The following is a 55,608-nucleotide window of genomic DNA, read 5'->3' as shown; positions in this document are numbered from 1 at the left end:
CGTTCAACGTGACCGAATGCGAGCACGGCGACTGGACCGTGCTGCGGGTGTCCGGAGAACTGGACCTGGTGACCTCGCCGGTGCTGCGTCAGCGGGTGCACGACGTGGTGGCCGACGGGCGCCACGGCCTCGTCCTGGACCTGTCCGAGGTCTTCTTCTGCGACTCCAGCGGGGTCGGCGTCCTGATAGCCGTCCGCCGTCTCATCCGCTCCTGCCAGGGCCGGCTGCGCCTGATCCTCCCGGCCGAGGGCGCGGTGGAGGGCTCCCACGTCAACCGGGTGCTGGGCGCGCTGGGCGTACGACGGCTGTTCGACGTCCACGCGGACGTGGACGCGGCGGTCTCGGAGGACGCGGACCCGCTGCCGGCGTGAGGGGCTGTGGACCACATCACCGCTCTGCCACACCGTTGTCCCGAAATTCCCCCGGTCCCGGCACAACCGTCGCTTTCCCGCTCCCCGCCCGGGCCCGGCGTCGTACGCTCCGATCCAGATGCACCCCACGTGATGTAAGGCGGCCCGAGAAGACATGGTCAGCAGCGAGTACGAGCGCAGGATCGCCGGCCGGTTCGCCACCTTCGACCAGGACGGCAACGGCTATATCGACCGGGAGGACTTCAACGTGGCGGCCAAGGCGCTGCTCGCGGAGTTCGGTACGGCGGCGCGGTCCGACAAGGGGCAGGCCCTGTACATCGGCGCGGAGGCGTTCTGGCAGGGCATGGCGGGGATGGCGGACCGGGACGGGGACCAGCGGATCACCCGGGGCGAGTTCGTCGACGGCGCCCTGAAGCGGCTGCGTGACAACCCCGAGCGGTTCGCCGAGATCGCCCGGCCCTTCCTGCACGCGGCCCTCGCCGTCGCCGACCCGGACGGGGACGGGACGGCCACCGTCGAGGACACCGCGCGCGTGCTGAGGATCCTCGGCGTGGCACCGGACGTCGCCGGCTCCGCCGCCGGCGCGCTCGACGCCGACGGGGACGGCCGGATCGGCGAGGAGGAGGTCGTCGCCGCCTTCGCCCGCTACTTCACCGTCCCCGAGTAGCGCTCGCGCAGCTTGTACTTGAGCACCTTCCGGAGGGTCTCGTTGCGCGGAAGGGCGTCCACGACCTCCAGCTGCTCGGGCAGTTTGTGCACGGACAGTCCTTCCGCGCGCAGGTACGCCACCAGCGCCTCCAGGGTCAGCTCCGGGGCGCCGCGCGGCTGTTCCACCACCGCGCACACCCGCTCGCCGCGTTCCGCGTCCGGCAGGCCTATCACCGCCACGTCCCCGATCGCCGGGTGCGCGGCCAGCAGGTCCTCGATCTCCTTCGCCGAGATGTTCTCGCCCTTGCGGATGATCACGTCCTTGCGGCGGCCGGTGAGGACGAGGTGCCCGGAGTCCGTCAGGTGTCCGAGGTCCCCCGTGCGCAGGAACCCCTGCTCGTCGAAGGCCTCCGCGGTCTGTCCCGCGTCCAGGTACCCCTGGCACACGGCCTCCCCGCGCAGCCGCACCTCCCCGTCCACGATCCGTATCTCCATCCCCTGCGGCGGCCGTCCCTCGGTCGTCGCGAGGTTCTCCACGGTGTCGTCCGGCGAGCCCATGGTGATCATCGGCACCTCGGTCATGCCGTAGCCGTGGGTGAGCTGCACCCCCATCTCCCGTACGACGGCGTGGTACACCTCCGGCGGCTTGGGCGCGCCGCCGCCGGCCAGCAGGCGCAGGGTGGGTATCACCTTCTCCCGCGGCCGCTTGCGCTGCTCCGCCAGGAACATCGAGTAGAACGCCGTGGACCCGCCCGCCACCGTCACCCCGTGCCCGCGGTACCCCTCCAGCGCGTCCGGCAGCGCGAAGTGCTCGAACATCACCGCCGGGAAGCCGTAGAGCAGCAGCATGACCGTGTAGTCGGGGCCGGCGATGTGCGCGTAGGGGAAGGCCATCGAGCCCACGTCGTCCGGCGACAGGCGCAGGGCGTGGGCGAGGCAGGCGCCGCCCGCGATGAGGGAGCGGTCCGTGTGCAGGACGCCCTTGGGGTCCGAGGTGGTGCCCGAGGTCCAGTAGATCCAGCGGACCGAGGTGCCGGAGCCGGGTGGGGCGGGGAGCGCGGACGGATCGCCGTCGGGCAGGCGGTCGTACGCCTCGAAGACGCCCTTGGCGCCCAGTCGCCGTGCCATCGCCGTGTGGTCGAAACCCCGCCAGCGGCCGGGTACGGCGAAAAACTCGGCTTTCGACTCCCGTAGCGCGAAGCCGACTTCGCGGTCCCGGTAGAAGGGGATGACCGGCGACTGCACGGCGCCCAGGCGGGCCAGCGCGAACGTCAGCACCGCGGTCTCGATGCGCGTCGGCAGCTGCCAGGCGACGACCGTGCCGGGGCGTACGCCCATGTCGTACAGGCCCGCCGCCACCCGCTCGGCGCGGGCGCGCAGTTCACCGAAGCTCAGGCGGCGGTCGTCCTGGAGGAGGACCGGTCGGTCGGGGGTGAGGTCGGCGCGGCGGGCGAGCAGGTCCCACAGGGTGCGGGCGGAACTCAGGGAGTGCGGGGTCTCGTTCACGGGTGGCCCCCTGCTTGGCTGACGACTCGTCAGGTGACATGCTATCTGACGATCCATCAGATAGTGCCTGTCAGGTGAACACCGTCCGGCGGAGGGGATCATGCCGACCGAACTGCCCCGCATCATCAGCGTCGACGACCATGTGATCGAGCCCGCGCACCTGTTCAAGAGATGGCTGCCCGCCAGGTACCGGGACCGCGGACCGCGGCCGCTCACCGCCGGGATCGGTGAACTGGCCTACGTCGGCGGCAAGTACCAGATCACGATGGACCCCGACGGCCCACCCACCGACTGGTGGATCTACGAGGACCTGAAGTTCCCGTACAAGCGCAACATCGCCGCCGTCGGCTTCGACCGCGACGAGATGACCCTGGAGGGCATCACCCGCGAGGAGATGCGGCGAGGGTGCTGGGATCCCGCCGAGCGCCTGAAGGACATGGACCTCAACCATGTCGAGGGATCACTGTGCTTCCCGACCTTCCCGCGCTTCTGCGGCCAGACCTTCGCCGAGGCGCAGGACAAGGAGGTCGCGCTCGCCTGTGTGCGCGCCTACAACGACTGGATGGTCGAGGAGTGGTGCGGGGACAGCGGCGGGCGGCTCATCCCACTGTGCCTGATCCCCTTGTGGGACGTCGGGCTGGCCGTCGCCGAGATCCGGCGCAACGCCGCGCGGGGCGTGCGGGCGGTGACTTTCTCCGAGATCCCCACCCATCTCGGGCTGCCCTCCATCCACTCCGGCTACTGGGACCCGTTCTTCGCGGTCTGCCAGGAGACGGGGACGGTCGTCAACATGCACATCGGCAGCAGCTCCCAGATGCCGGCCGCCTCCCCCGACGCCCCGCCCGCCGTGCAGGCCGCGCTCAGCTTCAACAACGCCATGGCCTCGATGATGGACTTCCTGTTCAGCGGCGTGCTGGTGAAGTTCCCGCGGCTCAAACTCGCCTACAGCGAGGGCCAGATGGGCTGGATCCCGTACGCCCTGGAACGCGCCGACGACGTGTGGGAGGAGCACCGCGCCTGGGGCGGGGTGCGCGACCTCGTCCCCGAGCCGCCGTCGACGTACTACTACCGGCAGATCTTCTGCTGCTTCTTCCGCGACAAGCACGGGGTGGCCTCCCTGGACGTGGTCGGCCGGGACAACGCCACCTTCGAGACCGACTACCCGCACGTCGACTCGACCTTCCCGCACACCAAGGAGGTCGCCCTCGACCATGTGAAGGGCCTCGACGAGGAGACCGTCTACAAGCTGATGCGGGGCAACGCCATCCGCATGCTCGACCTGGACCTCGACCGCTGATGGACCTGTCGTGCACGCCCGAGGAGGAGGAGTTCCGGGCGGGGTTGAGGCAGTGGCTGGCGGCCGTGCTGCCCACGCTGCCTCCCCGGCCGTCCCCCGACGACTGGCCCGCGCGGCGCGCCCACGACCTCGGCTGGCAGCGGATGCTGTACGACGCCGGGTACGGGCACGTGCACTGGGACGCCTCGCCCACCCTGCGGCTGATCTTCCTGGAGGAGACCGAGAAGGCCGGCGCGCCCTATGTGGGCGCCGGGTTCGTGGGCCTGCTGCACGCCGGGCCCACCATCGCCGCCGAGGGCACCGAGGAGCAGCGGGCCCGCTGGCTGCCGCCGATCCTGCGCGGCGAGGAGGTCTGGTGCCAGGGGTTCAGCGAACCGGACGCCGGGTCCGACCTCGCGGCCTTGCGGACCCGCGCGCGCAGGGACGGCGACGCGTACGTGGTGACCGGGTCCAAGATCTGGACCTCGCACGCCGAGGTCGCCGACTGGTGCGAGCTGCTGGTGCGGACCGACCCGGACGCCCCGAAGCACCGCGGCATCACCTGGCTGGCCATGCCGATGGACGCGCCGGGGATCACCGTACGGCCGCTGCGGACCCTCGCCGGGTCCGCCGAGTTCGCCGAGGTGTTCCTCGACGAGGTGCGGGTGCCGGTCGGCAACCGGGTCGGGGCGGAGAACGACGGCTGGCGGGTGACCATGGTGACGCTGTCCTTCGAGCGCGGCACCGCCTTCGTCGGTGAAGTCGTCGCGTGCCGAAGGGTGTTGCGCGAGATCGCCGCCGAGGCCCGCGAGAACGGGCGGTGGGACGAGCCGGAGGTCAGACGGCGGCTCGGGCGGCTCAACGCCGAGTTCCGGGCGCTGTGGCGGCTCACGCAGTGGAACGTGAGCGAGGCGCAGACGTCCGGCGGCGTGCCCGGGGTCGGGGGCTCCGTCTTCAAACTGGGCTACTCGCACGCCCGGCAGGAGCTGTACGACACCGCGGCCGACGTCCTCGGCCCGGACGCCCTGGACCTCGACCGGCCGTGGGTCCTGGACCGGCTGTCCTCGCTGTCGTACACCATCGCCGCCGGGACCTCCGAGATCCAGCGGAACATCGTGGCCGAGCGGGTTCTGGGGCTGCCGAAAGGGTCCTGACGTGCGTTTTCAACTCACCGAAGAGCAGAAGGCGTTGCGCGGGGGAGTGCGGGAGATGCTGGCCCGGCGCTTCGACGCGCAGGCGCTGCGGACGGCCGTGGCGGCACCCGGCCGGCTGGATCGGGCGCTGTGGCGGGAGCTGGGCGAGGCCGGGTTCTTCGCGCTGCGGCTGCCGGAGGCGCGGGGCGGGGTCGGACTGGGGCTGTGCGAGGCGGTGTTGGCCTTCGAGGAGGCCGGACGGGCGCTGCTGCCGGGCCCGCTGGTGGCCACCCACCTCGCCGCGGGCACGGTACCCGGGGCGGCCGACGGCTCGGTCGTCGTGGCGGCCGTCGACGCCCGTCTCGTGGAGTGGCTGGACGCCGCCGACGTGGTCCGCGGGGACGCCGACGGTGCCGTACCCCTCCGCTCGGTCGACCCGCTGACGCCGCTGCACCGGGCACCCGGGGCCGCGGCGACCGACCCCGTCGCCGTGCTCCTGACCGCCGCCGAGCAGCTCGGTACGGCCACCCGGGTGTGTGAACTGGCGGTGCAACACGCCCGGACACGCGAGCAGTTCGGCAGGCCGATCGGGGCCTTCCAGGCCGTCAAGCACCGCTGCGCACAGCTGCTGGTGCGGGCCGAGGTGGCCCGTGCGGCCGTCTACGCCGCCGCCGTCACCGCGGACCCGGCCGACATCGCCGCGGCCCGGCTGCTCGCCGACGAGGCCGCGGCGCAGGGCGCCCGGGACTGCCTCCAGATCCACGGCGGCATGGGCTTCACCTGGGAGTCCGAGGTGCATCTGCATCTGAAGCGGGCGTGGGTGCGGGCGCGGCGGGGCGGTGGCCGCACGGAGAGTGAGGAGCTGCTCGCGGCCGAGCTGACGGCCTGACAGGCGCCGTACCGGGCCGCCCTCCGAGATCCGTCCCGTGAATGTCGCGGATCGTGGCACGCCGGGATCACGGAGCGTTGATATCGGGTTGTGTCCTATGCGTGACCCGTCACGGCCTGGAGTCGGCGCGCCGCTCCGGTACCTTCTGTGGGATGCGAGTGGTTCCGAGCACGAGCCATGCCGGTGTTGCCTCTGGGGCGGCTCCGGATGCGGCGGTGCGCGTCGCTTCTCGCAGGGTCGGTGGGCCGTCGGCCGCCACCTGTTCGACTTCCCGCAGCGAGCGTCGCACAGTATGCCACCGGGGTACTCCTTCGCGCTGGAATATGCCCGAAGCGCTTGTTGGGGTGACTGTACGTCAACCATGCTGTCTCGTAAGGGACTCACGTTCTGTGACCCCGGCGTTGGCCGTTGTTCTGGCCATGCAAAAAATGGCTACGATCGTGGCCCTCGTGAGGCGCGAGGCTATGTGTCTGCCGGTTCGGATGGTGTGAGCGGTGCAGGTGCTTCAAGTGCAGCTGGAGATCCGGCCCGACCCCGCAGAGGTGGGGCGAGCCCGCAGGTGGGCCCGCTCGCGGCTCGCCGGGTCCGGTGTGGGGGCCGACGAGCCGCTCACCGAGACCGTGGTCCTGCTCGTGTCCGAACTGGTCACCAACGCCGTGGTGCACACCGGCCGGCCGGCCGTGCTGCTGCTGTCGCTGCCCGGTACGGCGACCGAACAGGCCACCGTCCGCCTGGAGGTGGCCGACGCCAGCGGCCGCGCCCCCGTGCCGCGCTGCGTCGACGGTGACGCCACGGGCGGGCGCGGGCTCGCCCTGATCGACGGCCTCGCCGACCGGTGGGGCTGGACCCTCGAAGGGGCCGGCAAGCGCATCTGGTGCGAACTCGACCGCTGCGCGGCCCGCGGACGCGAGGTCCCGGCGACCTTCGGGGGCGGCGCCCCGGCGTTCGAGGGGTACGAAGGCCTGGCGTACGAGGCCGTCTGAGCCGCCGCGCCACGGCGTGCGGTGCCGCAGACCGCCGTCGTCCGTGGGCCGCGCGGCCGGTGCACGGTCGCACGGCGCACCGGCCGATTCGGGCCGACCCAGGGACGGTGCGCCGGGACGTGCTTCCGTGCGCGCCCGTGACAAATGGTGTGTAAGCGATAAATCCCAGAACGGGTGTTGACGCCACGTGTCCGTTTACTCACGCTTGTGGGCAGCGATTCGCCGCGAGGGGACGACGAGGGCTTCGGTGACGGAAGCCCTCGGCGAGTGTGGGTCGTGATTCGGCGTCGGCTCCCATCGGGGCCAGGAGGAGTCGGGGCGGGTACGCCGGAGCCGGACGGCGGCACGCGGCGCCCTGCTCGGGGCGGGTGCCCGGGTGCCGCCGTCCGTCCTTGTCCGCGCCCGCCGGGTCACAGGACGGCGACCGGCGCCACCGGCGTCCCCGTCCCGCCGACGAACGGCTCGGGCATGGCCGACAGCAGGAACGTGTAGCGACCTTCTTCTCCACAGGCTGTGGACAACTCTTCGAGATTCCAGTTCTGACCCTGGAGCATCCCCATCTCCACGAGGTCCAGCGCGTGCACCGCCAGCCACAGGTCCTCGATCTCGGGCGGGAAGATCTCGAAGGTCAGCGTGTCGTTCGCGACCGCCGCGACATCGCGGGCGTGGAACCACTCCGGCGTACGGACCGACAGCCCCGGAGACGGATGGCCGTAGGCGTGCTTGTCGCCCGCCAGGTACACCTGCACCTGCCCGGTCCGTACGAGCACGATGTCGCCCGCGCGCACGCGGGTGCCCGCGAGTTCCTCGGCCGCCTCCAGGTCCTCCGGGGTGACGGCGTGCGCGCCGCCCAGCCGAGCGGTGCCGTGCGCGCGGGCGACATCCAGCAGGACCCCGCGCGAGACGATGTGCCGCGCCTTGTCGATCCCGCCGAACTCGGCGCCGCCGTGCGCGGTGATGGTGCCGGCCGGGCGGCCGTTGTAGAGCCTGCCCGAGTGCGAGACATGGGTGAGCGCGTCCCAGTGGGTGGCCGCCTGGAGCCCCATGGTCACGGCGTCGTCGCTGCACGCGACCGTGCCGGGGCCGAAGATCTCCTGGTTGATCTGCGTCATGGCGTGCAGCGGGTTGATCCGCCCCGGGATCATTCCGCTCTGCACGCCGTCCTCCTTCAGCGGCAGGGCGAGCGGGACGCGACGGCCCGTCCTGACCTCCGCCGCGGCCTGCCGCACCACTTCGTCGGTGATCAGGTTGAGGGTGCCGATCTCGTCATCGGCGCCCCAACGGCCCCAGTTGTTCACGCGCTTGGCGATGTCGTGAAACGCCGGATGCATCGCGGGCAGTGGCATCGGTGCTCCCCCGGGGCTTGTCTACGGGTATCTGACGGGTCATAAAATCTAACGGTCCGTCAGAAACCGCGGGAAGGGGCCGGGCGTGGGGAACTTCTTGGCAGGCAAGGTGATCGCCGTGACCGGGGCCGGGCGCGGGATCGGACGGGCGGTGGCGCTCTCGGCGGCGGCCGAGGGGGCGTTGGTCGTCGTCAACGACTACGGGGTGTCCGTGGACGGCGGATCGCCGACCAGCGAGGTCGCCGCCGAGGTCGTCAAGGAGATCGAGGCGGCCGGCGGCGAGGCCGTCGCGGTGGCCGACGACGTCTCGACCATGGCGGGCGGCCAACGGATCGTCGACACGGCGCTGTCGTCCTACGGGCGCCTCGACGGGGCCGTCTGCGTCGCCGGGATCCTGCGCGAGCGGATGCTGTTCAACATGACCGAGGAGGAGTGGGACCCGGTGGTCGCCACCCATCTGAAGGGCACGTTCACCGTGTTCCGGGCGGCCTCCGCGGTGATGCGGCGGCAGCGCGGCGGGACCCTGATCGGGTTCACCAGCGGAAACCACCAGGGGTCCGTCTCGCAGGCCAACTACAGCGCGGCCAAGGGCGGGATCATCTCGCTGGTGCGCAGCGCGGCGCTGGGCCTCAGCAAGTACGGGGTCACCGCGAACGCCGTCGCGCCGGTGGCCCGTACCCGGATGTCCGCCGGGGTCCCCATGGAGCTGGCGGAGATCGGGGAGCCGGAGGACGTGGCCGCGCTCGTCGTGTACCTGCTCTCGGAACGGGCCCGGGAGATCACCGGGCAGGTGTACACGGTCGCCGGGCCGAAGATCGCGGTGTGGGCCCAGCCGCGGGAGCTGCGCGCGGCGTACGCCTCCGGCGGGTGGACGCCGGAGACGATCGCGGAGTTCCTGCCGGGGACGGTGGGGGTGGATCCGATGCCGATGCTGTCGCGGGTGGCGGGGATGGAAAGGGCGGCGCGGGAAGGGGAGCGGCCCAACGCCTGAGAGCTCGGGTCCTGGTGTCCGCTCGCGGGTGCGAGTCGTCGGTGGCCGGTCCCGCCCACGCGGCGGTAGCCGCATGTCGATACAGCCCCGCGCCCCTTGGGTGCGTCACCTGTCCGGTGTTGAGAGGAGCCCTCTGTGGACTTCGGGTTTACCGCTGAGGACGAGGCCTTCCGTGCGGAGGCTCGGGCGTGGCTCGGCGCACATGCCTCGGCCGGGCTGGACCGTCGCGGTTGGGAGCGTGCCCTTGGGAAAGCCGGGTGGATCGGGCTGGGATGGTCCGAGGGCGGGTACGGGAACCGGACCGCCACGCTCACCCAACAGGTCGTCTGGGCCGAGGAGTACGCGCGGTCCGAGGCGCCGCCGCGGTCCGGGCACATCGGGGAGAACCTGCTGGCGCCCACGCTGCTCGCGCACGGCTCGGCCGAACAGAAGGCCCGGTTCCTGCCGGCCATTGCCGCCGGGGACGAGCTCTGGTGTCAGGGGTACAGCGAACCCGGTGCCGGGTCCGACCTGGCCGGGGTGCGCACGCGGGCCGAGCGGGACGCGGACGGGGCGTACCGGATCACCGGGCAGAAGATCTGGACCTCGCTCGCGCGCGAGGCCGGCTGGTGTTTCGTGCTGGCGCGCAGCGAGCCGGGTTCCGTCCGCCACCACGGCCTGACCTTCCTGCTGGTGCCCATGGACCAGCCGGGGCGGATCGAGGTGCGGCCGATCCGGCAGATGACCGGGACCAGCGAGTTCAACGAGGTGTTCTTCGACGGGGCCCACGCGCGCGCCGAGCATGTCGTCGGGGGCGTGGGCAACGGCTGGCGGGTCGCGATGAGCCTGCTCGGGTTCGAGCGGGGGGTGTCCACGCTCGCCCAGCAGATCGGGTTCGCCGAGGAGTTGGGGCGCGTCGTGGCGGCGGCCGTGGCGAGTGGGGCGGTCACGGATCCCGTCGTACGGGACCGGCTGGTCCGGCAGTGGGCCGAACTGCGGGTGATGCGATGGAACGCCCTGCGGACGCTCGGGGGTTCGGGCGACGCCGGCGCCTCCAGCGTCGCCAAACTCCTGTGGGGCGGGTGGCACCAGCGGCTCGGGGAGCTGGCGATGCAGGTGCGGGGCGTGCGGGCCGGCGCGGGCCCCGCCGACTGGTCGGCCGCCGCGCCCTACGAACTCGACGCGTTTCAGCACCTGTTCCTCTTCTCCCGGGCCGACACGATCTACGGCGGCTCGGACCAGGTCCAGCGCACGATCATCGCCGAGCGGGTGCTCGGGCTGCCGAAGGAACCCAAGGGGGTTGTGTGATGCGCGGCGTGGTGTTCGACGGGAAGCGGGTCGAGGTCGTCGACGACCTGGAGGTACGGGGACCGGGGCCGGGGGAGGTGCTGGTCGCCGTCGCGGCGGCGGGGCTGTGTCACAGCGATCTGTCGGTCGTCGACGGGACCATTCCCTTCCCCGTGCCGGTGGTGCTGGGGCACGAGGGGGCGGGGATCGTCGAGGCCGTGGGGGCGGGGGTCTCGCATGTCGCGGCGGGCGACCATGTGTCGCTGTCCACGCTGGCCAACTGCGGGACCTGCGCGGACTGCGACCGTGGGCGGCCCACCATGTGCCGCAAGGCCATCGGGCGGCCCGGACAACCGTTCTCGCTGGGTGGGCGGCCGGTGTTCCAGTTCGCCTCCAACTCCGCCTTCGCCGAACGGACCGTGGTCAAGGCCGTGCAGGTGGTGCGCATCCCCAAGGACATCCCGCTGCCGTCCGCCGCGCTCATCGGGTGCGGGGTGCTGACCGGGGTCGGGGCCGTGCTGAACCGGGCGAGGGTGGACCGCGGGGACAGTGTCGTCGTCATCGGGACCGGGGGGATCGGGCTCAACGTCCTCCAGGGGGCGCGGATCGCGGGGGCGTCGCGGATCGTCGCCGTCGACGCCAATCCGGCGAAGGAGGCGGTGGCGCGGCGGTTCGGGGCGACCGACTTCCTGACCTCCGCCGAGGGGGTGCGGGACCTGCTGCCCACGGGGGCGGACCACGTCTTCGAGTGCGTGGGGCGGGTCGAGCTCGTACGGCAGGCCGTCGACCTGCTGGACCGGCACGGGCAGGCGGTCCTGCTCGGGATGCCCGCGGCCGGGGCGGAGGCGTCCTTCGTGGTGGCGTCCCTGTTCTTGGACAAGTCGATCCTGGGCTGCCGCTACGGCTCCTCGCGGCCCCAGCGGGACATCGCGCTCTACGCCGAGCTGTACCGGGAAGGGCGGCTGCTGCTCGACGAGTTGGTCACGCAGACCTATCCGGTGGAGGAGTTCGAGCGGGCGGCGGCGGACGCGGAGGCGGGGAAGGTGGCCAGAGGCGTGCTGACCTTCTGAACGGAGGGCTCCCTGTCCGTGGTCACGGTGCGAGGGGCGGTTCCTCGTCCGGGTACGGATAGGTGTCGTGCTCGGCGTAGTGGATGACTGCCTCGCACGCCTCTTGAGGGGAGGGCGCGGCGCCGCCGCGGTGCGCCCGCCAGGTCTCCAGGACGTCGCGGATCAGGACGACTTCCAGGAGGTAGGTGCGGCCCTCCGCGTCGGGCCGGCTCGAACCGTCCAGGTTGGGGACCGCCGTCGCGTCGCTCCGCGCTGTCCAGGGCTCGGCGGCGAAGACGGTCAGGCCGTCGTCCGTCTCGGCCAGCTGGTTGATCAGTTCCTCCAGTGTCACGGGTGCTCCCGCCGGGCTCGTCTGCGGGCGCAGTGTCCCATGTGCCCTGCGCGCTGGGCGCGTTGCCCCCGGCGTTATGGACATGCCAGGGGTTTTCCACAGGCGTCGGGAAATTCCTGGGGTGCTGTCGGTGCCGCGTCGTAGTTTCGACTCATGACCTACCGAGACGTTGCTACCAAACCGGTGCTCATCTGGTCCTGCACCGCCGTCGCCGCCCGTATGCCGGTCGCCATGGCCCCGTTGGCGCTGGTCTTCCTGGTGCGTGAGCGCCCCGGCGGCTACACGCTGGGGGCGGCGCTCGCGACGGCGTATGTGATCGGCGAGATCATCGGGGCGCCGGTGCTCGGGATGCGGATGGACCCGGCGCGGGGCCGTCGGCATCTGGTGCTCGGGCTCGCGGGCGGGGCGGCCGGGTTCGCGGGGCTCGGGATGCTGGCCGGGGCGCATCCCGTGGTCCTGGGGGTCTTCGCGTTCCTGGCCGGGGCGGCTCCGGCCGCGGTCGCCGGAGGGCAGCGGGCGCTGCTGACCTCGCTGGTCCCGGAGCGGTCCGTGGCACAGGCGCTGTCCGCCGAGTCGATGCTGATGTCCGGGGTGTGGGCCGTCTCCCCGGTCGCGGTCGCCGGGCTCGCCCTCGGGGTCGCGCCGAGACTCCCGCTGCTGCTCGGGGCCGCGCTGATGGCGCTGTCGATCACGGGGCACTGGTGGCTGCCGGCCCGTTGGGACACGGGCGAGCGGGACGGGGAGTCCGGCCGCATCGGAGTGCTGCTGCGCGCCTGGCCGGTGTACGTCACGGGCGCGGCGAGCCTCACCCTGCTCGGCCTGGCGGAACTGACGTTGCCCGCCTTGCTGGAACAGCGCGGCATCGGCGTCGGCTGGTCCGGGCCCATGCTGGCGGGGCTGGCCGTCGGGGCGGGGCTCGGGGCGTTCGTGTACGGGCTGCGGTCGTGGCCGGGGCGGCTCCGGGGGCGCAGTGTGGTGCTGATGTGCGGGATGTCGGTCTTCGTGAGCCTCGCCGCGCTGATACCGGGGGCGGCCGGGATCGCCGTCGCCCTCGTCCTGGCGGGCATGCTCCAGTCGGGTGCGCTGATCACCCGCAACCTGTCCCTGCGGGAGGCGGTGCCGCCGAGCGCGCTGGCCGCGGGGTACTCCGTGATGTACGCGGCCGCGGGTGCGGGGTACGCGGCCACCGGGTCCCTCGTCGGCGGGCTGCTCCAGGTGGTGACCCCGTCCACGGCGATCCTGGCGGGCGTGGCCCTGACTCTGCTGCTGACGGCGCTCGGGTGGTGGGGAGAGGCACGACGGGAGGACGCGGGGCCGACCGCCGATACGGTGAACTCGGGGGCTGTGGGGGACCGGGCGGGCCGCTCTTGACGTTGCCGTGGGTTCGGGGGGCGTGGGGCCGGGGTGGCCGTTTCTGACGGTGCCGTGGGCTCGGGTGCCGTCCGGGGCTAGCCGTTGACCCCGCTCCCCGTGCGGAACGTGCGCCGGTAGCTGGTCGGGGTGACGCCGAGCGCTGCCTGGAGGTGCTGGCGCATCGACTGGGCCGTGCCGAAACCGGCGTCCCGGGCGACCTGGTCGACGGAGAGGGCGGTGGTCTCCAGCAGGTGGCGGGCGTGCTCCACACGCTGCTGGGTCAGCCACTGGCCGGGGCTGATGCCGACCTCCTCGCGGAAGCGGCGGGTGAAGGTCCGCACCGACATCGACTCCTGCTCGGCCATGTCCCGCAGCTGGATCGGCTCGTGCAGCCGGCCCAGCGCCCACGCGCGGGCCGTGGTGGTGCCGGACACCTGGGGCTCGGGCAGCGGGCGCCGGATGTACTGGGCCTGGCCGCCCTCGCGGTGCGGCGGTACGACCGTGCGCCGGGCCACCGCGTTGGCGACGGCGGTGCCGTGGTCGCGGCGCACCATGTGCAGGCACAGGTCGATGCCGGCGGCGACGCCCGCGGAGGTGAGGACGTCACCGTCGTCCACGTACAGGACGTTCGGGTCGACCCTGATCCGCGGGAAGAGCCGCTGGAGGCGCTCGGCGTCCGCCCAGTGCGTGGTGGCGGGGCGGCCGTCGAGGTAGCCCGCGGCGGCGAGGACGTAGACGCCGGTGCAGATGGAGGCGAGCCGGGTGCCGGGGCGGATGTGGGCGAGCGCGGCGGCCAGCTCGGGGGTGAGGACGCCCTCCTCGTAGACCGGGCCGAACTCGTAGGACGCCGGGACGATCACGGTGTCGGCGGTGGCCAGGGCCTCCGGGCCGTTGGCGACCATGATGTCGAAGTCGGAGTCCGTGCGGACCGGGCCCGGCGGCCGGATCGAGCAGGTCACGACCTCGTAGAGGCCCCGGTGCGCGGCGTCCTTGGGGCGGTCGAAGATCCGGTGCGGGATGCCCAGCTCGAAGGGGAGCAGGCCGTCCATGGCGAGGACGACCACGCGGTGCGGGCGGAACTCCGGCTCACGGCTCATGGCCCGATCCTAACGAATGCTGTCCTTCGGGCCACTCGATCGGGACAGCGGCGGATCGGAAGCTCTATGGCGTGACCCAGACAACCGAACCCGTCGCCGTCCAGGCGCCCCGCACGGGAAAGAAGCCGAGCCGCATCCACCGCGCCTGGTTCGTGGCCGCCGTCGCCTTCGTGACGATCATCGGGGCGGCCGCCTTCCGCTCCCTGCCCGGCCTGCTCTTCGACCCGCTGCACCAGGAGTACGGCTGGTCGCGCGGCACGATCGGCGCGGCCGTCTCGATCAACCTCGCGCTGTACGGGCTCACCGCCCCCTTCGCGGCCGCGCTGATGGACCGCTACGGCATCCGCCGGGTCGTCGCCGTGGCGCTCACCGTGATCGCGGCCGGCTCGGGGCTGACGGTGTGGATGACGGCGGCCTGGCAGCTGCTGCTGTGCTGGGGGCTGCTGGTGGGCCTGGGCTCCGGGTCGATGGCGCTGGCGTTCGCGGCGACGGTCACCAACCGCTGGTTCAGCACGCGGCGCGGCCTGGTCACCGGCATCCTGACCGCCGCCTCCGCCTCCGGCCAGCTGATCTTCCTGCCGGTGCTGTCCTGGATGGTGGAGCGGCACGACTGGCGCCCGGCGGCCGTCACAGTGTCCCTCGCCGCCCTGGCGGTCGTCCCCTTCGTCTGGCTGCTGCTGCGCGACCACCCCGCCGACGTCGGCCTGAAACCGTACGGCGCGACGGAGTTCGTGCCCAAGCCGGAGCCCGTGCCGGGCGCCGCCCGCCGCGCGGTCACCGTGCTCTTCAAGGCCGCCCGCACCGGCCCGTTCTGGCTGCTCGCCGGCACCTTCGCGATCTGCGGCGCCTCCACCAACGGCCTGATCCAGACCCACTTCGTGCCCGCCGCCCACGACCACGGCATGCCCATCACCGCGGCCGCCTCCCTGCTCGCGGTCATCGGGGTGTTCGACGTGGTCGGCACGATCGCCTCGGGCTGGTTCACCGACCGCTTCGACGCGCGCCGACTGCTCGCGGTCTACTACGCCCTGCGCGGGATCTCGCTGCTGTTCCTGCCCATGCTGCTCGGGCCGAGCGTCCACCCGCCGATGATCTTCTTCATCGTCTTCTACGGCCTGGACTGGGTCGCCACCGTCCCGCCCACCGTCGCGCTCTGCCGCGAGCAGTACGGCGACGACAGCGCGATCGTCTTCGGCTGGGTCCTCGCCTCGCACCAGGTCGGGGCGGCGCTCGTGGCCTTCCTCGGCGGCGTGGCACGGGACGCCTTCGGCGCGTACGACATGGTCTGGTACACCTCCGGGGCGCTGTGCGCGGCGGCGGCGCTGATGGCGCTGGTGATCCGGCGGCGGCCGGTCACGGAGATCCCGGCCCTGGTTTAGGCCCTGTCAGTGCCGCGGCACTAGGCGAACCGGCCCCTGTGGAACAGCAGCGGCGCCCGCTCCTCCTCGCTCGCTCCCAGGGCCGCCACCCGCCCCACCACGATCAGGTGGTCGCCGCCGGTGTGCACCGCGTGGATCGCGCAGTCGATCCACGCGAGCGTGTCCGCGAGGCGCGGTGCCCCCGAGAAGGGTGCCGCGTCATAGGGCACGCCCGCGAACTTGTCCGCCCCGCTCACCGCGAAGCCACGGCACAGCTCGCCCTGGTGGGCGGCGAGGACGTTGACGCAGAAGACCCCGGCGCGCGCGATACGGGGCCAGGTCGTCGACGTGCGGCCGACCATGAAGGCGACCAGCGGCGGGTCGAGGGAGAGGGAGGAGAAGGACTGGCAGGCGAAACCGGCGGGGCCGGCCCCGGGGCCCTCGGCGTCGGTCGCGGGTGCCGTCACCACCGCCACACCGGTCGCGAAGCTCCCCAGCACCCGCCGGAACTCGCCCTGCCCGACCGGTGCCCGCTCGCCCTCGCGGACGCAGCGCAGCTCGGGGCGGGGCAGCGCCTCCACGGGCGCGGGCGCCCCGGCCGACCGCAGGTAGCGGACGGCGGCCTCTGCCATGCCTGCTTGTCCCATCACCTCACCATTGAAGCTGACGGCCCGTCAGATGGGAAGGGGTACGGGGACGCGGGCGCCGGGAGCGGAACGGCCGATTGCGTCCTCAGCGCCCCCCGAACCGTGGACCGCGGCGCTCCACGAAGCTCGCCACGCCCTCCCGGGCGTCCTCGGTCGTCATGTTGATCTCCTGTGCGGCCGCCTCCGCGGCGAAGGCGGTGGCGCGGTCGGTGTCGAGGGAGGCGTTGACGAGCTGTTTGGTGAGCGCGAGGGCGCGGGTCGGGCCGGTGGCGAGACGGGCCGCCCACTCACGCGAGGTCTTGTCCAACTCCGCGTCCGGCACGACCCGGTTGACCAGCCCGAGCCGCTCGGCGTCGGCGGCGGTGAGCGCGTCGCCGAAGAACATCAGCTCCTTGGCGCGCTGCGGGCCGACCAGCCGGGGCAGGAGATACGCGCCGCCGCCGTCGGGGACCAGCCCGCGGCGGACGAACACCTCGATGAAACGGGCCGACTCCGCCGCGAGGACCAGGTCGCAGGCGAACGCCAGATGCGCGCCGATGCCCGCCGCCGTCCCGTTCACCGCGGCGATCACCGGCTTCTCGCAGTCGAGGACGGCCGCGATGAGCCGCTGCGCGCCGAGACGGATCGTGCGGGCCACGTCACCGGGCACCCGCTCGGCCGTCGCGGACGTCCCGCGCAGGTCCGCGCCCGCACAGAAGCCCCGGCCGGTGCCGGTGAGGACGACGGCCCGTACGTCCGGGTCGGCGGAGGCGTCGCCCAGCAGCCCGATGACGTGGTCCCGGTGCGCCGGGGCGAGGGCGTTGAGGGCCTCGGGCCGGTCGAGCGTGATGCGGCAGACGTGGTCGCGGGTCTCCTGGCGCACCCCGACCGGCGCCATCAGCGGCACACCGCCAGCGCGTCCAGCGCCACGGCACCCTGGCCGCGGTCCAGCACCATCAGCGGGTTGATGTCCAACTCGGCCAGTTCGCCGCCGAGTTCCAGCGCCATGCGCTGCACCCGCAGGACGACCTCGACGAGCGCGTCCAGATCCGCCGGCGGGCGCCCCCGGACCCCGTCCAGCAGGGCCCGCCCGCGCAGCTCCCCGCACATGTCCCGGGCCTGCTCCTCCCCGAACGGCGGCACGCGTACGGCGGTGTCGCGCAGGACCTCCACGAGCACCCCGCCGAGGCCCACCGTCACGGTCGGTCCGAAGAGGTCGTCGTGGGTGACGCCGACGACCATCTCGACGCCCCGCTCGACCATCTGGCAGACCAGCACACCGTCCAGCGAGACCCCTTCGTAGCGGGCGATGTCGGTCAACTCCCGGTAGGCGTCGCGGACCTGGCTGGCGGAGGTGAGGCCGATCTTCACCAGGCCCAGCTCGGTCTTGTGGGCGATCTGCGCCCCGGACGCCTTCATCACCACCGGGTAGCCCACCAGTCCCGCGGCGCGGACGGCCGCCGCGGCGCTGGTCACCAGCTGCTCGCGCGGCACCCGGATGCCGTAGGCCCGCAGCAGCTGCTTGGCCGCGTGCTCGCTCAGCTGCCGGCCCGGTCGCAGCAGGGCCTGCGCCTTGCGGAAGGAGGGGGAGACGGTGCGCGGGGCCTCGTCGAACGGGGAGCGGTAGCCGGTGACGAAGCGGTGGTGGTCGAGATAGGCGCGGACCGCGGTGACGCAGTTCGCGACCGTGCGGAAGGTGGCGACCCGGGAGGAGCCGAGGAGGACCTCGCGGTACGCCGGTTCGGTGCCGACCGGGGAGCCCCAGACCACGCACACCAGCTTGTCGGTCCGCTCGGCCGCGTCCACCAGGTCCCGCACGAGCTTGTCGCTGAGGGGCGGGAAGGGGCCGGTGACCGGGCAGATCAGCACGCCGACCGACGGGTCGTCGAGGATCGCGTCGATGATCTTCCGGCCGCGCCAGTCGCCGACCGGGTGGCCGCCGTTGTCGACGGGGTTGGCGACGTTCAGGTACCGCGGTATCCACTGGTGGAGTTCGGCCTGCTTGGCCGGGGAGAGCGGGGGCAGCTTCAGGCCCGCCGCCGTCGCCAGGTCGGCGACGTGGGCGCCGGTGCCGCCCGAGATCGAGTAGACGACGACCCCGTCGGCCCGCGGCGGGCGGGCGCGCGCCAACAGGGCGGCGGTGTCCTGGAGTTCGTCGAGACCGTCGACGCGGATCACGCCGTACTGCCGCATCGCCGCGTCCACCACGGCGTCCGCGCCGGTCAGCTTGCCGGTGTGGGAGGCGGCCGTGCGGGCGCCGGTCTCGGTGCGGCCCACCTTGACCGCGACCACCGGCACCTTGCGGCGGGCGGCCCGGTCGGCGGCGAGCAGGAAGGAACGGCCGTCCTTGATCCCCTCCATGTAACAGGCGATGGCGCCCACCTCGGGCCGCTCGGCGAACCAGGAGAGGAAGTCGGCGGTCTCCAGGTCGGCCTCGTTGCCGGTCGGCGCCCAGTGGGTCAGGCGGATGCCGAGCTCCTGGAGGGCGAAGACCGGGCGGCCCTGGTGCCCGGACTGGGTGATCAGGGCGATGCCGGGCCCGTCGAGGTCGTCGCGGAACCGCTCGAAGGCGTTGAGGTTGGTGTTGGGGCCGAGCAGCCGCATCCCGGAGCGCCGCACGGTCGCGGCCAGCCGGTCCTGCGCGGCGGCGCCCGCCTCGCCGGTCTCCGCGAACCCGGAGGCGAAGACGACCGCGAACCTCACCTTCGCCTCGGCCAGTTCCTCGATCACGGGGAGCGGGTCGGCCACGAGCAGTACGGCGAGGTCGACCTGTTCGGGCAGGTCGGCCACGGAGGCCACGCAGGGGACGCCGAAGACGGTCGGCCGGGTCGGGTGCACCGGGTGCAGTCGGGCGCCGACCCGTTCGGACCAGGCGATCAACTGCCGGGTGACGCCGGTGTTGGGGCGGCCCTCGCCGTCGGAGGCGCCGATCACGGCGACCGACTCCGGCCGGAAGAACCGCTCCAGATCGGGGACGTCGCAGTACAGCGGGCGGCCGCTGACGTCGAGGTCGTCGACGTCGGCCGGCCTGCCGTGGACGGCGGGCCCGGGTTGCTCGCCGCACGCGAGGACCCGGGCCCGGCGGGAGTCGGTGGTGAGGGTGCCGTGGGTTGATCCAAGCATCGGTCCGCCCGCTCCTGTGTGACAGCGATTAACTGACGCAGTGTCAGATTAAATGAACTGACGCTGTGTCAGGAATGGTTGTGCACGCAAAGTTGGGCATGGACCGCCCCCGCGCCGCCCGGCAGAGCCGCCTGGACGCCGCTCAGAGCGCCGCCAGGACCTCCTTCGCCACCCGCTCGCCCGACCGCACCGCACCGTCCATGAACCCCATCCAGTGGACGGAGGTCTCCGTGCCCGCCCAGTGGATGCCGCCGACAGGGGTGCGCAGGGCCGGACCGTACTGGGTCAGGACGCCGGGGGCGGCGATGGAGACGGGGCCGCCGCGGGTGTAGGCCTCGTTGTTCCAGCGTTGCAGGACGAACGAGGTGGGGGAGGCCGCTTTCGCGCCGAAGTACGTCGTGTAGTCCTTCAGGACGGCCGCCTTGACCTCCGCCTCGCTCGCCGCGTCGAACTTGCGGGCCTCGTCGGCCTCGATGAAGCCCATCAGGGCCCCGTAGGAGGCGTCCGGCGGGGAGTTGTCGAAGGTGGAGCTGATCACGCCGGTGTCGCTGACGACCTGGCCGTTGAGGCCGTCGGCACGCCAGAACGGGGTGTCGTAGATCGCGATGGCCTTGCCGACCGACGCCATCGGCAGCCGCTGGGTGAGCTGGTCCCGGGCGGCCGGGAGCAAGGGGTCGTAGGTGATGCGCGCGGCGATCGGCGGGGGCACGGCGACGACGACCCGCTTGGCGGTGACGGTGGTGCCGTCGGCCGTCACGACGTACGTGCCGCTGGACCTGGCGATGGTGCGCACCGGGGCGTTCAGCACCACCCGGTCGCCGAGGGTGGCGGCGAGCTTGATCGGCACCAGCTGGGAGCCGCCGACGAAGCGCAGCTCCTGGGCGCCGTTCGCGGTCTCGGTGAGGCGCTCCAGGGTGCCGACGTTGGTCTCGTTGCCGGCGGCGGCGATGTAGAAGAGCACGAACAGGAAGGACAGTTCGCGGGGTTCGGCCGAGAAGATCGACGTGCAGGCCACGTCGAAGAGGAACTTGGCCGAGGGGACCACCGCGTTGGCGCGCAGCCAGGTCTCGAAGGTCTGCCGGTCCCATTCGGCGGCCTTCGGCGCGGTCCAGGGCGCGTCGACCGGTATCTGCTTGGCCAGGTCGTCCAACGTGGCCTGCACGATCGCGGCGTTGGCGAGACCGGCCGCGTCGATGGGCGGGACCGAGCCGAGGAGGCCGTCGGTGGCGTACGGGGTCCTCTTGCCGTCCTTGTACAGGAGGTTCTTGCCGGTGTTGTAGGTGGCGAAGGTCGCGACGCCCAGGGAGTCGGCGAGGGCCTTGATGCGGTCCTGGGTGGGGCCGATGAACTCGCCGCCGCCCTCGGTGACCCCGCCGCCCGCCAGGGGCAGGTTCACGACCCGGCCGCCGACGCGGTCACGGGCCTCCAGGACGACCACCGACTTGCCGGCCGCCACCAGGTCGCGGGCCGCGGTGAGTCCGGCGAGCCCGGCGCCGACGATCACCACGTCGGCCTCCCGGGTGGCCGCGGCGGCGGGTGAGGCCGCGGTGCCGGTGAGTGTCACGGCACCGGCCGCGGCGGCACCGCCGAGCAGGGAGCGGCGGGAGAGCTGTCTATCGCGTGCCACGTGCATCCTCCGTCAAGAGCGAGAGGTGGGAGTGGAGCCAGAACATGAACAGTGCTCACATTCTGGCCCCATGCGGTGGCGGCGTACAGCTCTCTCGCCACTTCTGACCCAGGAGTAACGAAAGCCGCACGTGAGGGAGTTGACGGAGGGGGCGCCGCGTCAGACGGGGAGCCTGGAGACCTGCCGGGCCCCGTCCTTGGCGATCGTCCTCGCGATCCGCTCGGCGTCCTTCGCCACTTCCCTGAGGGTCCCGCTGATGGGGGTGACGAACCCGGTGAAGAAGAGGCCCGGCGCGTTCTGCGGGGCGCGCGGCCCGTTGACCACCGGCAGCCCCCGCTCGTCCAGGACGTCGAGGTGGCCGAGGAGGTCCTCCAGGGCGCGGCTGTACCCGGTGGCCGCGATCACCGCGTCCGGGGTGACACGGGTGCCGTCGGCGAGGAGCACCTCGGCGTCCTCGAAGCCGTCGACGGCGGCCACGACCTCCACCTTGCCGGAGCGCACGGCGTTGATGAGGCCGACGTCCTGGACGGGGATGGCGCCCTCGCGGACCCGGGTGTAGAGGCCGGTGTCGGGACGGGGCAGGCCGTGCGCGGAGAGGTCCGGCACGCTGAGCCTCGCCATCGGCCGGGCGAGCCGGTCGACGAGGCCGACGGGCAGCCGGCGTACCAGCACCCCCGTGTACTGGGCGGCCCAGCCCGCCGTGGAGCGCCGCACGATGTGCGGGGCGGTGCGCACCGCGAGCCGTACCCGCGAGGCACCGCCCTCCACCAGGTCCACGGCGATCTCCGCGCCGGTGTTGCCGGCGCCGACGACCAGGACGTCCCGGCTGGCGTAGGGGCCGGGCCGGCGGTAGTCGGCGGCGTGGACGAGGTCGCCGGTGTAGGACTTCAGGCCCGGCCAGTCGGGGATCAGCGGGGTGTGGTTGTAGCCGGTGGCGACGACCACCGCGGCGCCGGTCAGTTCGCGGCCGCCGGTGGCGTGCAGCAGCCACCCGGTGCCGTCGGGGGAGCGTTCGACGCGGGAGACCTCCACGCCGGTGACGGTCTCCAGCTCGTGGTGCTCGGCGTACTTCTCCAGGTAGCGCACCACGTCCTCGCGGGCGACCCAGCGGCCGAACCGGCGGGGCATCGCGAGCCCCGGCAGGGCCGAGAGGCGGCGGGTGGTGTGCAGGCGGAGGCGGTCGTAGTGGCGCCGCCAGGACGCCCCGACCCGGTCGGACCTCTCCAGCACCACGGCACGGATGCCCCGGGCGCGCAGCGCGTGGGCGGCGGCGAGACCGGCCGGACCGCCGCCGATGACGTACACGGGGCGGGCCGCGGAGGGCGCTGGCAAGTCGGCGAAGTCGGACATGTTCGCGAGCGTAATCAGACAAACCGTTGATGGGTCTCGGTCAAGACCGGAATTGGTTGCGGATCGATCACGCCCGTAGGAGGAGTGGGTGCGAATCGTGGCGTAGGGCGCCTGACTGTGACGGCGGGGTGGGGATGCCCTGAGCCGCGGGGGCGCACGGTCTTCCCTGTCCGGCCGGATCTGACGTACCGTCAGATCCATGGACTCCATCTGGCTCACCGGGGCGCAGTGGCTCGCCCTGCTGCGGATCGGGCTCGGGCTGTGGTGGCTGGAGAGCTGGCGGCACAAGGACAAGAAGGGCTGGTTCGAACGGGGCACCGGCATCGCCTGGGCGGCCGACGTCGCCGCCAGGCACCGCTGGAACGCGGTGCGGTCGGGCTTCGAGGTGATGGTCGCGCCCCGGCCGCGGACGATGGCGTACGTCGTCGTCTACGCCGAACTGGCCCTCGGTCTCGGCCTGGTGGCCGGGCTGCTGACCCCGGTCGCGCTGGTCGGCGGACTGCTCCTGAACCTCCTGTACTTCACGCTGATGATCCACGACTGGGCCGAGCAGGGGCAGAACGCGATGATGGCGCTGATCTCCGTGGTCGCCCTGTTCGCGATGTCCTGGCAGAGCTGGTCCCTGGACGCGGCGCTGGGATGGTTCTGATGGAGGCGCGCCACGACCTCCCCGAGGCGGACGCCTTCACGCGCGCCTACTGGGACGCCGCCGAAGAGGGCCGGCTGCTGGTGCGCCGCTGCGGGGCGTGCGGGCGGGCCCACCACTACCCGCGCGAGTTCTGCCCGCACTGCTGGAGCGAGGACGTGCGCTGGGAGCGGGCGAGCGGCGCGGCGGAGCTGTACACCTGGTCCGTCGTCCACCGCAACGACCTGCCGCCCTTCGGGGAGCGCACCCCGTACGTCGCCGCGGTCGTCCAACTCGCCGAAGGGCCGCGGATGATGACGGAGGTGGTGGACTGCGCACCCGGGTCCCTGCGGGCCGGCCTGGCCCTGGAGGTCGGTTTCCGGCAAGGCATCCCCGTGTTCCGGCCGAAAGGGACCGCGGTGTTCCGGCCGAGGGGGTGATCGGCGGGCCCCTTCCGTATTCAATGGCCCGATGTCCCATACACGCGAACGGTCCCCGAGCCACCCCGCTCCCGAACTGCTCGGCCACGGGCTGCGGCTGCGGCACTGGGACCCCGACTCCGACGCCGACGCGGCGGCCTGGCTGCGCGGCCGCTCCGACCCCGAGTTCCGGCGCTGGAACACCCCCCTGAAGACGGTCACCGACCTCGATGGCGCCCGCGCCTCGCTGCGCGCCGGCGCGCAGAGCGTGGCGGAGGGCGCCAGCGCCGCGTTCCGGATCACGGACGCGGCCAGCGGTACGACGCTGGGGCACATCGGTGTCAACGAGATCGACCACGTCGTCCGGGTCGCCCGCATCGGCTACTGGGTCCTGCCCGAGGCCCGCGGCCACCGCGTCGCCGCCCGCGCCCTCACCCTCGTAGCCCGCTGGGCCTTCGCCGACCTGGGCCTGCACCGCCTCGAACTCGGCCACGCCCTCGGTCACCACGCCTCCTGCCGCATAGCCGAGCGCTGCGGCTTCCCCTACGAGGGCACGCTGCGCGGGGCGATGTTCGAGGCGGGCCGGCAGGACGCGTTCCGGGATGTGCACCTGCACGCCCGGCTGGCCACCGACCCGGAGGCGGGGGCGCGATGAGGTGGACCCTGGTCGAGGATCTCGACGCGTTCCTCGACACTGCCGGAACCTTCCTGCACTCCCGGCCGGTCCCGCACACCGTCCCGCTGACCGTGACCGAGACCCTGCGCACGCGGGGGAGACGGGTGTACGGCACGGACGAACCGGTCTTCGGGGTGCTGGAGGAGGCCGGCGCCGTCCGCGGGGCCTGGTTCCGCACACCGCCCCACCGGCTGACCCTCACCCCGCTCACCGCGGCGCAGGCGCGGGCCCTGGCCGAGCACCTGGCCGCCCTGGGGCACGCGCTGCCGGGAGTGGCCGCGGAACGCGACACGGCCCGCGCCTTCGCCGAGGCCTGGCAGCGGCACACCGGCGCCAGGGCCGGCCTGCGCCGACGTCAACGGCTCTACCGGCTCGGCGAGTTGACACCCCCCTCGCCCCCGCCGCAGGGGCACGCCCGGTTCGCGGGAGCGTCCGACCGTGAGCTGCTCATCCGCTGGTACGAGGCGTTCGTCGCCGACCTCGGCAACGCGCCCGCCCGGGACGCCGAGGCCTGGGCCGACGCCCGCATCGAGCGCGGCGGGACCGTGCTCTGGCAGACCCCGGACGGGGAGCCCGTGTCCCTGGCCGGCACCCTGCCCATGGTCGCCGGGCAGGTGCGGGTGGCCCCCGTCTACACCCCGGCGGCGCTGCGCGGCCGGGGGTACGCGGGCGCCGCGACGGTGGCGGTGAGCCGGGCCGCGCGGGAGGCCGGGGCCGAGGAGGTGCTGCTCTTCGCGGACCTGGCCAACCCCACGAGCAACGGGCTCTACCAGCGGGTCGGGTACCGGGGGGTGGCGGACTTCGAGGAGTACGACTTCCTGGGGTGAGGGGCCGCCCCGGGCCACCCCGGGTCCCGGGCCCCCGCTGCGGGCGCCGGGCCTCAGGGCCAGAGAAGGACGCGGCTCCATGCCTCCGGCACGGACCCCGCCCCCGACCCCGGTGCCGTACGGCGATAGGCGAGCCGCACATGCCGTCGCCGGGCGTCTCCCTGGAAGAACTCCACCTCGTCCGGGGCCAGCCGGTAGAGGGTCCAGGTCGGGACGGGGGAGTCCGGGCTGCGCCGGGCCTCGCTCCAGGCGGCCTCGGACACCTCGGCCAGCTCCGCCAGGGACCCCAGGACCTCGCTCTGCCGCCCGGTCAGGGCCGCGGCCAGGGCGCCCGTGGAGCGGGCGTGCAGATCGGCCTGTCCCTCCTCCGAGGGGGCGGCGGTGACCGGGCCGCGGAGGCGGACCTGGCGGCCGAGAGCGGGCCAGTAGAAGCCGAGGGCCGCGTACGGGCGGGCGGTCAGCTGCCTGCCCTTGCGGCTGGTGACGTGGGTGGCGAAGGACCAGCCGGTCGCGTCGGCACCGTGCAGCATCACCGTACGGACGTCGGCGAGGCCCTCGTCGTCCGAGGTGGCCAGGGACATCGTGTGCGGCTCGGGCTGGCCCGCCGCCACCGCCTGCGCGAACCACTGCGTGAACAGCTCGAGCGGTTCGGCGGGGGCCGCGGCGGGGTCGAAGGGGGGCAGGTCGGTGGTCTCCGGCGCCCACACCCGCAGTGATCTCAGAAGCTCGTGAAGATCGGTTCCCATGCCCCGATTCTCGCGCGGGCCGGGCCCTGCCCGCGCCGGGTGGTCACACCGAGCTGATGTCGGCCGTCACCCAGCGCTCCGGGCGCATGCGGATGATCACCTGCTCGCCGTGGTTCTTCCAGGCGTAGTCGACAAACCCCTCCACCTTCTCCGGCGGCAGGTAGCGCGCGGAGATCTCCCGCAGGAGCTCCACGGTGGCCGGACTCGTGTCGAGGACCGGGCCCTCCACCGACACGTACCTCAGGGTCGGCTCGACCGTGTCCACCAGCAGGGAGAAGCGGCCCGCCGCGTCGATCAGCCGCTGCTTGCGGGAGTCGAGGCCGGTGATGATCCAGATGTCGCCGCCGGGCTCGTACTGGTACCAGATGGGCACGGAGAGCGGGGCGCGGCCCTCCTCGCCGGTCACCGACAGGGCGGCGACATGGGGCTGTGCCAGGAACTGCTCGCGCTCCGACCGGGTCAGGGCCATCACGGTTCTCCTCGCTCTGGGACAGGCTGCCGTAAGCACAACGCCCGTTCGGGGCAGCCCTGTTCCCCGGTATGTCGATCCCGTTCGCAGGGACTGGGACGACGGCGCGGTCCCGCGGGTCCGGGCCGACGGGTGGGCGGCGCCCGCCGCGGCTCACCCCCGCCCCAGCACCACCGTTCCCGACGAGCAGAACCACCCCCCGGTGCCCGAAGCCACCGCCAGCGCCGGCAGGTCGCCGTTCCGGCGTCGCACCTGCCGGGCCCCCGCCTCGCCCCGCAGCTGCCGTACCGCCTCCACCAGCAGGAACAGGCCCCGCATGCCCGGGTGTTGGGCGGACAGGCCGCCGCCGTCGGTGTTGACCGGGAGATCCCCGCCCTCGACCCGCAGCCGCCCCTTCTCCACGAAGGAACCCCCTTCACCCTTGCCGCAGAAGCCCAGGTCCTCCAGGGTCACCAGGGTCATATAGGTGAAGGCGTCATAGATCTCGGCGAAGTCGATCTCCGCCGGCCGGACGCCCGCCCGTTCGAAGGCGAGGCGGCCGCTCACCGCCGCCGGAGACACCGTGAAGTCCGGCCATTCGGACATCGTGGCGTGGGACACGGACTCGCCCGTGCCGAGGACCCGGACGGGGGCGGTGCGGCAGTCCCGCGCGTACTCCTCCGCCGCCAGCAGGACCGCCGCCCCGCCGTCGGAGCGCAGACAGCAGTGCAGCTTGGTGAAGGGGTCCGCGATCATCGGGCCGGACAGCACCTCGTCGACGGTGATCGGGGTGCGGGACATCGCCTCGGGGTTCAGGGCCGCGTTCGCCCGTGCCTGGACCGCCACCTGCGCCAACTGCTCGATCGTCGTCCCGTGTTCGATCATGTGGCGGCGGGCCGCCATGGCGTACTTGGCGATCAGGGTGTGGCCGTAGGGGACCTCGAACTGCAACGGCCCGCGGGAGCCGAAGGACAGGGTGCCCGTGCGCCGGCCCGCCTTGACGTCGGCCCGGGCGGTCGAGCCGTAGACCAGCAGCACCACGTCGGCATGGCCCAGCGCGATCGCGTCCGCCGCGTGGGCCGCCATGACCTCCCAGGTCGAGCCGCCCACGGAGGTGGAGTCGACCCAACTCGGCCGCAGCCCCAGGTACTCGGCGACCTCGATGGGCGCCAGCGTGCCCAGGCCGGCCGAGGCGAAGCCGTCCACCAGCGACCGGTCGAGCCCCGCGTCCGCCAGGGCCCGGCGCGCGGCCTGCGCGTGCAGGGCGTACGGCGTCACGTCGTCCAGCCGACCGCAGTCGGAGAGGGCCACCCCGACCACGGCGACCTTGCGGGTTCCGGCAGTCATGAATGGTCCCTCCCTCTGTCTGTGCATCTGGACCCACCGCTCCTAATATGACGGACCGTCAGATCCGGAGGGAAGGGGTCGCCATGGACGCCGGCTTCACCGCCGAGCAGGACGAGATCCGCCGCGCCCTGCGCGAACTGCTGCACAAGCGGTGCGGGGCACAGGAGCTGCGGGCCGCCGTCGACAGCCCCGCCGGGTACGACACCGGGCTGTGGACCGCCCTCGCCGAACAGCTCGGCCTGCCCGGCCTCGCCCTCCCCGAGGCGTACGGCGGGGTCGGCTGCTCGGTCACCGAGCTCGCCCTCGCGGCGGAGGAGACCGGACGGACCCTCGCCCCCTCGCCCCTGCTCGCCACCGCCGTCCTCGCCGCCCCGCTGATCCTCGCCCTCGGCACCGGGACCCAGCGCGGCGCACTGCTCCCCCGGATCGCCGCGGGCTCGCTCACCGCCACCCTCGCCGCACCCACGACCGGCCTCGCCCTGGTCGCCGGCAACGACGGGGACTGGGCGGGCGGCGGCCGCGCGGGCGGCGTGCAGGCCCGCCGCGCGGGGGACCGCTGGGGGCTGTACGGCGAGATCGAGCACGTCCTGGACGGACACTCGGCCGGAACGCTCCTCGTCGCCGCGCACACCGGCGGGTTCGCCCGCTCCCGGACCCTGCTCTTCCTCGTCCCCGGCGACGCCGACGGGCTGGTGCGCGCGCGGCAGACCGCCCTCGACGCCACCCGCCCCCTCGCCCGGCTCCAACTCAGGGATGTGGACGCCCAGTTGCTGGGCGAGGAGGGCGCGGACGTGCTCGGCGCGCTCGCCCGGGTCGGGGACCGCGCCGCCGCCGTCCTCGCCTGCGAGGCCGTCGGGGCCGCCGACCGGGTGCTGGAGCGGACCGTGGAGTACGTGTGCCGACGGGAGCAGTTCGGGCGGCCCATCGGCTCCTTCCAGGCGGTCAAGCACCGGCTGGCCGACGTGTACGTCGCGCTCCAGGCGGCACGTTCGGCCGCCTATTACGCGGCCTGGGCCACGGCGAACGGGGAACGCGTCGGCGTTCTCGCCCTCGCCCAGGGGCTTGAGGCACTGCGTGGCGCCGCCGACGAGGGGATCCAGCTGCACGGGGGCATCGGCTTCACCTGGGAGCATGACGTCCAGCTGTACTTCAAGCGGGCCGCGGGCGACGAGCTGCTGTTCGGGCCGGTGCACCGGCTGCGGGCGCACGCGGCCGACGCCTCGGGGCTCTTCGGACCGGGACGGCCGGAGGTGGCGGTGTGATCGGGCAACGCGCGGTGCAACGGATCTCGTCGACGCGGGGGTTCGCCAAGGTGGCCCCCCACGTGATCCCGGCACTGGACCGGGCCGTCCACCGGCTCACCCGCGGGAGGGTCATCCTCAGCGCGCAGATGCTGCCGGGCGTGATCCTGACCTCCACCGGCGCCCGGAGCGGGCTCGTCCGGCGCACGCCGCTGGCCTGCATGCCCGAGGAGGACGGCCGGAGCTGGATCCTCATCGGCTCCAACTTCGGCCGCACGGACCACCCCGCCTGGACCCACAACCTCCTCGCCCACCCGGACGCCGAGATCAGCTGGAAGGGGAGGGGCATCCCGGTCCGCGCCCGGCTCCTCGAGGGAGCGGAGCGTGCGGCCGTGTGGGACCGGCTGCTGGTGTTCTGGCCGCCGTACGCCACCTATCAGGAGCGGGTGGCGCGGGAGATCCGGGTCTTCAGGATCGTTGCCCGGTCATAGCGTCGCCAGCCGCTGTACGAGGAGGAAGGCGCCGATCCCGAGCATCGCCGCCCCCGAGGTCCGGGTGACCGCGCGGGCCGCCGCCGGGCGGGCTCCCAGGACCGCCCGGGCCGTGCGGCCGACCGTCAGATAGACGACGGCGCAGGCCGCCATGTGCAGCAGGCCGAGGGCGGTGGTCTGGGCGGCGACCGGGAGGCGCGCGCCCGTCGTGGTGAGGAACTGCGGCATGACGGACAGGTAGAGCAGCAGGCCCTTGGGGTTGAGGCCGCTGATCGTCGCGCCGCGCAGGAAGACGCGCCCGCCGCCCGCCCGGACCGTCTCGCCGGCCCCCGGGACCCCCGGTCGGCGCAGCACGCTCCAGCCCAGCCACACCAGATAGGCGGCCCCGGCCACCGTCAGCGCGGTGAGCAGCGCGGGGGAGCCCGCGACCAGGACGGCGAGGCCCGCCGCCGCCAGGGCGGTGTGCAGGGCGTACCCGCTGACCAGGCCGCCCACGGCCGCCGCCACCTGCCCGCCGCGCAGGCCCGCGGAGATCGCGTACGCCCAGTCGGCGCCGGGGACGCAGACCAGCAGCAGGTCGACGGCGAGGAAGGAGAACAACAGCCCGAGGTCCATGCTGGGGACATTAGGCGTGAATAGCCCGAAAGTGTTCCTGAACTTTGCTCATGATCGCGAGGTGCGTGAAAGGATTTCCCCCATGGACGACGTGGACCGGAAAATCCTTGCCGAGCTTCAGCAGGACGGGCGACTGACCGTGACCGAGCTGGCGGCCCGGGTGCGGCTCAGCGTCTCGCCCTGCCATCGGCGGCTGCGGGAGCTGGAGCGGGCAGGCGCCATCAGCGGCTACCGGGCGGTCGTGCAGCCCTCGGCCGTCGGGCTGAACTTCGAGGCGCTCGTCTTCGTGACCATGCGGCAGGAGGACCGGGACACCGTCGCCGGGTTCGAGCGGGCGGTGGCGGAGGTGGAGGGGGTGCAGGAGGCGCAGCGGCTGTTCGGGGAGCCGGACTATCTGCTGCGGGTGGTCGCGGCGGACCTCGCGGCCTACCAACGGCTGTACGACGAACGGCTGGCCACGCTGCCGGGGGTGCAGCGGCTGACGTCCACGCTGGTGATGAAGCACGTGGTCAAGGGCCGGCCGCTGCCGGCATAGCGGCAGGCGGCGGCTCACCCGTGTGAACCACCGCCCGCCAGACAGGACTTGGTGCCTGAAAAAGGACTTTCGGCTACTTGGTCGGCTTCTTCCCGGTCACGCCCAGATGGACCAACAGCGCCAGGTTGGGCTTGAGTTCGGCCTGCTTGACACCCCAGCTCTGGAACCCCTTCTGGTGCGAGGCGACGGCCGCGAGCATCGCGACCAGCGAACCGGCGACCGCCGCCGGGTTCACGTCCTTGTCGACCCTGCCCTTGGACTGCAACTCGGCCACCGCGTCGGCCAGGGAGTTGTTCACGGAGTTCAGGATCTTCATACGGATCTTGTAGAACCGTTTGTCGCCCTCGGCGGCGCCGAGGTCGACGACCCTGAGGATCGCGTCGTTCCTGCGCCAGAACTCCAGGAACCCGTCCACGAGTTCCTGCGCGGTGCTCCAGCCGGCCTTGCCGACCCAGGACCGCCCTTCGAGCAGCTCGGTCAACTGGCCGCCTTCGGTGGCCATTTGCTCGGCGATCTCCAGGACGGCGCCCTCGACGTCCGGGAAGTACTGGTAGAAGGTGGCGGGCGAAGTGCCCGCCTTCCGGGCGACATCGATGACTTTGACGTCCCGGTAAGGGGAGGAGCTGAGCATCTCGCTGAGGCAGTCGAGCAGCTTCTGCCGGGTCGCCTGCCCACGCCGGCCGGCCACGCGGCCGTCGACGGTACGCACTTGTCCTGTCATGCCGTCAGCTTACCGAGGGGTGATGGGAGCGCGATTCGGCCGACTGCAAATGGGGTGCGCGGGCTCTTCGGGGCTGGTGCGCTGGTCTGCGGGGTGCGCGCGGCGCCGTTAGTTTGGCGGTATGGCCGAAAACAGGGCATCCACGTACGGAGAGGGCGTCCCGTGCTGGGTGGACGCGCAGCTTCCCGACGTCGAGGCGGGCAAGCGGTTCTACGGTGAGCTCTTCGGGTGGACCTTCGAGGAGCAGCGGTACGGCGGGGCCGTGTGGGCCCTGCGGGAGGGCGAGCCGGTCGCCGCGCTCGCGCACAAGACGGACGGGCGGATGCCCACCGTCTGGACGGTGTACTTCGCGACCCCCGACATCGAGGGCCTCGCCGACCGCGTCTGGGCGGCCGGCGGGCAGGTCGTCACCGCTCCCGTGCCGGTCGGCGACCTCGGGACCAGCGCCCTGGTCACCGACCCGGAGGGCGCAGTCTTCGGGCTGTGGGAGCCGGACTCCCACACCGGTTTCGGGGTACGGCACGAGCCGGGCGCGTTCGTCTGGGCCGAGCTGTACGCACGGGACACCGAGGCGGCCAACACCTTCTACGGCGGGCTCTTCCACGACGCCCTGTTCGGACCCGAGGCGAGGCCCGATTTCGGCCGGGCCCCCGTGCTGGACGTCTTTCCGGCCGAGATGCCGCCCCACTTCCTCGTCCACTTCGGCGTCCAGGACTGTGCGGAGGCCCTCGCCGCGGTGAGCCGGCTCGGTGGGCGGGTCCAGGCTCCACCCTTCGAGACGTCGTACGGGAAAGCGGCCGTCGTCACCGACAATCAGGGGGCGTCCTTCGCGCTGCTGGAGCGTGCCGCCGGGAAGTCCGACCGCTGAAACCTACTGTTTTGGCGTGAGACATCCCGATGTGCACCCTGGTTCGCAACCTGCGCCTCGGCCAGGAAGAATCAGGGTGCGTGCCGCCATGGCGGTGCGGTGGTGAGACGCTGCACGGGGTCGTGTGCATAAGGGTGTGACGCGGCCCGTACGGGGAGGTGGCAGGCAAGTGGTGGATCAGCTGACACAGCACGATCCGCGGCGGATCGGGCCGTTCGAGGTGCTGGGACGGCTGGGCGCCGGCGGCATGGGGCTGGTCTATCTCGCGCGCTCGGCGTCCGGGCGGCGCGTGGCGATCAAGACGGTCCGTACGGAACTCGCCGAGGACCAGCTGTTCCGCGTCCGCTTCACCCGGGAGGTGGAGGCGGCCCGGGCCGTCTCCGGCTTCTACACCGCGGCCGTCGTCGACGCCGACCCCCGTGCGGCCGTGCCCTGGCTGGCCACCGCCTACGTTCCCGCGCCCTCCCTCGAGGAGATAGTGAACGAGTGCGGGCCGCTGCCGGCCCAGGCGGTGCGCTGGCTCGCGGCGGGCGTCGCCGAGGCCCTCCAGTCGATCCACGGCGCGGGACTGGTGCACCGCGACCTCAAGCCGTCGAACGTCCTGGTCGTCGAGGACGGCCCGCGGGTGATCGACTTCGGTATCGCCTCCGGCGTATCGAACACCCGTTTGACGATGACGAACGTCGCCGTCGGCACCCCCGCCTACATGTCGCCCGAGCAGGCCAAGGACTCCCGCAGCGTGACCGGCGCGAGTGACGTCTTCTCGCTCGGCTCGATGCTGGTCTTCGCCGCCACCGGCCACCCGCCCTTCCACGGCGCCAACCCGGTCGAGACCGTCTTCATGCTGCTGCGTGAGGGCCCCGACCTCGAAGGCCTCCCGGACGAGCTGCGCCCGCTCATCGAGTCCTGCATGCAGATGGACGCCACCGGCCGCCCCAACCCGGCCGACCTCCAGGCCCAGCTCGCCCCCCACCTCTTCGGCTCCGGCTCCGACGACAGCGGGACGGCGTCGGCCTGGCTGCCCGAGCGCGCGGTGAGCCTGATCGAGGGCCGCCGCAACGGGCGTGCGGCCGTCAGACCGGGCCCCGGCGGCCGCAGCGCGGGGGGCCGCGTCGCCCCCGTACCGCCGCCGCCCGCGCACGACCCCGTCGTCCCCGCGCGCGTGCCCGTCGGTGCCCCCGACACCGGCCCGGTGCGCCTGGCGGGCGCCCAGGTCCCCATCGGGCCCGGACCGCGCGTCGCCGACGCCCGCGCCGCCGCCGTGAAGGCGCCGCCGCCGGAGGCCGGGCTGGTCGCCAGCTGGTCCAAGCCCCGCCCCGGCGTCAACGGCGCCGACCCCGTCATCCCGGCGCCCCAGCCGGCCCCGGAGCCCGGCGGCGGCTGGCGCCCCTGGCGGTTCCGGATGTCGAACGACGTGTGGGGCACCCCCGCCGTCGCCGACGACCTCGTCTACGTCACCTCCTTCGAGGTGCACGCCCTCGACGTGGCCACCGGACGGCGCCGCTTCAAGACCCGGGACGTCGCCTGGTCGATGGCGGTCGCGGACGGCCGTATCCACGCCTCCGACGGCCCCACCCTCTTCGCCCTGGAGGCCCGCGAGGGCGCCGACCTGTGGCGGTTGCAGACGGACGCCTGGGTCTACTCCCTCAAGGCCGACCGGGGCACCGTCGTCACCGGCACCCGGGGCGGCGGCGTCCAGGCCTGGGAGGCCTCGGGCGGCCAGAAGCTGTGGGAGATCACCGGCGCGCAGACGGACTTCGAGTCCCCCGAGGCGGGACCGGCCCTGCACGACGGCACGGTCTACGTCTGGCAGGACGCCCGGTTGCGCGCCCTGGACGCCCGCACCGGCGACGAGCGCTGGTCGTACCCCATCGGCGACGCGGCCTCCTGCGGCGGCGTACCGGTCCGGGTGACGCACGCCCCGGACGGCTACGCGTATGTCTCCGCCGGCACCCGGGTGCTCGCGCTGGACATCTCCACCGGGCATGTGAAGTGGCACTTCGAGGCCCCCGCGGTCTTCCTCTGCCCGCCCGCCTTCGTCCCCGGCCCGGCGGTGACCGGCGGTGGCGTGTACCTCGCCGACTACCTCGGCACGGTCTACGCCCTGGACGCCGCCGACGGCCGCGACCGCTGGCGCATCGCCACCGAGCCCCGGGCCTCCATCGAGCCGGTGCTGGTCGTCGCGGGCCATGTCCACGTGGGCAGCGGCAAGGGGCTCTACACCCTGGACGCGGTCACGGGCACCCCGAAGTGGCGCTTCCAGTCCGGCGGCGACATCGTGGGCACGCCCGCGGTCGCGGAGGGGCGCATCCACTTCGGCTCCACCGACCACCTGCTGTACACCCTCAAGGCCGACGACGGCCGGCTGCGCTGGAAGCTGGCCACCGGCGGCGAGATCACCGGCGCCCCGGTCGTCAAGGACGGCGTGGTGTACGCGTGCAGCAAGGACCGCTGCGTGTACGCGCTGGACGCGGAGAAGGGGACGGGGACGGCCAGGACCGCCTGAGCCGCTGGTCATCGCCTCGTACGGAAGGGGCACCAGGTAGTGGCATGGCCGTGACAACAGCTCGCTAGAGTGGCGGCATGATCGCACGGGGGCGCACTCTCAAGTTCACAGCTGTCATCGCATTAGTGGTCCTGGCCCTGTCCGGGTTCTCGACGAGCTCCAAGAGCCGGCACGGGAGCGGCGGTCGGAGTGGGGGCGGATGCAGCAGTTCCAGCCAGGACCACGACAGCTCGTCGTCCACCTCGGGAGGCGGCTCGGGGACGTACCACGACTACGACGATGACGACTACGACGACGACTACTCCGGGGGTTCGTCCGGGGAGTCATCCCCGTCCGGCCATGAGGACGGTACGGCGCGGCTGATCAGCTGCGCGACGGTGGCGGAGCCGTACGCGACCGTCGAGGTCACCAACCCGAACAGCACCGAGAGCACCTTCGACGTCCACATCACCTTCATGGAAGCCGACGACGACTTGGTCGACGGCACCATCGAGCAGGTCACCGTGGCCGCCAACGGCACGAAGACCATGCGGATCGAGGTGGTCAACGCCGAGGAGAACGCCGCCAAGGTCGACCACTGCGACCTGGACCCGGTCGCCTCCTACAACTGGGACGACGTCACCGGGTCCTGAACCTGGAGCGGCGGGCGGCGAACAGCTCCGCCTGCCGCTCGTCCGGCAGGTTCCCCAGCGAGATCAGATGCGGGGCCTGCGCGAAGCCGGCGGCGAGAGCGGTCTCCCTGGCCGCCCACAGGGCGCGGACGGTGCCCTGCACCCCCTCGGCCGGATACCCGGCGATGACGGCGGCGCACTCCACCGCCGCCTCCAACGCGGCTCCGGGCTCGGTGAGTTCGGAGACCAGCCCGGTCTCGTGGGCCCGCCGCGCGGAGATCCGCTCGGCCGTCCCCATGAGCATCATCCGGGCCACCTCGCCGTACGGCATCCGCTGCGCCAGGAGGACCGACTCGTACGCGCTGACCATGCCGTACGTCGTGTGCGGGTCGAAGAAGGCGGCGGTGGTGTCGGCGACGACGAAGTCCGACTCCCCGAGCAGGTAGAAGGCGCCCCCGCAGGCCATCCCCCGCACCGCGGCGATCACCGGTTTCCACAGGTCGTTGGCCTTGGGCCCGACACGGAGGAGCGGATCGTCGGCCATGTAGGGGGAGTCGGGCTGCGGAACCTGCGCGTCCCGGTCCAGGCCGGTGCAGAAGGCGCGCTCGCCCGCCCCGGTGAGGACGATCGCCCGCACGGTGTCGTCGAACCGCAACGCGCGCCACCCCGCGACGAGTTCGTCGCGCAGGGCGAGGTCGATCGCGTTGAGCCGATGCGGCCGGTCCAGGGTGACGACGGCGACGCCGGTGTCCTTGTCGGCCGTGATCCGCAGCCCGCTCACGCCGGCACCCACTGCACGAGCCCGCCGGCGAACACCGCCCGCACCCGGGCGCCGATCCGGATCCGCCCCGGATCAACGGAGTCGAGCGGCGCCCCGGCCGAGGCGACCAGGTTGCCGACGAGCCGGATGCGGGGCTCCTCGTCGAGTTCGACGACGACGACGTTGTACGGCGCCCGCTCCGCGTAGTCCGGCAGGAGCGGGGGATGGGGGACGACGTACGACCAGACCCGGCCGTACCCGCTGACCCTCTCCCAGCCGCTGTCGAAGGACTGGCAGCGCGGGCAGCACGGGCGGGGCGGGAAGCGGGGTGCGCGGCAGTCGGCGCAGGTCTGGACGCGGAGTTCGCCCTGGGCGGCGTAGCGCCAGAAGGGGGCGCCCTCGGGGTCGACTACGGGGGTGAGCACGGGCTACCTCCTGAGCAGGAGCGCGGACGTGGGGACGCCCTCACCGGCGGTGACCAGGCAGGTCGCGGCGTCCGGGACCTGGGCGGTAGCGGTCCCGCGCAGCTGCTTGACGCCTTCGTTGATGAGGTTGAAGCCGTGGACGTAGGCCTCGCTGAGGCCGCCGCCACCGGTGTTGAGCGGCAGCCGCCCGCCGATCTCCAGGGCGCCCTGCTCGGTGAACGCCCCGCCCTCGCCGCGCCCGCAGAAGCCGTAGCCCTCCAGGGAGAGCGGGACAAGGGCGGTGAACGCGTCGTAGATCTGGGCGACGTCCACGTCCTCGGGGGTGAGGTCGGCGTGCTTCCACAGGTGCCGGGCGGCGGTCCAGGCGGGGCCGGAGAGCGGGTCGTCGTTCCAGTAGTTGACCATGCCGTGGTGCTGGGCGGGCAGGCCCTGGGCGGTGGAGTGGACGTAAACGGGGGTGTGGGGGCAGTCGCGGGCGCGCTCCCTGCTGACGACGACACAGGCCAACGCCCCGTCCGTCTCCAGGCAGTTGTCGTACAGGCACAGCGGCTCGCTGATCCACCGGGAGGTCATGTACATCTCGCGGGTGAGGGGGCGCTCGTACATGACGGCGGCCGGATTCTGGTTGGCGCGGTTGCGGCAGGCGAGGGCCACGTTGAACAGGTGGTCCCGGGTGGCGCCGTACTCGTGCATGTAGCGGCGGGTGAGCATGGCGATCTCGTCGACGGGGCGCAGCAGCCCGTAGGGCCGGGTCCACTGGGCCGGGGTGGGGAGTTGGGTGACGGTGTTGCGCCAGGGCCGGGGTCCCGAGCCGCGTTTGCGGGACCGCCAGGCCACGCCCACCGTCGCCTGTCCGCAGGCGATGGCGGCCGCGAGATGGGCGACGGTGGCGCAGGAACCGCCGCCCCCGTAGCCGACCTTGCTGAAGAAGGTGAGGTCGCCGAAGCCGACCGCCTTCGCCAGCTCCACCTCGTCGGTCTCCTCCATGGTGAAGGAGGCGAGCGCGTCGACCTCGCCCGGCGCGATGCCGGCGTCGTCGAGGGCGGCGAGAACGGCCCGGCAGGCGAGCGTTCTCTCGTCCTCGGGGAGGTTCTTGGCGAAGGGCGTCTGGCCTATGCCGACGATGGCGGTGGCGTCCTTGAGTCCGGTCATGGGGCACCTCCGCGAGGGCTGTCCACCTGGCTGACAGTGCGTCAGGCTACAGCTAATCTGACGGTCAGTCAGCTACTGGGTTCTGGAGGCCGGTTGTGCGCGGAGACGAGGAGTGGGGAAGCGTTCCGGGTCTGGTCCGGTCGGCGGCGCGGCGGTACGCGGACGTGGAAGCCGTCGTGGAGGGCCGTACCCGGGTGACGTACGCCGAACTGGGCGAGCGCGTGGAGCGCGCGACGGCGGCCTGCGTGGCGAGCGGGGTGGCGCCCGGCGACCGGGTGGCGATCTGGGCCCCCAACTCCCTGGACTGGATGGTCGCGGCGCTCGGCGCGGTGTCCGCCGGGGCGGTGCTGGTGCCGCTGAACACCCGGTTCAAGGGCGGCGAGGCGGCCGACGTACTGCGCAGGAGCGGCGCGCGACTGCTGTTCGTGACGGGCACCTTCCTCGGCACGTCCTACGTCGCCTCGCTGCGCAGGGCGCTCGCGGACGGGCCGGGGCTGCCCGCGCTGGAGCAGGTCGTCGTCCTGTCCGACGACGCGCCGGCCGACTACCGGACCTGGAAGGACTTCCTCGCCGGCGGCGACGGCGTGGACGAGGCGGAGGTCCGGCGGCGGGCGGCCTCGGTGCGCGGCTCGTGGCCCTCGGACATCGTCTTCACCTCCGGGACCACCGGCCGCCCCAAGGGCGCGGTCATCACCCACGCCCAGACACTGCGGGCCTACGCGATCTGGAGCGACCTCGCGGGCCTGCGGCAGGGCGACCGGTATCTGATCGTCAACCCCTTCTTCCACACCTTCGGCTACAAGGCGGGCGTGATCGCCTGCCTCATGCGGGGCGCGACGATGATCCCCCAGCCGGTCTTCGACGTGGACACCGTCCTGGCGAACATCGCCGCGGAACGGGTGTCCGTGCTGCCCGGCCCCCCGACCCTGCACCAGTCCCTCCTGGACCACCCCTCCCGGACGGCCCACGACCTGTCCGCGCTGCGCCTGGTGGTGACCGGCGCCGCGGTCGTCCCCCTGACCCTGGTGGAACGGCTGCGCGGCGAACTCGGCGTGGAGACCGTCCTCACCGCCTACGGCCTCTCCGAGGCGAGCGGTGTCGTCACCATGTGCCGCCGCGGCGACCCCCCGTCGGTGATCGCGTCGACCTCGGGACGGGCGATCCCGGGCACGGAGGTGCGGGTGGCGGACCCGACCGGCGCCCCCCTGCCCCCGGGCACCCCCGGCGAGGTCCTGGTCCGCGGCTTCCACGTGATGCGCGGCTACTACCAGGACCCGGCCGCGACCGCGGAGGTCCTGGACCCGGAGGGCTGGCTGCGGACGGGGGACGTCGGCGTCCTGGACGAGGCGGGCAACCTCCGCATCACCGACCGTCTCAAGGACATGTTCATCGTCGGCGGGTTCAACGCCTACCCGGCCGAGATAGAGCAACTCCTCGGCCTCCACCCGGACGTCCGGGACGTCGCCGTCGTCGGCGTCCCGGACCCGCGCCTGGGCGAGGTCGCCAAGGCGTACGTGGTACGGCGCCCGGGGTCGGTGACGACGGCGGACGACCTGATCGCCTGGTCCCGGCGGGAGATGGCGAACTACAAGGTGCCCCGAGAGGTCGAGTTCGTGGGCGAGCTGCCCCGCAACGCGAGCGGCAAGGTGGTGAAGGGCCGGCTGCGCGGGCCGGGGCGGGCGGCGGACGCCGTGTGACGGCATGCCTCGGCCGCGGCGGCATCCCCTCCGCGCCGCCGCGGCCGATCCCCGTGCGGGAAAAAGCTCCGAGTGGGTCAGGCAGGCTCGTCCGTGACGTGGATGTCCGTCGGCTTCACCGTGTCGGTGCCCGCCTTCTCGTCCGTGACGTGGATGTCGGTCGGCTTCAGGACATCGCCGTCCGTGCCCGCGGGCGCGTCGGTCACGTGGATGTCGAGCGGCTTGATGTCGCCGTCGTTCTTCGTGGTGTCGGTCATGGGTCCGCAACTCCTGTCAGCTGGCTGTGGACCCGCCCGGCGACTCCCCCGAGGGCCGCCGGACGGGCGTTGAGGGCCGCTCACCTTGTGGGCGGCCCTCCGTGGTGGACCCGTCTGCCCCCCGACGCGACGGATCGACAACCTCAGGGTGACGGGACGCGATAAACGAATGATGAACGGCCCTGACCTGGGGCTCAGGCAGCCTGTACGGGAGCCAGCAGCGCGCGTACCTCCTCGGCCTCCGAGGAGCCCAACTCCTCGTAGATGCCCAGGGCGTCGCGCCAGCAGACCCGCGCGCGTCCGGTCTGGCCGATCCCGGCGAGCGCGCGGCCGAGCACCGTGAGGATGTTGCCGCGCCGCCACTCGCCCCCGATGCCGCGCAGCACGGCCAGCGACTGCTCGGCGAGCGCCGCGGCGTCGGCGAGTCGGCCCTCGGCCATCCGGACCTCCGCGATCCGGAAGATCGTCATGCCCTCCCACAGGCGCTGACGGCTGTCCCGGAAGACCTCGAGTGCCTGTCCGAGCCGCTCGGCGGCCTCCGCCAGCTGCCCCGCCTGGGCCAGCGCGAGCCCGAGGGCGTACCGGCCGTTCGCCCCGCGCAGGGAGTGCCCGAGACGGTCGTAGATGTCCGTGCCCCGCTGGGCCAGTTCGATGGCGCTCTGCGTGTGGTTCACGGCCAGGTGCGACCTGGAGAGGTTGCACAGGGCGCTGGCCTCACCGGGGAGGTCGTCGGCCTCCTGGAAGCTGGAGATGGCCTGCGTGAGGTGCGTGGCGGCCTCGACGTGCCGGTTCTGGTAGAACGCGATGGCTCCCCGGAGGTTGGGCACCCAGCACCGCAGGACCGGGTCGGTGGACTCGCGGGCGAGCGCCGTGGCCTGCCGCGCCTCCTGGTCCGCCTGGTCGAAACGCCCCCCGGCGAGGTGGCTCTCCGCGAGGGTGACCCGGGCGCGGGCCTCCGCGTGGCGGTCGGCGGCCTCGCGGGCCGCCGTCGTCGCGGCCTCGGCGACCGCGCCGAACTCCCGGGAGTTGGCCCCCGACTCGGCCAGGTCCTTGGCGGCCCACAGCAGGTCGACGGCCCGCCGCAGCTGCGGACCGGCGACTGCCTGGCGTACGCAGGCCAAGAGGCAGTTCGCCTCCGAGTACAGCCAGTCCTGGGCCCGGTGCCGGTCCGTGAACGTCAGCCCGGGATGGTCGGTCGGCTCCAGATGCTCCACCAGCCGGTCCCCGGGCCGCTCGATCCCGTACACCCCCGCCGCCGTGGCCAGGTAGAAGTCCAGCAGTCTCGACAGGGCCGCGCCCCGCTCGCTCGGCGGCCGTTCGTCGCGTTCCGCGCACGCACGCGCGTAGAGCCGGACCAGGTCGTGGAAGCGGTAGCGGCCGGGGGCGGCGGATTCGAGGAGGGAGGTGTCGACGAGGGACTCCAGAAGGTCCTCGGTCTCCTCCCGGTCCAGATCGAGTACGGCGGCCGCGGCGCACAGCGAGAGGTCGGGGCCGTCGGCGAGGCCCAGGAGGCGGAAGGCGCGGGCCTGGGCGGGCTCCAGCTGGCCGTAGCCGAGTTCGAAGGTGGCCTTGACGGCGAGGTCACCGGCCTGGAGCTCGTCCAGACGGCGGCGCTCGTCCGCGAGCTTCGCGGCGAGGACCGAGACCGTCCAGGTGCGGCGCGCCGCCAGGCGGGATGCCGCGATGCGGATGGCCAGCGGGAGGAAGCCGCAGGCCGCGACGACGTCGAGGGCCGCCTCCCGTTCGCTGCCCACCCGCTCCTCGCCGACGATCTTCGTGAAGAGGGCCAGCGCCTCGTCCGGCGACATCACGTCCAGGTCGACGAGGTGCGCCCCGGCGAGGTCCACCATCCGTACCCGGGAGGTGACCAGGGCCGCACAGCCCGCCGTGCCGGGGAGCAGTGGGCGCACCTGGGCCGCGTCGCGGGCGTTGTCGAGGAGGACCAGGACGCGGCGGTCGTCCAGGACCGAGCGGTACAGCGCCGCCCGTTCCTCCAGGGAGTCGGGGATCGCCGATTCGGCGGTGCCCAGGGCCCGCAGGAAGGTGCCGAGGACCGTCTCCGGATCCGCGGCCCGGGCACCCGCGCCCTGGAGGTCGACGTACAACTGGCCGTCGGGGAAGGACGACCTGGCCTGGTGGGCGACGTGGACGGCCAGGGTGGTCTTGCCGACGCCGCCGATGCCCGCGAGCGCCGAGAGGGCCATCACCCGGCCCTCCGCGCCGGCGAGCACCTCGCCCAGCTCGGCGGCGACGGACACGCGACCGGTGAAGTCGGGCACGGTCGCCGGGAGTTGGGCGGGGCGGACGGGGGCGGCCGCGGGTTCCGGCTGCGGGGAGGGGGGTTCGGCGAGCGCCGGGTCTGCCCGCAGGATGCGCTGCTGGAGCTCGCGCAGGCCCGCTCTCGGGTCCACGCCCAGTTCGTCGGCGAGCAGCCGGCGGGTGTCGGCGTACACGGCGAGCGCCTCCGCCTGACGGCCGGACCGGTACAGGGCGAGCATCAGCAGCTCGCGCAGCCGCTCCCGCAGGGGATGGGTGGCCGTCAGGGCCGTCAGTTCCGAGACCGCCTCCGCGTGGCAGCCCTGTTCCAGGTCCATGTCGAGGCGGGACTCCAGCAGTTGCAGGCGCCACTCCTCCAGGCGGACGCGCTGCGAGGACGCGTACAGGCCCGGCACGCCCGCCAGTACCTCGCCGTCCCACAGGGCCAGTGCCCGCGCCAGCACCTCCCGCGCATGGCACAGATCGCCGGTGCCGCGCGCCTTCTCCGCCTCGGTGGCCAGCTCCTGTGCCACCGCGAGGTCCAGCGCGCCCTCGCCGAGGGAGCGGATCGCGTAGCCGCCGGACTCGCTCACCAGGACGTCGGGGCCGAGGACCTTGCGCAGCCGGGAGGCGTAGGTCCGCAGCGCGGCCAGCGCCTGGGACGGCGGCTCCTCGCCCCACAGGGCGTCGATCAGCTCGGCCGCGGTCGCGGTACGGCCCTCCCGCAGCAACAGCGCCGCCAGCAGGGCCCGTTGCTGCGGTGAACCCGTGGGCAGGGATTCCTCGCCGCGCCAGGCGCGCACCGGTCCGAGCACGCCGAAGCGCAGCGGCTGTCCGGACTCCGTCGAGGAGCCGGGACGCCGCTGCGCAGGCACCCGCGATACACCGTCCATCGCGTCCCCCTAGACACAGTGAGCAACAACGCCAGTTTGCCTTGTGCATGGCAGATGCGTCAGCTGTGGAGAGCGCGATCACAGGCGGACGCGCGGGAACTGCCGAAGTCCGCGGGCGCACTTCGCGCACTTCCGCACAGGAACCACCAGTACCGGGCACCGCCCAGCCAGCTGACGGCCCGTCAGATCAGCGCTACCGTGGGCGCCATGGAGACCATCCCGGCAAGCGACCCGGCCACCACCCCGGAATTCCCGAAGATCATCTCCGTCGACGACCACACCGTGGAGCCGCCGCACGTCTGGCAGGACCGGCTCCCGAAGAAGTACCTGGACACCGGCCCTCGCACGGTCCGCGCCCCGTTGAAGGAGATGACGTTCCTCGGCGGCCGGTTCAAGCCCGTGATGGGTCGGCCGGGCGACGACGGACCGATCGGCGACTGGTGGGTCTACGAGGACCTGCACCGCCCCCTCACCCGCCTCGACACCGCCGTCGGCTACAGCAGGGACGAGATCAAGCTCGAAGTCATCACGTACGAGCAGATGCGCCCCGGCTCCTACGACGTCCCCGCCCGCCTCGCCGACATGGACGTCAACCACGTCCAGTCCGCCCTGTGCTTCCCCACCTTCCCGCGCTTTTGCGGCCAGACCTTCACCGAGGCCGCGGACCGCGAGCTGGGCCTGCTGTGCGTGCGGGCCTACAACGACTGGATGGTGGAGGAGTGGTGCGGCCCGAAGGCGCAGGGGCGGCTCATCCCGCTGACCCTCATCCCGCTGTGGGACGCCGAGGCGGCGGCCGCCGAGGTCCGCCGCATGGCCCGGCGGGGTGTGCGGGCCGTCGCCTTCTCCGAGATACCCCCGCACCTCGGCCTGCCCTCCGTGCACACCGACGACTGGGACCCCTTCCTCGCCGCCTGCGACGAGACCGGCACCGTCATCGCCATGCACATCGGCTCCTCCAGCAGGATGCCCTCCACCTCCGCCGACGCCCCGCCCGCCGTCGGCTCCACCATCACCTTCGCCAACTGCTGCTTCTCGATGGTCGACTGGCTGATGAGCGGCAAGTTCGAGCGCTTCCCGAACCTGAAGGTCATGTACGCGGAAGGCCAGATCGGCTGGATCCCCTACATCCTGGAGCGCGCCGACGTCGTCTGGGAGGAGAACCGCGGCTGGGGCGGCGTCGCGGACAAGGTCCACCGCCCGCCGTCCGAGATCTTCGCCGACCACGTCTACGGCTGCTTCTTCGACGACGCCTTCGGCCTGCGCAACCTCGACGCCATCGGCCTCGGCAACGTCCTCTACGAGACCGACTACCCCCACTCCGACTCCACCTGGCCCAGGTCCCGCGAGGTCGGCGAGGCCCAGATGGGCCACCTGGCCCCGGACGTCGTCGAGAAGATCGTCCGCGGCAACGCCATCGACCTGCTCGGCCTCACCCCGCAGGGGCTGTGGTCCGGAACGTGAGGAGGTCATGGGTGCCCGGGGCGGGCGGTGCGCAAGGCCCTGCACGCCTTGTCATTTGCCCTGGCGCGCCGCACCATGGCACCGCCGCCACAACTGACGGCCCGTCAAGTCGGCTGGGAGTGCCATGCAGCCTCACCGCACGACAGATGAATCCACCCGTCCCGTCCCTGCCGCCCCGACCCCGCCCGAGGGGCTCCGGTACGGCATCCAGCTCCCCATCCAGTCCCAGAGCACCCTCTACACCGAGCCCTGGGAGACCGCCGGCGACCCCGCCGACCTCGTCTATGTCGCCCGGGCCGCCGACCACGCCGGGTTCGCCTACGTCGCCGTCTGCGACCATGTCGCCGTACCGCGCCGGCTCGCGCCCACGATGAGCACCGTCTGGTACGACCCCGTCGCCACCCTCGCCCACCTCGCCGCGGTCACCGAGCGCGTACGACTGCTCAGTCACGTCGCCGTGGTGGGCCTGCGGCACCCGCTCCTGACCGCCAAGCAGTACGCGACCCTCGACCACCTCAGCGGCGGCCGGCTGACCCTCGGAGTCGGGGCGGGGCACGTCCAGGAGGAGTTCGAGGCGCTGGGGGTCGACTTCCGCCGGCGCGGGGCCGTGCTCGACGAGACCGTCGACGCCCTCAGGACCTGCCTCGGGCCGGAGGAGTTCCCCGAGCACCACGGCAAGCTGTACGACTTCGAGGGGCTCGGGCAGCGGCCCCGGCCCGACCAGCCCCGGGTGCCGATCTGGGTCGGCGGCTCCTCGCCCGCCGCCCTCCGCCGGGCCGCCCTCAAGGGGGACGGCTGGCTGCCGCAGGGCGACCCGCGCGACCGGCTGCCCGCACAGATCGCCACGATCCGCCGACTGCGCGAACAGGCTGCCGTGGACGCCCCGTTCACCGTCGGCGCCATCGCCGAGCCGCTCTACGTCGGGCAGCCGGCCTGGGACGTCGGACGCCGGACCCTCACCGGGTCCGCGGAGCAGCTCGCCGAGTCCCTGCGCGCCTACCGCGCGATGGGCGTGCACCAGATCCAGGTGCGGCTGCGCAGCCGCAGCCGCGCCGAACTCACCGACCAGATCGCGGCGTTCGGCGCCAACGTCGGACCCCATCTGTGAGGAGCCACCGCATGGGCAAGCTGGACGGACGCGTCGTGATCGTGACCGGGGCGGCGCGCGGACAGGGGGAGCAGGAGGCACGGCTGTTCCGGGCGGAGGGCGCCGAGGTCGTGGTCGCCGACGTCCTCGACGAGCAGGGCAAGGAACTCGCCGAGGAGATAGGGGCGCTGTACGTCCACCTGGACGTGAGCCAGGAGTCCGACTGGCGGCGGGCGACCCGGGCCGCCGTCGAGGAGTACGGCCGCCTCGACGGGCTCGTCAACAACGCCGGCATCCTGCGCTTCAACTCCCTTCTCGACACACCGCTCGACGAGTTCATGCAGATCGTGAACGTCAACCAGGTCGGCTGCTTCCTCGGGATCAGGGCCGTCGGGCCCGTGCTGTCCGACGGGGGCACGATCGTCAACACCGCCTCCTACACCGGGGTGACCGGGATGGCGGGCGTGGGCGCCTACGCCGCCTCCAAGCACGCGATCCTCGGGCTCACCCGGGTCGCCGCGCTGGAGCTGGCGCCGCGCGGCATCCGGGTCAACGCCATGTGCCCGGGGGCGATCGACACCGCGATGTCCAACCCGGCCGTCCTGGACCCGGCCGCGGACGGGGAGCAGGCCTCCCGGGGGCTGGACCGCTTCTACCGCAAGGTCGTGCCGCTGGGCCGGATCGGGCGCCCGGAGGAGGTGGCGCGGCTCGCGCTGTTCCTGACCTCCGCCGACTCCTCGTACATCACCGGGCAGCCGTTCGTGATCGACGGCGGCTGGCTGGCGGGGGTCTCGGTCCTCTGACTCCGGCCGGGCGCAGCTGACTAGGCGTCAGCTATTGACGCTGTCAGTGCCCGGTGCCACAGTCGGCGGCAGATCAGGAATCTGACGGAGCGTCAGAAACAACTGGGGATGGTGAACCTCCTTGGAATTCGGGCTCTTTGTACAGGGATACGTGGGCAAGCGCGCCGAGACCGACCCGCTGGCCGAGCACAAGGCGCTGATGGAGGAGACCGAGTACGTCATCCAGGCGGACAAGTCCGGGTTCAAGTACGCCTGGGCCTCCGAGCACCACTTCCTGGAGGAGTACTCGCACCTGTCCGCCAACGACGTCTTCCTCGGCTATCTGGCCCACGCCACCGAACGCATCCACCTCGGCTCGGGAATCTTCAACCCGCTGCCCCAGGTCAACCACCCGGTGAAGGTCGCCGAGAAGGTCGCCATGCTCGACCATCTCACCGGCAACCGCTTCGAGTTCGGCAGCGGGCGGGGCGCCGGGTCGCACGAGATCCTCGGCTTCCTGCCCGGCATCACCGACATGAACCACACCAAGGAGATCTGGGAGGAGACCATCGCCGAGTTCCCCAAGATGTGGCTCCAGGACGAGTACGTCGGCTTCCAGGGCAAGCACTGGCAGCTGCCGCCGCGCAAGGTGCTGCCGAAGCCGTACGGGAAGTCGCACCCCGCGATGTGGTACGCCGCCGGGTCGCCGCCGTCGTACGCCATGGCGGCCAAGAAGGGGCTCGGGGTCCTCGGCTTCAGCGTGCAGAAGGTCTCCGACATGGAGTGGGTGCTGGAGCAGTACAAGACGGCGGTCGTGAACGCCGAGCCGATCGGGGACTTCGTCAACGACAACGTGATGGTCACGACCACGGCCATCTGCGCCCCCACCCACGCCGAGGCCGTCGAGATCGCCGTCAACGGCGGGCTGCACTACCTGCCCTCGCTGGTGTTCCGGTACCACGACACCTTCCCGCGGCCCGAGGGGTTCCCCGAGTGGCCGGAGACGCTGCCGGAGTACACCGCGGAGTTCGTCGAACTGCTCATCGAGGAGGAACTGCTGATCTGCGGGGACCCCGACGAGGTGGCCCGGCAGTGCAAGCGGTGGGAGCAGGCCGGGGCGGATCAGCTGAGCTTCGGGTTGCCGGTGGGGGTGCCGAAGGAGGAGACGCTTCAGACGATCCGGCTCATCGGTGAGCACGTGATCCCGAAGATCGACACGGATCCCGTGCACCGGACTTCCCGGTTCCGGGCTGCCTCGTAAGCGCCGCCGCGGGGTGCGGGTGCGTGGTGGCCCGTCGCGCTCACGCGTCGGTGGCCGCACATCGGCACAGCCCCGCGCCCCTGGGTAGGTCGGATCACCGCAACTCCAAGAGGTGCACCCATGCTTGATCACGTCATCCAAGGCGCGACCGTCGTCGACGGGACCGGTGCGGCCGCCTTCACCGCTGACGTGGGGATACGGGATGGCCGTATCGCCGCGATCGGTGAGATCACCGAGGAGGCCCGTACCCACGAGGACGCCACGGGCCTCGTCCTCGCCCCCGGGTTCGTCGACCCCCACACGCACTACGACGCCCAGCTGTTCTGGGACCCCTACGCGACCCCCTCCCTCAACCACGGCGTCACGACCGTCGCGGCCGGGAACTGCGGCTTCACGCTCGCGCCGCTGCATCCCGACCGGCCCGAGGACGCCGACTACACGCGCCGGATGATGTCCAAGGTGGAGGGCATGTCGCTGGTCGCCCTGGAGGAGGGGGCGCCCTGGAGCTGGAGTTCCTTCGGGGAGTACCTGGACGCGCTCGAAGGGCGGACCGCCGTCAACGCCGGGTTCATGGTGGGGCACTGCGCGCTGCGGCGGTACGTGATGGGCGCGGACGCCGTGGGCGGGCAGCCCACGCCGGACCAACTCGACGCCATGCTGCGACTGTTCCACGAGTCCATGGACGCCGGGGCCTGGGGGCTGTCCACCACCCAGTCGTCCACGCACTCCGACGGCGACGGGCGCCCCGTCGCCTCCCGGCACGCCGAGCCCGCCGAACTCATCGCGCTGGCCAAGGCCGTCGGCGAGCACGAGGGGACGCAGATCGAGGCGATCGTGGCCGGGTGTCTCGACCAGTTCAGTGACGCGGAGATCGACCTGTTCGTGGAGATGAGCGCGGCGGCCGGACGGCCCCTGAACTGGAACGTGCTGACCATCGACGCCTCCGTGCCCGAGCGGGTGCCCCGGCAGCTGCTCGCCAGTGAGCGGGCCCGCAAGGCGGGCGGCCGGGTCGTCGCGCTCACCATGCCGATCCTGACGCCGATGAACATGTCCCTGGGCACCTTCTGCGCGCTCAACCTCATCCCCGGGTGGGGACCGATCCTCGGCCTGCCCGTGCCGGAGCGGATCGCCACCCTGCGCGACCCGGACGTGCGGGCGGAGATGCTGCGCCGGGCCGACTCCAGGGAGGCCGGGGTCTTCCGCCGGCTCGCGAACTTCGGGCGGTACGTCATCGGCGACACCTACAGCGAGGCCAACCTCGGGCTGAGCGGGCGGGTGGTCCGGGACATCGCCGAGGAGCGGGGACAGGACCCATTCCACTGCCTGGTGGAGATCTGCGCCGCCGACGACCTGCGCACCGTCCTGTGGCCCATGCCCACCGACAACGACCCCGCCTCCTGGGCCCTGCGCGCCGAGACCTGGCAGCACGAGGACGTCCTGCTCGGCGGCTCCGACGCGGGGGCGCACCTGGACCGCATGTGCGGGGCGCCGTACACCACCCGGTTCCTCGGGGACTGTCTGCGCGGGCGCAGGCTCGCCACCCTGGAGCAGGCGGTGAGGATGCTCACCGACGACCCGGCCCGGCTCTTCGGTCTCAAGGAACGCGGCCGGATCCGGGAGGGCTTCCACGCGGACCTCGTGCTCTTCGACCCGGAACGGATCGGCGCGGGCACGGCCACCCTGGTGCACGACCTGCCGGGGGACAGCCCGCGACTGGACTCCAAGGCCCTCGGGATACGGGCCGTGTGGGTCAACGGCGTCGAGGCGATCCGGGACGACGTGCCGAGCGGGGCCGTGCCGGGCCGGGTGCTGCGCTCGGGCCGGGACACCCGGACGGTGGCGACCGCATGACCCGGGAGCACCGGCAGCGGCTGTTCCTCGGCGGGGAGTGGGTCGAGCCCGACGGCGGGCACTACGAGGTCGTCGACCCGGCCACCGAGGGGCTCGTCGGGTGGGCGCCGGAGGCCTCCCGGGACCAGGTGCACGCGGCCTGTGCGGCGGCCCGCGAGGCCTTCGGCCCCTGGTCGCGGACCGCGCCCGAGGAACGGGCGGCGCTGCTCGCGCGGGCCGCCGACGTCATCCGGTCGCGGTTCGCGGAGTACGCCGAGCTGGCCCGGGCCGAGACCGGCGCCACCACCGGGACGGCACGGGCCATGCAGGTCGGGGTCGCGGCCGCCCGCTTCCAGCGGTACGCGCGCGTGGAACCCGCCGAGTGGGCGATCCCGCCGCAGATCAACGAGGCCGGGCCCATGGGCAGGGCCGGGGTGATGGGCGCGCTGGCCGTCCGGCAGCCCGTCGGGGTGGTCACCTGCGTCACCTCGTACAACAACCCCTGGGCCAACCCGGCCGGCAAGATCGCCCCCGCCCTCGCGATGGGCAACACCGTCGTCGTGAAGCCCGCCCCGCAGGACCCGCTCTCCGTGTACCGGATGGCGGAGGCGCTGGAGGCGGCCGGGGTGCCGCGCGGGGTCGTGAACGTGGTCAGCGGGCGGGCGGTGGCGGTCGGCGAGGCCGCCGTGGACTCGCCGGACGTCGACATGGTCTCCTTCACCGGCTCCACCGCCGTCGGACAGCGCATCGGGGAGGTGTGCGGGCGGGGGATGAAACGGCAGCTGATGGAGCTCGGCGGCAAGGGGGCGGCCCTGGTCTTCGACGACGCCGACCTCGCCGCCGCCGTCGCCGGCATCGGGACCACCTTCTCCTTCTACAGCGGGCAGATCTGCACCGCGCCGACCCGGGTGATCGCGCAGCGCGGGATCCATGAGCGGCTCGTGGACGCGCTGGCCGCGTACGCCGGACGTCTGAAGGTGGGGGACCCGCGGGCGGCCGACACCGTCGTCGGGCCGGTGATCTCCGCCGAGCACCGCGAGCGGGTGGAGGGATACGTGGAGATCGGGCGCAAGGAGGGCGCGACCGTGGTCGCGGGCGGCGAACGGCCGTCGTACGAGCGCGGCTTCTACGTCGCCCCCACCCTCCTCGCCGACTGCACGAGCGGGATGCGGGTGGTCCGGGAGGAGATCTTCGGGCCGGTCGTCTCGGTGGTCCCCTTCGACGACGAGGAGGAAGGCATCGCCCTCGCCCAGGACTCCGACTACGGCCTCATCGACTACGTCTGGTCCGGGGACGTGGCCCGGGCCTTCCGCGTGGCCCGGCGCCTGCGGTCCGGCGGGGTGGGCGTGAACACCGTCGGCCGGAACATGGAGGCACCCTTCGGAGGCTTCAGGAAGAGCGGCGTCGGCCGGGACGTCGGCTCGTACGCCCTGCACGCCTACAGCGAGGTGCAGGCGATCGTCTGGCCGGGGTGAGGGGAACCGCGGGGCGGGCCCCGCAGACGTCGCTCTAGCCGTCCAGGTCCACCCGTACCGTCAGCAACCCCGCCCCCATCACCCGCACCCCCGCACTGTTCAGCCTCGGCAGACCGCGCAGCCGGGCGACCGGGTCGTCGTCGGGCAGCAGGTGCGCGGTGCCGGTGTGCCAGCGGCCGCGCAACCGGACCCGGACGCGGGGGTCGGCCTTGAGGTTGCGGACGTACTGCGAACGCTCGCCGAACTCCGAGACCAGCCAGAAGGAGTCCCCGACCCGGCGCCCGCCCACCGGGGTGCGGCGGGGGAGCCCCGAGACACGGCCGGTGGTCTCCAGGACGGTCTGGAAGGGCAGCCGACGCAACACGGGGTTGAGCAGCCGCTGAAAGGCGGACACCGCGCGGTACTTGCGCTCGTGGTGAGGGGGCATGGTTACTGAGTCTCCTGGAGATTCGGGTGGTGCGTGCCCCGGCGCCCGCATCTCGAGACCCGGTCGCGGGTGTCGTCCGCCACTCCACCATGCCCGGTCCCGTGGCCGGCAGGGGGGCGCTCGTGTGCAGCACGCCCTGGTCGGTCACGAGGCGCACGGTGCAGCGGGGGGCGCCCGAGACCTCCAGGCGGACCGTCACCGGGGTGTCCGGGTCGGCCGCCAGGCGGTCGTCGATACCGGCGTGTTCGCCCTTGCCGCCCGACGCCGGCCGGGACGGCGGGGCGGCCGTAGGTGTAGGCGACCCTGATCTCCCGTACGCAGGACGGGACTTCGACCGGCACGTACACGAAGTCTGCGATCTGGCGCTCGTCCTCACACATGCCCCCACTCTCGGGGACGGCGGTGAACTCCCGTGGAAGAAAAGGGAATCAGAGCCGTCCGGTGGGGTGCCGCTCCCCGTGCACGCGATGCCGACCAGTCGGTATGGACATCTGGGGCCCGGCGCGGTAGAGATGCGGTCATGCGCATCTCCGCCACGATCTTCCTCACCGACGAGACGATCACCCCCACCCGGCTCGCCCGTGAGCTGGAGCAGCGGGGGTTCGCCGGCCTCTACCTGCCCGAGCACACCCACATCCCGGTGGAGCGGGTGACGCCGTACCCGGCGGGCGGTGAGCTGCCGCCCGAGTACGGCCGCACCCTCGACCCCTTCGTCGCCCTCGGCCAGGCGGCGGCGGTCACCGAACGGCTCGGACTCGGCACCGGCATCACGCTGGTCGCCCAGCACGACCCGATCGACCTGGCCAAGCAGATCGCCACCCTGGACCACCTCTCCGGCGGCCGCTTCACCCTCGGCCTCGGCTTCGGCTGGAACGTCGAGGAGGCCGCCGACCACGGCGTGGACTGGCGTACCCGGCGGGAGCTGGTGCGCGACCGGATGGCGCTGATGCGGGCCCTGTGGCGGGACGAACCGACCGCGTACGAGGGCGAGTTCGGCGGGGTGCGGGCCTCGCACGCGTTCCCCAAGCCGGTCCGCAAGCCACGCGGCCCGGTCGTCGGACCGCGCACGCTCGTCGGCGGGGCCGCCGGACCCAAGCTGTTCGCGCACATCAGCGAGTACGCCGACGGATGGCTGCCGATCGGCGGGCGCGGTCTGACCGAGTCGCTCCCGGTCCTGCGCGCCGCCTGGGCGGACGCGGGCCGCGACCCGGACGCCCTCCAGGTCGTCCCGTACGCCGTCCACCCCACCCCGGGCAAGCTCGCGCACTACGCCGACCTCGGCATCGAGGAGGTCGTGGTGCAGCTGCCGCCGGCGGGCGAGGCGGAGGTGCTGCGGGTGCTGGACGAATACGCCGGGTACGTCTGACCGAGGGTGACGGAGCCCACCTGGGGGCGCGGGGCTGTGTCGATGTGCGGCTACCGCCGCGCGGGCGCGACCGGCCCCGACGGACCCGCACCCGGCGACGCACCACAGCCCCCCCAGGACAACCCCCGACCCCGCCGAACCGGCGGAGCCCCTCCGTATGCTCGACGTCATGACGACTTCCGCGACCCCCGGAACCGGCCCGACCGAGAACTCCATGCGTCGCGCCCTCAAACGTGCCCGTGACGGCGTGGCCCTCGACGCCGGCGAGGCGGCGGTGCTCCTCCAGGCGCGCGGCGCGGCCCTCGACGACCTCACCGCGTCCGCCGCCCGGGTCCGTGACGCGGGCCTGGAGGCGGCCGGCCGCCCCGGCGTCATCACCTACTCCAAGAGCGTCTTCATCCCCCTGACCCGGCTGTGCCGGGACAAGTGCCACTACTGCACGTTCGTCACCGTGCCCGGCAAGCTGCGCCGTGCCGGGCACGGGATGTTCATGTCGCCGGACGAGGTCCTCGACATAGCCCGGCGCGGGGCCGCGCAGGGCTGCAAGGAAGCGTTGATCACCCTGGGCGACAAGCCGGAGGACCGCTGGCCGGAGGCCCGGGAGTGGCTCGACGCGCACGGCTACGACGACACCATCGCCTACGTCCGCGCCATCTCCATCCGCATCCTGGAGGAGACCGGTCTGCTGCCGCACCTGAACCCCGGCGTGATGTCGTGGACGGACTTCCAGCGCCTGAAGCCGGTGGCACCGTCCATGGGCATGATGCTGGAGACGACGGCCGAGCGGCTGTGGTCGGAGCCCGGCGGCCCGCACCACGGCTCCCCGGACAAGGAGCCCGCCGTCCGGCTACGGGTGCTGGAGGACGCGGGCCGCTCGTCGGTCCCCTTCACCTCCGGCCTGCTCATCGGGATCGGGGAGACGTACGAGGAGCGCGCGGAGTCCCTCTTCGCGCTGCGCCGGGTGTCCCGCGCCTACCACGGCATCCAGGAACTGATCATCCAGAACTTCCGCGCCAAGCCGGACACCGCGATGCGCGGCATGCCGGACGCCGAACTCGACGAACTGGTCGCGACGGTGGCTGTGGCACGGCACATCATGGGCCCCTCGGCCTGCCTCCAGGCCCCGCCGAACCTGGTCGACTCCGAGTACGAGCGGCTGATCGGCGCCGGCATCGACGACTGGGGCGGGGTCTCCCCGCTGACGATCGACCATGTGAACCCCGAACGGCCGTGGCCCCGGATCGACGAACTCTCGGAACGCTCCGCCGCCGTCGGCTTCGAGTTGCGCGAACGGCTGTGCGTGTACCCGGAGTTCGTGCGGCGCGGCGAGCCGTGGCTGGACCCCCGGCTGCTGCCGCACGTGCGCGCCCTGGCGGACCCGGAGACCGGCCTGGCCCGTCCCGAGGCACTGCCGCGGGGGCTGCCCTGGCAGGAGCCGGAGGAGGTCTTCGTGGCGTCCGGCCGTACGGACCTGCACTCCGCCATCGACACCGAGGGCCGCACCTCCGACCGCCGCGACGACTTCGACGAGGTCTACGGCGACTGGGGCGCCCTGCGGGAGGCGGCCGCGCCCGGCATGGTCCCGGAGCGGATCGACACCGACGTACGGCAGGCGCTGCGGGTGGCGGCCGACGACCCCACGCGGCTGACGGACCCCGAGGCGCTGGCGCTGCTGCACGCGGACGGGCCCGCGCTGGACGCCCTGACCCGGATCGCGGACGACGTGCGCAGGTCGGTGGTGGGCGACGACGTGACGTACATCGTCACCCGGAACATCAACTTCACCAACGTCTGCTACACCGGCTGCCGTTTCTGCGCCTTCGCCCAGCGCCGGACGGACGCGGACGCCTACACGCTCTCCCTGGACCAGGTCGCCGACCGCGCCCAACAGGCGTGGGAGGTGGGCGCGGTGGAGGTCTGCATGCAGGGCGGCATCCACCCCGACCTGCCCGGGACGGCGTACTTCGACATCGCCGAGGCGGTCAAGAAGCGGGTCCCCGGCATGCATGTGCACGCCTTCTCCCCGATGGAGGTGGTGAACGGCGCGAGCCGCACCGGCATGTCGATCCGCGAGTGGCTGACGGCGGCGAAGGAGGCGGGCCTGGACTCCATCCCCGGCACGGCGGCCGAGATCCTCGACGACGAGGTCCGCTGGGTCCTGACCAAGGGCAAGCTTCCGACGGCGACCTGGATCGAGGTCGTCGAGACCGCGCACGAACTCGGCATCCGCTCCTCCTCGACGATGATGTACGGCCACGTCGACCAGCCCCGGCACTGGCTGGGCCACTTCCGCACCCTGGCCGGCATCCAGCAACGCACCGGCGGCTTCACGGAGTTCGTCACGCTCCCGTTCATCCACACCAACGCACCCGTGTACCTGGCGGGCATCGCGCGCCCCGGCCCCTCGATGCGGGACAACCGGGCGGTGACGGCGATGGCGCGACTGCTGCTGCACCCGTACATCCCCAACATCCAGACCAGTTGGGTGAAGCTCGGCGCGGAAGGCGCGGCGGAGATGCTGCGCTCGGGCGCGAACGACCTGGGCGGCACCCTGATGGAGGAGACCATCTCGCGGATGGCGGGCTCGTCGTACGGCTCCTACAAGTCGGTCAAGGACCTGATCGCGGTCGCGCGGGCGGCGGGCCGTCCCGCCCGGCCGCGCACGACGCTGTACGGCGAGGTCTCCGAGGAGCGCCGGCGGGCGGCGGCGGTGTCGGACGGGCATCTGCCGGAGCTGCTGCCGGTGCTGGACTGATCGCGCGGGCGCCGGACGGCGGCCAAGAGGGCGGGCGCACGGCAGTACGATGATCCGACTCTGTCGGTGAGCTGAGGAGATACGTGCCGTGCCTGCCCCGAAGGTCTGGGTGACCGGTCTGACGGTGGGGGCGATAGCAGTGGTCGTCGCCCTGACCGTCCAGGCGGACAAGGGCGTCAAGCCCGAGGCCACGGCCGCCGCACGCCCGAGCGCGTCGGCGTCCGCGCGGCCCTCGGCGTCGCCCCCGAAGTCCTCCTCCACGGCGGTGCCGGACGACTCCGGCACCGGCCGCCGGATCGTCTACTCGCTCGGCGAGAAGCGGGTCTGGCTGGTCGACGCGAGCGACGCGGCCCGGCGCACCTTCCCGGTGTGGCCGGGCACGGTGAGCCCGGACCCCGGCGACTACAAGGTCGACGTCCGCCGGGACTCCACCACCGGCTCCGACGGCGTCGAGATCGAGCACATCGTCTACTTCGCCAGCAAGTCCGGCCTGTCCGTCGCCTTCTCCAACGCCGTGGACGGCTCCTCGCCCCCGGCCGTCGCCTCCGGCACCCGGACCAGCGGCATCCGCATGAAGAAGGCGGACGGGGCGGCGCTGTGGACGTTCGGCGCGACCGGCACGACCGTCGTGGTGGTCCAGTAGGCGCCTCAAGTGGCCCCCACCGGCCCGCACGGCTCCGTACGGTGGCCGGATGGACAGTTCC

52 protein-coding genes and 1 pseudogene (2 of these 53 only partly in view) are annotated in these 55,608 nt (G+C 72.8%); 32 read left to right on the top strand and 21 right to left on the bottom strand.

Going from position 1 to position 55,608, the window contains the following annotated elements; all coding sequences use genetic code 11:
- Both ACZ56U_RS17880 and ACZ56U_RS17875 read left to right on the top strand, forming a co-directional pair.
- Positions 1-371, top strand: the 3' portion of a protein-coding gene (locus tag ACZ56U_RS17880) for an STAS domain-containing protein (RefSeq protein WP_469084936.1). 10 nt of this gene lie to the left of the window's left edge; only the last 371 of its 381 coding nucleotides appear in the window; the start codon falls outside the window, past its left edge; it ends in the stop codon at positions 369-371.
- Positions 372-525: 154 nt separating this feature from the next.
- Positions 526-1,038 carry an EF-hand domain-containing protein gene (locus ACZ56U_RS17875; protein WP_469084935.1) on the top strand — a complete coding sequence of 171 codons (513 nt, stop codon included), beginning with the start codon at positions 526-528 and terminating at the stop codon, positions 1,036-1,038.
- On the opposite strand, the gene ACZ56U_RS17870 is transcribed toward ACZ56U_RS17875, so the two are convergent.
- Positions 1,017-2,525 carry a class I adenylate-forming enzyme family protein gene (locus ACZ56U_RS17870; RefSeq protein ID WP_469084934.1) on the bottom strand — a complete coding sequence of 503 codons (1,509 nt, stop codon included), beginning with the start codon at positions 2,523-2,525 and terminating at the stop codon, positions 1,017-1,019. The two genes, ACZ56U_RS17875 and ACZ56U_RS17870, sit on opposite strands and share 22 nt — an antisense overlap.
- Positions 2,526-2,625: 100 nt before the next feature.
- Between ACZ56U_RS17870 and ACZ56U_RS17865 the strand changes: the two genes are divergently transcribed.
- The 4 genes from ACZ56U_RS17865 to ACZ56U_RS17850 all read left to right on the top strand — a co-directional run bounded on the left by ACZ56U_RS17865 (position 2,626) and on the right by ACZ56U_RS17850 (position 6,806).
- Positions 2,626-3,822 (top strand): amidohydrolase family protein, encoded by a 1,197-nt coding sequence (locus tag ACZ56U_RS17865; RefSeq protein ID WP_469084933.1) that lies wholly within the window; start codon positions 2,626-2,628, stop codon positions 3,820-3,822.
- On the top strand, positions 3,822-4,955 hold the full coding sequence (locus ACZ56U_RS17860; protein ID WP_469084932.1) for an acyl-CoA dehydrogenase family protein: 1,134 nt from the start codon (positions 3,822-3,824) through the stop codon (positions 4,953-4,955). The genes ACZ56U_RS17865 and ACZ56U_RS17860 overlap by 1 nt, the downstream gene beginning before the upstream one ends.
- Before the next feature lies 1 nt (position 4,956).
- Positions 4,957-5,823, top strand: coding sequence for an acyl-CoA dehydrogenase family protein (locus ACZ56U_RS17855; protein WP_469084931.1), 867 nt, complete (start codon positions 4,957-4,959; stop codon positions 5,821-5,823).
- Positions 5,824-6,332: 509 nt separating this feature from the next.
- A complete protein-coding gene (locus ACZ56U_RS17850; protein WP_469085063.1) occupies positions 6,333-6,806 on the top strand; it encodes an ATP-binding protein in 474 nt (157 codons plus the stop codon).
- A 410-nt stretch (positions 6,807-7,216) separates the two neighbouring features.
- Here ACZ56U_RS17850 and ACZ56U_RS17845 read toward each other — a convergent pair whose 3' ends face one another.
- Positions 7,217-8,152, bottom strand: coding sequence for a cyclase family protein (locus tag ACZ56U_RS17845; protein WP_469084930.1), 936 nt, complete (start codon positions 8,150-8,152; stop codon positions 7,217-7,219).
- Positions 8,153-8,237: 85 nt separating this feature from the next.
- On the opposite strand from ACZ56U_RS17845, the gene ACZ56U_RS17840 reads away from it, so the two are divergent.
- The 3 genes from ACZ56U_RS17840 to ACZ56U_RS17830 all read left to right on the top strand — a co-directional run bounded on the left by ACZ56U_RS17840 (position 8,238) and on the right by ACZ56U_RS17830 (position 11,479).
- Positions 8,238-9,143, top strand: a complete 906-nt coding sequence (locus ACZ56U_RS17840; protein ID WP_469084929.1) for an SDR family oxidoreductase — start codon at positions 8,238-8,240, stop codon at positions 9,141-9,143.
- Between the two features lie 135 nt (positions 9,144-9,278).
- A complete protein-coding gene (locus ACZ56U_RS17835) occupies positions 9,279-10,430 on the top strand; it encodes an acyl-CoA dehydrogenase family protein (protein WP_469084928.1) in 1,152 nt (383 codons plus the stop codon).
- Positions 10,430-11,479, top strand: coding sequence for a Zn-dependent alcohol dehydrogenase (locus tag ACZ56U_RS17830; RefSeq protein ID WP_469084927.1), 1,050 nt, complete (start codon positions 10,430-10,432; stop codon positions 11,477-11,479). The genes ACZ56U_RS17835 and ACZ56U_RS17830 overlap by 1 nt, the downstream gene beginning before the upstream one ends.
- 22 nt (positions 11,480-11,501) lie before the next feature.
- Here the strand turns inward: ACZ56U_RS17830 and ACZ56U_RS17825 are convergent, their stop codons facing one another.
- Positions 11,502-11,810, bottom strand: coding sequence for a hypothetical protein (locus ACZ56U_RS17825; protein ID WP_469084926.1), 309 nt, complete (start codon positions 11,808-11,810; stop codon positions 11,502-11,504).
- 153 nt (positions 11,811-11,963) lie between these two features.
- Between ACZ56U_RS17825 and ACZ56U_RS17820 the strand changes: the two genes are divergently transcribed.
- Entirely contained in the window at positions 11,964-13,181 is a 1,218-nt protein-coding gene (locus ACZ56U_RS17820) for an MFS transporter (protein WP_469084925.1), read from the top strand.
- Between the two features lie 77 nt (positions 13,182-13,258).
- On the opposite strand, the gene ACZ56U_RS17815 is transcribed toward ACZ56U_RS17820, so the two are convergent.
- Complete coding sequence (locus ACZ56U_RS17815) at positions 13,259-14,260, bottom strand: GlxA family transcriptional regulator (RefSeq protein ID WP_469084924.1); 1,002 nt, start codon at positions 14,258-14,260, stop codon at positions 13,259-13,261.
- Between the two features lie 71 nt (positions 14,261-14,331).
- Between ACZ56U_RS17815 and ACZ56U_RS17810 the strand changes: the two genes are divergently transcribed.
- Positions 14,332-15,639, top strand: a complete 1,308-nt coding sequence (locus tag ACZ56U_RS17810; protein WP_469084923.1) for an MFS transporter — start codon at positions 14,332-14,334, stop codon at positions 15,637-15,639.
- Positions 15,640-15,659: 20 nt separating this feature from the next.
- Here ACZ56U_RS17810 and ACZ56U_RS17805 read toward each other — a convergent pair whose 3' ends face one another.
- The 5 genes from ACZ56U_RS17805 to ACZ56U_RS17785 all read right to left on the bottom strand — a co-directional run bounded on the left by ACZ56U_RS17805 (position 15,660) and on the right by ACZ56U_RS17785 (position 22,344).
- Positions 15,660-16,250: a flavin reductase family protein gene (locus ACZ56U_RS17805; RefSeq protein WP_469084922.1), complete on the bottom strand. Its 591-nt coding sequence runs from the start codon at positions 16,248-16,250 to the stop codon at positions 15,660-15,662.
- A gap of 100 nt (positions 16,251-16,350) precedes the next feature.
- The gene (locus ACZ56U_RS17800) at positions 16,351-17,142 is read right to left on the bottom strand and encodes an enoyl-CoA hydratase/isomerase family protein (protein WP_469084921.1); all 792 of its coding nucleotides are present in this window, start codon (positions 17,140-17,142) and stop codon (positions 16,351-16,353) included.
- Entirely contained in the window at positions 17,142-19,367 is a 2,226-nt protein-coding gene (locus tag ACZ56U_RS17795) for an acetate--CoA ligase family protein (protein WP_469084920.1), read from the bottom strand. The genes ACZ56U_RS17800 and ACZ56U_RS17795 overlap by 1 nt, the downstream gene beginning before the upstream one ends.
- Positions 19,368-19,509: 142 nt before the next feature.
- Positions 19,510-21,000 carry a flavin monoamine oxidase family protein gene (locus ACZ56U_RS17790; protein WP_469084919.1) on the bottom strand — a complete coding sequence of 497 codons (1,491 nt, stop codon included), beginning with the start codon at positions 20,998-21,000 and terminating at the stop codon, positions 19,510-19,512.
- A 153-nt stretch (positions 21,001-21,153) separates the two neighbouring features.
- Complete coding sequence (locus ACZ56U_RS17785; RefSeq protein ID WP_469084918.1) at positions 21,154-22,344, bottom strand: flavin-containing monooxygenase; 1,191 nt, start codon at positions 22,342-22,344, stop codon at positions 21,154-21,156.
- Positions 22,345-22,543: 199 nt separating this feature from the next.
- Between ACZ56U_RS17785 and ACZ56U_RS17780 the strand changes: the two genes are divergently transcribed.
- Genes ACZ56U_RS17780 through ACZ56U_RS17765 form a run of 4 tightly spaced genes read left to right on the top strand, consistent with a single transcriptional unit; the run spans position 22,544 to position 24,891 of the window.
- Positions 22,544-22,993 (top strand): DoxX family protein, encoded by a 450-nt coding sequence (locus tag ACZ56U_RS17780; protein WP_469084917.1) that lies wholly within the window; start codon positions 22,544-22,546, stop codon positions 22,991-22,993.
- Positions 22,993-23,409, top strand: a complete 417-nt coding sequence (locus ACZ56U_RS17775) for a Zn-ribbon domain-containing OB-fold protein (RefSeq protein WP_469084916.1) — start codon at positions 22,993-22,995, stop codon at positions 23,407-23,409. The genes ACZ56U_RS17780 and ACZ56U_RS17775 overlap by 1 nt, the downstream gene beginning before the upstream one ends.
- Before the next feature lie 31 nt (positions 23,410-23,440).
- Positions 23,441-24,043, top strand: a complete 603-nt coding sequence (locus ACZ56U_RS17770; protein ID WP_469084915.1) for a GNAT family N-acetyltransferase — start codon at positions 23,441-23,443, stop codon at positions 24,041-24,043.
- The gene (locus tag ACZ56U_RS17765) at positions 24,040-24,891 is read left to right on the top strand and encodes a GNAT family N-acetyltransferase (protein WP_469084914.1); all 852 of its coding nucleotides are present in this window, start codon (positions 24,040-24,042) and stop codon (positions 24,889-24,891) included. The genes ACZ56U_RS17770 and ACZ56U_RS17765 overlap by 4 nt, the downstream gene beginning before the upstream one ends.
- A 53-nt stretch (positions 24,892-24,944) precedes the next feature.
- Here the strand turns inward: ACZ56U_RS17765 and ACZ56U_RS17760 are convergent, their stop codons facing one another.
- From ACZ56U_RS17760 to ACZ56U_RS17750, 3 genes are all read right to left on the bottom strand, one after another.
- Entirely contained in the window at positions 24,945-25,637 is a 693-nt protein-coding gene (locus ACZ56U_RS17760; protein WP_469084913.1) for a pyridoxine/pyridoxamine 5'-phosphate oxidase, read from the bottom strand.
- Between the two features lie 43 nt (positions 25,638-25,680).
- Complete coding sequence (locus ACZ56U_RS17755; RefSeq protein WP_469084912.1) at positions 25,681-26,106, bottom strand: pyridoxamine 5'-phosphate oxidase family protein; 426 nt, start codon at positions 26,104-26,106, stop codon at positions 25,681-25,683.
- Between the two features lie 153 nt (positions 26,107-26,259).
- The gene (locus ACZ56U_RS17750) at positions 26,260-27,432 is read right to left on the bottom strand and encodes a thiolase C-terminal domain-containing protein (RefSeq protein WP_469084911.1); all 1,173 of its coding nucleotides are present in this window, start codon (positions 27,430-27,432) and stop codon (positions 26,260-26,262) included.
- 83 nt (positions 27,433-27,515) lie between these two features.
- Between ACZ56U_RS17750 and ACZ56U_RS17745 the strand changes: the two genes are divergently transcribed.
- Together ACZ56U_RS17745 and ACZ56U_RS17740 are read left to right on the top strand one after the other, a co-directional pair.
- Complete coding sequence (locus ACZ56U_RS17745; protein WP_469084910.1) at positions 27,516-28,694, top strand: acyl-CoA dehydrogenase family protein; 1,179 nt, start codon at positions 27,516-27,518, stop codon at positions 28,692-28,694.
- Positions 28,691-29,164, top strand: coding sequence for a nitroreductase/quinone reductase family protein (locus ACZ56U_RS17740; RefSeq protein WP_469084909.1), 474 nt, complete (start codon positions 28,691-28,693; stop codon positions 29,162-29,164). The genes ACZ56U_RS17745 and ACZ56U_RS17740 overlap by 4 nt, the downstream gene beginning before the upstream one ends.
- Here ACZ56U_RS17740 and ACZ56U_RS17735 read toward each other — a convergent pair.
- Positions 29,159-29,779, bottom strand: coding sequence for a LysE family translocator (locus ACZ56U_RS17735; protein ID WP_469084908.1), 621 nt, complete (start codon positions 29,777-29,779; stop codon positions 29,159-29,161). The two genes, ACZ56U_RS17740 and ACZ56U_RS17735, sit on opposite strands and share 6 nt — an antisense overlap.
- 82 nt (positions 29,780-29,861) lie before the next feature.
- On the opposite strand from ACZ56U_RS17735, the gene ACZ56U_RS17730 reads away from it, so the two are divergent.
- Positions 29,862-30,314, top strand: a complete 453-nt coding sequence (locus ACZ56U_RS17730) for an Lrp/AsnC family transcriptional regulator (protein ID WP_469084907.1) — start codon at positions 29,862-29,864, stop codon at positions 30,312-30,314.
- A 73-nt stretch (positions 30,315-30,387) separates the two neighbouring features.
- Here the strand turns inward: ACZ56U_RS17730 and ACZ56U_RS17725 are convergent, their stop codons facing one another.
- The gene (locus ACZ56U_RS17725; protein WP_469084906.1) at positions 30,388-31,035 is read right to left on the bottom strand and encodes a TetR family transcriptional regulator; all 648 of its coding nucleotides are present in this window, start codon (positions 31,033-31,035) and stop codon (positions 30,388-30,390) included.
- Between the two features lie 121 nt (positions 31,036-31,156).
- On the opposite strand from ACZ56U_RS17725, the gene kbpA reads away from it, so the two are divergent.
- The 3 genes from kbpA (at position 31,157) to ACZ56U_RS17710 (ending at position 35,041) form a co-directional block, all read left to right on the top strand.
- The gene (gene kbpA, locus ACZ56U_RS17720) at positions 31,157-31,903 is read left to right on the top strand and encodes an AfsK-binding protein KbpA (protein ID WP_469084905.1); all 747 of its coding nucleotides are present in this window, start codon (positions 31,157-31,159) and stop codon (positions 31,901-31,903) included.
- Between the two features lie 169 nt (positions 31,904-32,072).
- On the top strand, positions 32,073-34,409 hold the full coding sequence (locus ACZ56U_RS17715) for an outer membrane protein assembly factor BamB family protein (RefSeq protein ID WP_469084904.1): 2,337 nt from the start codon (positions 32,073-32,075) through the stop codon (positions 34,407-34,409).
- 77 nt (positions 34,410-34,486) lie between these two features.
- Positions 34,487-35,041 carry a hypothetical protein gene (locus tag ACZ56U_RS17710; RefSeq protein WP_469084903.1) on the top strand — a complete coding sequence of 185 codons (555 nt, stop codon included), beginning with the start codon at positions 34,487-34,489 and terminating at the stop codon, positions 35,039-35,041.
- Here the strand turns inward: ACZ56U_RS17710 and ACZ56U_RS17705 are convergent.
- Genes ACZ56U_RS17705 through ACZ56U_RS17695 form a run of 3 tightly spaced genes read right to left on the bottom strand, consistent with a single transcriptional unit; the run spans position 35,028 to position 37,357 of the window.
- A complete protein-coding gene (locus ACZ56U_RS17705) occupies positions 35,028-35,801 on the bottom strand; it encodes an enoyl-CoA hydratase/isomerase family protein (protein WP_469084902.1) in 774 nt (257 codons plus the stop codon). The genes ACZ56U_RS17710 and ACZ56U_RS17705 overlap by 14 nt on opposite strands.
- The gene (locus tag ACZ56U_RS17700; RefSeq protein ID WP_469084901.1) at positions 35,798-36,205 is read right to left on the bottom strand and encodes a Zn-ribbon domain-containing OB-fold protein; all 408 of its coding nucleotides are present in this window, start codon (positions 36,203-36,205) and stop codon (positions 35,798-35,800) included. Before ACZ56U_RS17700 ends, ACZ56U_RS17705 begins: the two co-directional genes overlap by 4 nt.
- A gap of 3 nt (positions 36,206-36,208) precedes the next feature.
- Entirely contained in the window at positions 36,209-37,357 is a 1,149-nt protein-coding gene (locus tag ACZ56U_RS17695; RefSeq protein WP_469084900.1) for a lipid-transfer protein, read from the bottom strand.
- A 95-nt stretch (positions 37,358-37,452) separates the two neighbouring features.
- On the opposite strand from ACZ56U_RS17695, the gene ACZ56U_RS17690 reads away from it, so the two are divergent.
- Positions 37,453-39,054 carry a FadD3 family acyl-CoA ligase gene (locus tag ACZ56U_RS17690; RefSeq protein ID WP_469084899.1) on the top strand — a complete coding sequence of 534 codons (1,602 nt, stop codon included), beginning with the start codon at positions 37,453-37,455 and terminating at the stop codon, positions 39,052-39,054.
- Between the two features lie 77 nt (positions 39,055-39,131).
- On the opposite strand, the gene ACZ56U_RS17685 is transcribed toward ACZ56U_RS17690, so the two are convergent.
- Both ACZ56U_RS17685 and afsR read right to left on the bottom strand, forming a co-directional pair.
- Complete coding sequence (locus tag ACZ56U_RS17685; RefSeq protein WP_391234243.1) at positions 39,132-39,311, bottom strand: hypothetical protein; 180 nt, start codon at positions 39,309-39,311, stop codon at positions 39,132-39,134.
- A gap of 194 nt (positions 39,312-39,505) precedes the next feature.
- Positions 39,506-42,460 (bottom strand): SARP-family global regulator AfsR, encoded by a 2,955-nt coding sequence (gene afsR / locus ACZ56U_RS17680; RefSeq protein ID WP_469084898.1) that lies wholly within the window; start codon positions 42,458-42,460, stop codon positions 39,506-39,508.
- Positions 42,461-42,667: 207 nt separating this feature from the next.
- On the opposite strand from afsR, the gene ACZ56U_RS17675 reads away from it, so the two are divergent.
- From ACZ56U_RS17675 to ACZ56U_RS17650, 6 genes are all read left to right on the top strand, one after another.
- Positions 42,668-43,921, top strand: coding sequence for an amidohydrolase family protein (locus tag ACZ56U_RS17675; protein ID WP_469084897.1), 1,254 nt, complete (start codon positions 42,668-42,670; stop codon positions 43,919-43,921).
- Between the two features lie 124 nt (positions 43,922-44,045).
- Positions 44,046-45,029, top strand: a complete 984-nt coding sequence (locus ACZ56U_RS17670; RefSeq protein ID WP_469084896.1) for an LLM class F420-dependent oxidoreductase — start codon at positions 44,046-44,048, stop codon at positions 45,027-45,029.
- Between the two features lie 11 nt (positions 45,030-45,040).
- Positions 45,041-45,811 (top strand): SDR family NAD(P)-dependent oxidoreductase, encoded by a 771-nt coding sequence (locus ACZ56U_RS17665; RefSeq protein ID WP_469084895.1) that lies wholly within the window; start codon positions 45,041-45,043, stop codon positions 45,809-45,811.
- A gap of 121 nt (positions 45,812-45,932) precedes the next feature.
- Complete coding sequence (locus tag ACZ56U_RS17660; RefSeq protein WP_469084894.1) at positions 45,933-47,051, top strand: LLM class flavin-dependent oxidoreductase; 1,119 nt, start codon at positions 45,933-45,935, stop codon at positions 47,049-47,051.
- Between the two features lie 120 nt (positions 47,052-47,171).
- Entirely contained in the window at positions 47,172-48,902 is a 1,731-nt protein-coding gene (locus tag ACZ56U_RS17655; protein ID WP_469084893.1) for an N-acyl-D-amino-acid deacylase family protein, read from the top strand.
- The gene (locus ACZ56U_RS17650; RefSeq protein WP_469084892.1) at positions 48,899-50,356 is read left to right on the top strand and encodes an aldehyde dehydrogenase family protein; all 1,458 of its coding nucleotides are present in this window, start codon (positions 48,899-48,901) and stop codon (positions 50,354-50,356) included. Before ACZ56U_RS17655 ends, ACZ56U_RS17650 begins: the two co-directional genes overlap by 4 nt.
- A 34-nt stretch (positions 50,357-50,390) precedes the next feature.
- Here the strand turns inward: ACZ56U_RS17650 and ACZ56U_RS17645 are convergent, their stop codons facing one another.
- Positions 50,391-50,783 carry a nitroreductase/quinone reductase family protein gene (locus tag ACZ56U_RS17645; protein WP_469084891.1) on the bottom strand — a complete coding sequence of 131 codons (393 nt, stop codon included), beginning with the start codon at positions 50,781-50,783 and terminating at the stop codon, positions 50,391-50,393.
- A 64-nt stretch (positions 50,784-50,847) separates the two neighbouring features.
- Positions 50,848-51,048: pseudogene (locus ACZ56U_RS17640) on the bottom strand (CehA/McbA family metallohydrolase); the annotation flags it as partial.
- Between the two features lie 255 nt (positions 51,049-51,303).
- Between ACZ56U_RS17640 and ACZ56U_RS17635 the strand changes: the two are divergent.
- From ACZ56U_RS17635 to ACZ56U_RS17620, 4 genes are all read left to right on the top strand, one after another.
- On the top strand, positions 51,304-52,149 hold the full coding sequence (locus tag ACZ56U_RS17635; RefSeq protein ID WP_469084890.1) for an LLM class F420-dependent oxidoreductase: 846 nt from the start codon (positions 51,304-51,306) through the stop codon (positions 52,147-52,149).
- 169 nt (positions 52,150-52,318) lie between these two features.
- Entirely contained in the window at positions 52,319-54,904 is a 2,586-nt protein-coding gene (locus tag ACZ56U_RS17630; RefSeq protein ID WP_469084889.1) for a bifunctional FO biosynthesis protein CofGH, read from the top strand.
- 79 nt (positions 54,905-54,983) lie between these two features.
- The gene (locus tag ACZ56U_RS17625) at positions 54,984-55,547 is read left to right on the top strand and encodes a hypothetical protein (protein WP_469085062.1); all 564 of its coding nucleotides are present in this window, start codon (positions 54,984-54,986) and stop codon (positions 55,545-55,547) included.
- Between the two features lie 49 nt (positions 55,548-55,596).
- Positions 55,597-55,608, top strand: the 5' end (the start) of a protein-coding gene (locus tag ACZ56U_RS17620; RefSeq protein ID WP_469084888.1) for a DUF4760 domain-containing protein. The gene runs 534 nt beyond the window's last position; the window shows 12 of its 546 coding nt (coding positions 1-12); its start codon is at positions 55,597-55,599; the stop codon falls past the right edge of the window.

The organism is Streptomyces sp. NPDC034103, assembly GCF_055575395.1.
Note: the sequence above shows the minus strand (reverse complement) of the source record. Positions and strands in the feature narration are given on the sequence as shown.

Bases quoted from the DNA above. Each gene is read 5' to 3' on its own strand.
- ACZ56U_RS17875 (WP_469084935.1), top strand. From the start codon at position 526: ATGGTCAGCAGCGAGTACGAGCGCAGGATCGCCGGCCGGTTCGCCACC.
- ACZ56U_RS17865 (WP_469084933.1), top strand. From the start codon at position 2,626: ATGCCGACCGAACTGCCCCGCATCATCAGCGTCGACGACCATGTGATC.
- ACZ56U_RS17860 (WP_469084932.1), top strand. From the start codon at position 3,822: ATGGACCTGTCGTGCACGCCCGAGGAGGAGGAGTTCCGGGCGGGGTTG.
- ACZ56U_RS17845 (WP_469084930.1), bottom strand. From the start codon at position 8,152: ATGCCACTGCCCGCGATGCATCCGGCGTTTCACGACATCGCCAAGCGC.
- ACZ56U_RS17830 (WP_469084927.1), top strand. From the start codon at position 10,430: ATGCGCGGCGTGGTGTTCGACGGGAAGCGGGTCGAGGTCGTCGACGAC.
- ACZ56U_RS17820 (WP_469084925.1), top strand. From the start codon at position 11,964: ATGACCTACCGAGACGTTGCTACCAAACCGGTGCTCATCTGGTCCTGC.
- ACZ56U_RS17815 (WP_469084924.1), bottom strand. From the start codon at position 14,260: ATGAGCCGTGAGCCGGAGTTCCGCCCGCACCGCGTGGTCGTCCTCGCC.
- ACZ56U_RS17805 (WP_469084922.1), bottom strand. From the start codon at position 16,250: ATGGCAGAGGCCGCCGTCCGCTACCTGCGGTCGGCCGGGGCGCCCGCG.
- ACZ56U_RS17800 (WP_469084921.1), bottom strand. From the start codon at position 17,142: ATGGCGCCGGTCGGGGTGCGCCAGGAGACCCGCGACCACGTCTGCCGC.
- ACZ56U_RS17795 (WP_469084920.1), bottom strand. From the start codon at position 19,367: ATGCTTGGATCAACCCACGGCACCCTCACCACCGACTCCCGCCGGGCC.
- ACZ56U_RS17790 (WP_469084919.1), bottom strand. From the start codon at position 21,000: ATGCACGTGGCACGCGATAGACAGCTCTCCCGCCGCTCCCTGCTCGGC.
- ACZ56U_RS17785 (WP_469084918.1), bottom strand. From the start codon at position 22,344: ATGTCCGACTTCGCCGACTTGCCAGCGCCCTCCGCGGCCCGCCCCGTG.
- ACZ56U_RS17780 (WP_469084917.1), top strand. From the start codon at position 22,544: ATGGACTCCATCTGGCTCACCGGGGCGCAGTGGCTCGCCCTGCTGCGG.
- ACZ56U_RS17775 (WP_469084916.1), top strand. From the start codon at position 22,993: ATGGAGGCGCGCCACGACCTCCCCGAGGCGGACGCCTTCACGCGCGCC.
- ACZ56U_RS17770 (WP_469084915.1), top strand. From the start codon at position 23,441: ATGTCCCATACACGCGAACGGTCCCCGAGCCACCCCGCTCCCGAACTG.
- ACZ56U_RS17765 (WP_469084914.1), top strand. From the start codon at position 24,040: ATGAGGTGGACCCTGGTCGAGGATCTCGACGCGTTCCTCGACACTGCC.
- ACZ56U_RS17760 (WP_469084913.1), bottom strand. From the start codon at position 25,637: ATGGGAACCGATCTTCACGAGCTTCTGAGATCACTGCGGGTGTGGGCG.
- ACZ56U_RS17755 (WP_469084912.1), bottom strand. From the start codon at position 26,106: ATGGCCCTGACCCGGTCGGAGCGCGAGCAGTTCCTGGCACAGCCCCAT.
- ACZ56U_RS17750 (WP_469084911.1), bottom strand. From the start codon at position 27,432: ATGACTGCCGGAACCCGCAAGGTCGCCGTGGTCGGGGTGGCCCTCTCC.
- ACZ56U_RS17745 (WP_469084910.1), top strand. From the start codon at position 27,516: ATGGACGCCGGCTTCACCGCCGAGCAGGACGAGATCCGCCGCGCCCTG.
- ACZ56U_RS17735 (WP_469084908.1), bottom strand. From the start codon at position 29,779: ATGGACCTCGGGCTGTTGTTCTCCTTCCTCGCCGTCGACCTGCTGCTG.
- ACZ56U_RS17730 (WP_469084907.1), top strand. From the start codon at position 29,862: ATGGACGACGTGGACCGGAAAATCCTTGCCGAGCTTCAGCAGGACGGG.
- ACZ56U_RS17725 (WP_469084906.1), bottom strand. From the start codon at position 31,035: ATGACAGGACAAGTGCGTACCGTCGACGGCCGCGTGGCCGGCCGGCGT.
- kbpA (WP_469084905.1), top strand. From the start codon at position 31,157: ATGGCCGAAAACAGGGCATCCACGTACGGAGAGGGCGTCCCGTGCTGG.
- ACZ56U_RS17710 (WP_469084903.1), top strand. From the start codon at position 34,487: ATGATCGCACGGGGGCGCACTCTCAAGTTCACAGCTGTCATCGCATTA.
- ACZ56U_RS17695 (WP_469084900.1), bottom strand. From the start codon at position 37,357: ATGACCGGACTCAAGGACGCCACCGCCATCGTCGGCATAGGCCAGACG.
- ACZ56U_RS17685 (WP_391234243.1), bottom strand. From the start codon at position 39,311: ATGACCGACACCACGAAGAACGACGGCGACATCAAGCCGCTCGACATC.
- afsR (WP_469084898.1), bottom strand. From the start codon at position 42,460: ATGGACGGTGTATCGCGGGTGCCTGCGCAGCGGCGTCCCGGCTCCTCG.
- ACZ56U_RS17675 (WP_469084897.1), top strand. From the start codon at position 42,668: ATGGAGACCATCCCGGCAAGCGACCCGGCCACCACCCCGGAATTCCCG.
- ACZ56U_RS17670 (WP_469084896.1), top strand. From the start codon at position 44,046: ATGCAGCCTCACCGCACGACAGATGAATCCACCCGTCCCGTCCCTGCC.
- ACZ56U_RS17665 (WP_469084895.1), top strand. From the start codon at position 45,041: ATGGGCAAGCTGGACGGACGCGTCGTGATCGTGACCGGGGCGGCGCGC.
- ACZ56U_RS17655 (WP_469084893.1), top strand. From the start codon at position 47,172: ATGCTTGATCACGTCATCCAAGGCGCGACCGTCGTCGACGGGACCGGT.
- ACZ56U_RS17650 (WP_469084892.1), top strand. From the start codon at position 48,899: ATGACCCGGGAGCACCGGCAGCGGCTGTTCCTCGGCGGGGAGTGGGTC.
- ACZ56U_RS17645 (WP_469084891.1), bottom strand. From the start codon at position 50,783: ATGCCCCCTCACCACGAGCGCAAGTACCGCGCGGTGTCCGCCTTTCAG.
- ACZ56U_RS17635 (WP_469084890.1), top strand. From the start codon at position 51,304: ATGCGCATCTCCGCCACGATCTTCCTCACCGACGAGACGATCACCCCC.
- ACZ56U_RS17630 (WP_469084889.1), top strand. From the start codon at position 52,319: ATGACGACTTCCGCGACCCCCGGAACCGGCCCGACCGAGAACTCCATG.